Annotated in this window: 51 protein-coding genes and 1 tRNA gene (1 of these 52 running past the window's edge); 23 read left to right on the top strand and 29 right to left on the bottom strand. The window is 40.4% G+C overall.

All coding sequences use genetic code 11. The annotated features are described in order from the left end of the window. The 5 genes from accB to PVK63_RS18470 form a co-directional block, all read right to left on the bottom strand. Nucleotides 1–351, bottom strand: partial view of an acetyl-CoA carboxylase biotin carboxyl carrier protein gene (accB, locus tag PVK63_RS18490; RefSeq protein WP_130043807.1) — the 5' portion only. 108 nt of this gene lie to the left of the window's left edge; only the first 351 of its 459 coding nucleotides appear in the window; it begins with the start codon at nucleotides 349–351; its stop codon lies beyond the left edge, outside the window. Between the two features lie 30 nt (nucleotides 352–381). Continuing rightward, nucleotides 382–831, bottom strand: coding sequence for a type II 3-dehydroquinate dehydratase (gene aroQ, locus PVK63_RS18485; protein ID WP_130048519.1), 450 nt, complete (start codon nucleotides 829–831; stop codon nucleotides 382–384). 439 nt (nucleotides 832–1,270) lie between these two features. Then, nucleotides 1,271–3,220, bottom strand: a complete 1,950-nt coding sequence (gene acs / locus PVK63_RS18480; RefSeq protein ID WP_274440843.1) for an acetate--CoA ligase — start codon at nucleotides 3,218–3,220, stop codon at nucleotides 1,271–1,273. 214 nt (nucleotides 3,221–3,434) lie between these two features. Further along, complete coding sequence (locus tag PVK63_RS18475) at nucleotides 3,435–4,079, bottom strand: 3'-5' exonuclease (protein WP_274440844.1); 645 nt, start codon at nucleotides 4,077–4,079, stop codon at nucleotides 3,435–3,437. A 3-nt stretch (nucleotides 4,080–4,082) separates the two neighbouring features. After that, nucleotides 4,083–5,915 (bottom strand): DUF294 nucleotidyltransferase-like domain-containing protein, encoded by a 1,833-nt coding sequence (locus PVK63_RS18470; RefSeq protein WP_274440845.1) that lies wholly within the window; start codon nucleotides 5,913–5,915, stop codon nucleotides 4,083–4,085. A gap of 212 nt (nucleotides 5,916–6,127) precedes the next feature. On the opposite strand from PVK63_RS18470, the gene PVK63_RS18465 reads away from it, so the two are divergent. Together PVK63_RS18465 and PVK63_RS18460 are read left to right on the top strand one after the other, a co-directional pair. Then, nucleotides 6,128–7,273, top strand: coding sequence for a 3-phenylpropionate MFS transporter (locus PVK63_RS18465; RefSeq protein WP_130043812.1), 1,146 nt, complete (start codon nucleotides 6,128–6,130; stop codon nucleotides 7,271–7,273). Between the two features lie 129 nt (nucleotides 7,274–7,402). Next, entirely contained in the window at nucleotides 7,403–10,843 is a 3,441-nt protein-coding gene (locus tag PVK63_RS18460; RefSeq protein ID WP_274440846.1) for a PAS domain-containing hybrid sensor histidine kinase/response regulator, read from the top strand. 120 nt (nucleotides 10,844–10,963) lie between these two features. Here PVK63_RS18460 and PVK63_RS18455 read toward each other — a convergent pair whose 3' ends face one another. From PVK63_RS18455 to PVK63_RS18440, 4 genes are all read right to left on the bottom strand, one after another. After that, nucleotides 10,964–12,667 (bottom strand): sodium:solute symporter family protein, encoded by a 1,704-nt coding sequence (locus PVK63_RS18455; protein WP_130088035.1) that lies wholly within the window; start codon nucleotides 12,665–12,667, stop codon nucleotides 10,964–10,966. Nucleotides 12,668–12,678: 11 nt separating this feature from the next. Further along, entirely contained in the window at nucleotides 12,679–12,945 is a 267-nt protein-coding gene (locus PVK63_RS18450; protein WP_130043815.1) for a DUF4212 domain-containing protein, read from the bottom strand. Between the two features lie 194 nt (nucleotides 12,946–13,139). Further along, entirely contained in the window at nucleotides 13,140–13,763 is a 624-nt protein-coding gene (locus PVK63_RS18445) for a MarC family protein (protein ID WP_130048526.1), read from the bottom strand. A gap of 90 nt (nucleotides 13,764–13,853) precedes the next feature. Then, the gene (locus PVK63_RS18440; RefSeq protein WP_130048527.1) at nucleotides 13,854–14,483 is read right to left on the bottom strand and encodes a response regulator; all 630 of its coding nucleotides are present in this window, start codon (nucleotides 14,481–14,483) and stop codon (nucleotides 13,854–13,856) included. Between the two features lie 226 nt (nucleotides 14,484–14,709). Between PVK63_RS18440 and PVK63_RS18435 the strand changes: the two genes are divergently transcribed. Together PVK63_RS18435 and glmS are read left to right on the top strand one after the other, a co-directional pair. After that, nucleotides 14,710–15,474, top strand: a complete 765-nt coding sequence (locus PVK63_RS18435) for a DeoR/GlpR family DNA-binding transcription regulator (RefSeq protein WP_274440847.1) — start codon at nucleotides 14,710–14,712, stop codon at nucleotides 15,472–15,474. A 121-nt stretch (nucleotides 15,475–15,595) separates the two neighbouring features. After that, nucleotides 15,596–17,428 carry a glutamine--fructose-6-phosphate transaminase (isomerizing) gene (gene glmS / locus PVK63_RS18430; protein ID WP_274440849.1) on the top strand — a complete coding sequence of 611 codons (1,833 nt, stop codon included), beginning with the start codon at nucleotides 15,596–15,598 and terminating at the stop codon, nucleotides 17,426–17,428. Between the two features lie 53 nt (nucleotides 17,429–17,481). Here glmS and PVK63_RS18425 read toward each other — a convergent pair whose 3' ends face one another. The 3 genes from PVK63_RS18425 to PVK63_RS18415 all read right to left on the bottom strand — a co-directional run bounded on the left by PVK63_RS18425 (nucleotide 17,482) and on the right by PVK63_RS18415 (nucleotide 21,938). Next, nucleotides 17,482–19,467, bottom strand: coding sequence for a methyl-accepting chemotaxis protein (locus PVK63_RS18425; RefSeq protein WP_274440850.1), 1,986 nt, complete (start codon nucleotides 19,465–19,467; stop codon nucleotides 17,482–17,484). 183 nt (nucleotides 19,468–19,650) lie between these two features. Continuing rightward, nucleotides 19,651–20,505, bottom strand: a complete 855-nt coding sequence (locus PVK63_RS18420) for an AraC family transcriptional regulator (RefSeq protein WP_274440851.1) — start codon at nucleotides 20,503–20,505, stop codon at nucleotides 19,651–19,653. Between the two features lie 206 nt (nucleotides 20,506–20,711). Continuing rightward, entirely contained in the window at nucleotides 20,712–21,938 is a 1,227-nt protein-coding gene (locus tag PVK63_RS18415; RefSeq protein ID WP_274440853.1) for an NAD(P)/FAD-dependent oxidoreductase, read from the bottom strand. Nucleotides 21,939–22,304: 366 nt separating this feature from the next. Between PVK63_RS18415 and PVK63_RS18410 the strand changes: the two genes are divergently transcribed. Together PVK63_RS18410 and PVK63_RS18405 are read left to right on the top strand one after the other, a co-directional pair. Continuing rightward, nucleotides 22,305–23,492: a BamA/TamA family outer membrane protein gene (locus PVK63_RS18410; protein WP_130088028.1), complete on the top strand. Its 1,188-nt coding sequence runs from the start codon at nucleotides 22,305–22,307 to the stop codon at nucleotides 23,490–23,492. A 117-nt stretch (nucleotides 23,493–23,609) separates the two neighbouring features. Further along, nucleotides 23,610–25,127 (top strand): DUF1254 domain-containing protein, encoded by a 1,518-nt coding sequence (locus PVK63_RS18405; protein ID WP_130088027.1) that lies wholly within the window; start codon nucleotides 23,610–23,612, stop codon nucleotides 25,125–25,127. 65 nt (nucleotides 25,128–25,192) lie between these two features. On the opposite strand, the gene PVK63_RS18400 is transcribed toward PVK63_RS18405, so the two are convergent. Continuing rightward, nucleotides 25,193–26,101 (bottom strand): substrate-binding domain-containing protein, encoded by a 909-nt coding sequence (locus PVK63_RS18400; RefSeq protein WP_130088026.1) that lies wholly within the window; start codon nucleotides 26,099–26,101, stop codon nucleotides 25,193–25,195. A gap of 131 nt (nucleotides 26,102–26,232) precedes the next feature. On the opposite strand from PVK63_RS18400, the gene PVK63_RS18395 reads away from it, so the two are divergent. The 4 genes from PVK63_RS18395 (at nucleotide 26,233) to arsJ (ending at nucleotide 29,388) form a co-directional block, all read left to right on the top strand. After that, complete coding sequence (locus PVK63_RS18395) at nucleotides 26,233–26,562, top strand: metalloregulator ArsR/SmtB family transcription factor (RefSeq protein WP_130088025.1); 330 nt, start codon at nucleotides 26,233–26,235, stop codon at nucleotides 26,560–26,562. A gap of 16 nt (nucleotides 26,563–26,578) precedes the next feature. Further along, on the top strand, nucleotides 26,579–27,580 hold the full coding sequence (locus tag PVK63_RS18390; RefSeq protein ID WP_130088024.1) for an ArsJ-associated glyceraldehyde-3-phosphate dehydrogenase: 1,002 nt from the start codon (nucleotides 26,579–26,581) through the stop codon (nucleotides 27,578–27,580). A 30-nt stretch (nucleotides 27,581–27,610) separates the two neighbouring features. Then, nucleotides 27,611–28,108: a phosphatase domain-containing putative toxin gene (locus PVK63_RS18385; RefSeq protein WP_130088023.1), complete on the top strand. Its 498-nt coding sequence runs from the start codon at nucleotides 27,611–27,613 to the stop codon at nucleotides 28,106–28,108. A gap of 68 nt (nucleotides 28,109–28,176) precedes the next feature. Next, nucleotides 28,177–29,388 carry an organoarsenical effux MFS transporter ArsJ gene (arsJ, locus tag PVK63_RS18380; protein WP_130088022.1) on the top strand — a complete coding sequence of 404 codons (1,212 nt, stop codon included), beginning with the start codon at nucleotides 28,177–28,179 and terminating at the stop codon, nucleotides 29,386–29,388. A gap of 86 nt (nucleotides 29,389–29,474) precedes the next feature. On the opposite strand, the gene nagB is transcribed toward arsJ, so the two are convergent. Together nagB and PVK63_RS18370 are read right to left on the bottom strand one after the other, a co-directional pair. Continuing rightward, complete coding sequence (gene nagB / locus PVK63_RS18375; protein WP_054775317.1) at nucleotides 29,475–30,275, bottom strand: glucosamine-6-phosphate deaminase; 801 nt, start codon at nucleotides 30,273–30,275, stop codon at nucleotides 29,475–29,477. 105 nt (nucleotides 30,276–30,380) lie between these two features. Further along, entirely contained in the window at nucleotides 30,381–32,234 is a 1,854-nt protein-coding gene (locus PVK63_RS18370) for a protein-disulfide reductase DsbD (protein WP_130088021.1), read from the bottom strand. Nucleotides 32,235–32,462: 228 nt separating this feature from the next. Here PVK63_RS18370 and PVK63_RS18365 point away from each other — a divergent pair, with 228 nt between their 5' ends. Continuing rightward, nucleotides 32,463–32,888 (top strand): universal stress protein, encoded by a 426-nt coding sequence (locus PVK63_RS18365; protein WP_130048540.1) that lies wholly within the window; start codon nucleotides 32,463–32,465, stop codon nucleotides 32,886–32,888. A 66-nt stretch (nucleotides 32,889–32,954) separates the two neighbouring features. Here PVK63_RS18365 and PVK63_RS18360 read toward each other — a convergent pair whose 3' ends face one another. Both PVK63_RS18360 and aspA read right to left on the bottom strand, forming a co-directional pair. After that, nucleotides 32,955–34,256: an anaerobic C4-dicarboxylate transporter gene (locus PVK63_RS18360; protein ID WP_130088020.1), complete on the bottom strand. Its 1,302-nt coding sequence runs from the start codon at nucleotides 34,254–34,256 to the stop codon at nucleotides 32,955–32,957. A 166-nt stretch (nucleotides 34,257–34,422) separates the two neighbouring features. Then, nucleotides 34,423–35,871, bottom strand: a complete 1,449-nt coding sequence (gene aspA, locus PVK63_RS18355; RefSeq protein WP_130048542.1) for an aspartate ammonia-lyase — start codon at nucleotides 35,869–35,871, stop codon at nucleotides 34,423–34,425. A 430-nt stretch (nucleotides 35,872–36,301) separates the two neighbouring features. On the opposite strand from aspA, the gene PVK63_RS18350 reads away from it, so the two are divergent. Continuing rightward, nucleotides 36,302–36,835: an FxsA family protein gene (locus tag PVK63_RS18350; RefSeq protein ID WP_130043835.1), complete on the top strand. Its 534-nt coding sequence runs from the start codon at nucleotides 36,302–36,304 to the stop codon at nucleotides 36,833–36,835. 168 nt (nucleotides 36,836–37,003) lie between these two features. Here PVK63_RS18350 and PVK63_RS18345 read toward each other — a convergent pair whose 3' ends face one another. Beyond that, complete coding sequence (locus tag PVK63_RS18345; protein WP_130088019.1) at nucleotides 37,004–38,149, bottom strand: murein hydrolase activator EnvC family protein; 1,146 nt, start codon at nucleotides 38,147–38,149, stop codon at nucleotides 37,004–37,006. A 222-nt stretch (nucleotides 38,150–38,371) separates the two neighbouring features. On the opposite strand from PVK63_RS18345, the gene PVK63_RS18340 reads away from it, so the two are divergent. The 4 genes from PVK63_RS18340 to cysE all read left to right on the top strand — a co-directional run bounded on the left by PVK63_RS18340 (nucleotide 38,372) and on the right by cysE (nucleotide 41,431). Continuing rightward, nucleotides 38,372–38,809 carry a rhodanese-like domain-containing protein gene (locus tag PVK63_RS18340; protein WP_130043837.1) on the top strand — a complete coding sequence of 146 codons (438 nt, stop codon included), beginning with the start codon at nucleotides 38,372–38,374 and terminating at the stop codon, nucleotides 38,807–38,809. Between the two features lie 129 nt (nucleotides 38,810–38,938). Further along, on the top strand, nucleotides 38,939–39,409 hold the full coding sequence (gene secB, locus PVK63_RS18335; protein ID WP_130043838.1) for a protein-export chaperone SecB: 471 nt from the start codon (nucleotides 38,939–38,941) through the stop codon (nucleotides 39,407–39,409). Nucleotides 39,410–39,559: 150 nt separating this feature from the next. Next, on the top strand, nucleotides 39,560–40,591 hold the full coding sequence (gpsA, locus tag PVK63_RS18330; RefSeq protein ID WP_130088018.1) for an NAD(P)H-dependent glycerol-3-phosphate dehydrogenase: 1,032 nt from the start codon (nucleotides 39,560–39,562) through the stop codon (nucleotides 40,589–40,591). An 18-nt stretch (nucleotides 40,592–40,609) separates the two neighbouring features. After that, complete coding sequence (gene cysE, locus PVK63_RS18325) at nucleotides 40,610–41,431, top strand: serine O-acetyltransferase (protein ID WP_130048558.1); 822 nt, start codon at nucleotides 40,610–40,612, stop codon at nucleotides 41,429–41,431. A gap of 77 nt (nucleotides 41,432–41,508) precedes the next feature. On the opposite strand, the gene PVK63_RS18320 is transcribed toward cysE, so the two are convergent. From PVK63_RS18320 to PVK63_RS18310, 3 genes are all read right to left on the bottom strand, one after another. Next, complete coding sequence (locus tag PVK63_RS18320) at nucleotides 41,509–41,988, bottom strand: tRNA (cytidine(34)-2'-O)-methyltransferase (protein WP_130043997.1); 480 nt, start codon at nucleotides 41,986–41,988, stop codon at nucleotides 41,509–41,511. 116 nt (nucleotides 41,989–42,104) lie between these two features. Further along, a complete protein-coding gene (gene cpxA, locus PVK63_RS18315; RefSeq protein ID WP_130088017.1) occupies nucleotides 42,105–43,496 on the bottom strand; it encodes an envelope stress sensor histidine kinase CpxA in 1,392 nt (463 codons plus the stop codon). 3 nt (nucleotides 43,497–43,499) lie between these two features. Further along, complete coding sequence (locus PVK63_RS18310) at nucleotides 43,500–44,183, bottom strand: response regulator (RefSeq protein ID WP_130088016.1); 684 nt, start codon at nucleotides 44,181–44,183, stop codon at nucleotides 43,500–43,502. Nucleotides 44,184–44,381: 198 nt separating this feature from the next. On the opposite strand from PVK63_RS18310, the gene PVK63_RS18305 reads away from it, so the two are divergent. The 3 genes from PVK63_RS18305 to pfkA all read left to right on the top strand — a co-directional run bounded on the left by PVK63_RS18305 (nucleotide 44,382) and on the right by pfkA (nucleotide 47,122). Then, entirely contained in the window at nucleotides 44,382–44,876 is a 495-nt protein-coding gene (locus PVK63_RS18305) for a CpxP family protein (RefSeq protein WP_130048547.1), read from the top strand. Between the two features lie 159 nt (nucleotides 44,877–45,035). Beyond that, the gene (gene fieF / locus PVK63_RS18300; RefSeq protein WP_130088015.1) at nucleotides 45,036–45,941 is read left to right on the top strand and encodes a CDF family cation-efflux transporter FieF; all 906 of its coding nucleotides are present in this window, start codon (nucleotides 45,036–45,038) and stop codon (nucleotides 45,939–45,941) included. A gap of 218 nt (nucleotides 45,942–46,159) precedes the next feature. Beyond that, the gene (pfkA, locus tag PVK63_RS18295; protein ID WP_130048549.1) at nucleotides 46,160–47,122 is read left to right on the top strand and encodes a 6-phosphofructokinase; all 963 of its coding nucleotides are present in this window, start codon (nucleotides 46,160–46,162) and stop codon (nucleotides 47,120–47,122) included. Nucleotides 47,123–47,203: 81 nt separating this feature from the next. Here the strand turns inward: pfkA and epmB are convergent, their stop codons facing one another. Next, nucleotides 47,204–48,226 carry an EF-P beta-lysylation protein EpmB gene (epmB, locus tag PVK63_RS18290; protein ID WP_130088014.1) on the bottom strand — a complete coding sequence of 341 codons (1,023 nt, stop codon included), beginning with the start codon at nucleotides 48,224–48,226 and terminating at the stop codon, nucleotides 47,204–47,206. 32 nt (nucleotides 48,227–48,258) lie between these two features. On the opposite strand from epmB, the gene efp reads away from it, so the two are divergent. Beyond that, nucleotides 48,259–48,825: an elongation factor P gene (efp, locus tag PVK63_RS18285; protein WP_130043847.1), complete on the top strand. Its 567-nt coding sequence runs from the start codon at nucleotides 48,259–48,261 to the stop codon at nucleotides 48,823–48,825. 150 nt (nucleotides 48,826–48,975) lie between these two features. On the opposite strand, the gene frdD is transcribed toward efp, so the two are convergent. Genes frdD through frdA form a run of 4 tightly spaced genes read right to left on the bottom strand, consistent with a single transcriptional unit; the run spans nucleotide 48,976 to nucleotide 52,290 of the window. Continuing rightward, nucleotides 48,976–49,338 carry a fumarate reductase subunit FrdD gene (frdD, locus tag PVK63_RS18280; RefSeq protein ID WP_165367201.1) on the bottom strand — a complete coding sequence of 121 codons (363 nt, stop codon included), beginning with the start codon at nucleotides 49,336–49,338 and terminating at the stop codon, nucleotides 48,976–48,978. 11 nt (nucleotides 49,339–49,349) lie between these two features. After that, on the bottom strand, nucleotides 49,350–49,733 hold the full coding sequence (frdC, locus tag PVK63_RS18275; RefSeq protein ID WP_012551226.1) for a fumarate reductase subunit FrdC: 384 nt from the start codon (nucleotides 49,731–49,733) through the stop codon (nucleotides 49,350–49,352). Between the two features lie 2 nt (nucleotides 49,734–49,735). Continuing rightward, nucleotides 49,736–50,479, bottom strand: coding sequence for a succinate dehydrogenase/fumarate reductase iron-sulfur subunit (locus tag PVK63_RS18270; RefSeq protein WP_130043849.1), 744 nt, complete (start codon nucleotides 50,477–50,479; stop codon nucleotides 49,736–49,738). Beyond that, the gene (frdA, locus tag PVK63_RS18265) at nucleotides 50,479–52,290 is read right to left on the bottom strand and encodes a fumarate reductase (quinol) flavoprotein subunit (RefSeq protein WP_130043850.1); all 1,812 of its coding nucleotides are present in this window, start codon (nucleotides 52,288–52,290) and stop codon (nucleotides 50,479–50,481) included. The genes PVK63_RS18270 and frdA overlap by 1 nt, the downstream gene beginning before the upstream one ends. Before the next feature lie 407 nt (nucleotides 52,291–52,697). Between frdA and epmA the strand changes: the two genes are divergently transcribed. Beyond that, complete coding sequence (gene epmA, locus PVK63_RS18260; RefSeq protein WP_207215687.1) at nucleotides 52,698–53,672, top strand: elongation factor P--(R)-beta-lysine ligase; 975 nt, start codon at nucleotides 52,698–52,700, stop codon at nucleotides 53,670–53,672. 16 nt (nucleotides 53,673–53,688) lie between these two features. On the opposite strand, the gene PVK63_RS18255 is transcribed toward epmA, so the two are convergent. The 3 genes from PVK63_RS18255 to rsgA form a co-directional block, all read right to left on the bottom strand. Next, nucleotides 53,689–54,576, bottom strand: coding sequence for a DMT family transporter (locus PVK63_RS18255; protein WP_130048554.1), 888 nt, complete (start codon nucleotides 54,574–54,576; stop codon nucleotides 53,689–53,691). A gap of 104 nt (nucleotides 54,577–54,680) precedes the next feature. After that, nucleotides 54,681–55,544 carry an archaetidylserine decarboxylase gene (gene asd, locus PVK63_RS18250; RefSeq protein ID WP_130048555.1) on the bottom strand — a complete coding sequence of 288 codons (864 nt, stop codon included), beginning with the start codon at nucleotides 55,542–55,544 and terminating at the stop codon, nucleotides 54,681–54,683. Between the two features lie 58 nt (nucleotides 55,545–55,602). Further along, a complete protein-coding gene (rsgA, locus tag PVK63_RS18245; protein ID WP_130043855.1) occupies nucleotides 55,603–56,658 on the bottom strand; it encodes a small ribosomal subunit biogenesis GTPase RsgA in 1,056 nt (351 codons plus the stop codon). A 99-nt stretch (nucleotides 56,659–56,757) separates the two neighbouring features. Here rsgA and orn point away from each other — a divergent pair, with 99 nt between their 5' ends. Beyond that, a complete protein-coding gene (gene orn, locus PVK63_RS18240; protein WP_130088012.1) occupies nucleotides 56,758–57,303 on the top strand; it encodes an oligoribonuclease in 546 nt (181 codons plus the stop codon). A 137-nt stretch (nucleotides 57,304–57,440) separates the two neighbouring features. Further along, nucleotides 57,441–57,516 (top strand) — tRNA-Gly (locus PVK63_RS18235). The last annotated feature ends 155 nt before the right edge of the window (nucleotides 57,517–57,671 follow it).

Below are 57,671 nucleotides of genomic sequence, written 5' to 3'. Positions count from 1 at the left end.
CATTGCTTCAACGATACAAAGTGTATCGCCAGCAGTAACTTGTTGACCAACTTTAACAAATGGTTTTGCGTCTGGGCTTGAAGCGCCGTAGAACGTACCAACCATTGGAGAACAAACTTTATGACCAGCAACTTCTGCTGGAGCTTCAGCGATAGGTGCTGTAGCAACAGGAGCTGCTTCTGCTACAGGAGCAGCTACAGGTGCCGCAACTTGTTGTACTGGTGCTAGTTGAGCTTGAGGTGCTACAGCACGGCTGATGCGTACTGACTCTTCACCTTCAGAAATTTCAAGTTCTGCAATGCCAGACTCTTCAACTAGTTCAATCAGTTTTTTAATTTTGCGGATATCCATTGTGTAATCTCTTCTGTTTATATTCAGTGATCAATTTGAACGCAGACGTTTTGCTGCTGCATTCAAAGCAAATTCGTAGCCATCAGCACCTAACCCACAAATAACACCTACCGCTTTATCAGAAAGATAAGAATGGTGGCGAAAAGGTTCGCGTGCATGGACATTTGATAAATGTACTTCAATAAAAGGAATATCAACCCCAAGCAGTGCATCGCGTAAAGCGACACTAGTGTGCGTAAACGCAGCTGGGTTGATGATAATGAAATCAATACGTTGATAAGCATTATGAATTGCTTCTATCAGCTCATATTCACGATTTGACTGTAAATGCTCTAATTCAATATTCAATGCGTTAGCTTGAATAGTTAAAGTATTAACAATCTGTTCTAAGTTTTGATTGCCATAATGGGCCGGTTCACGAAGACCTAATAGATTTAGGTTCGGACCATTGAGAACTAAAATTCGCGATTGAGTCGACATTGTGATGCTAAATTCCTTGTTCTTACTATTGAAGTAAAAAAAGCATAATTTATATATTCGATTTGATGAGTTTTTGCAAATATTACACTGCTAATGCTCATAAAAAGCAATTATAGACAATATCACAGCAAATCGCAGCAAAATACTGGTCTTATCAGCTCTAAGTTCTCACTTTATGAGAAGAGAATAAAACATATTTTAATTCAAATATGATAATAAGAAGCAAAGAGGGCCGTTAAGTTCCGTTATTTTACTTGTTAGTTAACAAATACTTTCAACTTTGTTGAACAATTATGCAGTTTTAAATTTTGTTTACTTAGCACGTTATCAGTAAAGAAATAACATATCTGTAAATTTGAGCAGGGCGTCACATGAAATAAGCCACCATTGCGAACAATAGTGGCTCATTGAGATAAAAATTAGATTGTATTGAATGGTTCTAGGCGATTTTTCTTTGCTCTTCAATCAGTTTATCAACCACGCTTGGATCAGCAAGGGTTGAAGTATCTCCAAGGTTGGAAGTATCTCCGGTTGCTATTTTTCGTAGAATACGGCGCATAATTTTACCTGAACGAGTTTTAGGTAATGAATCTGTCCAATGGAGGAAATCTGGCGTGGCTATTGGACCAATTTCTTTTCTTACCCAATCTTTCACTTCTTTATGCAGTTCAGCACTTGGAATTTCACCTGAATTTAGGGTGATGTAGGCATAAATCGCTTGTCCTTTAATGTCATGCGGTACGCCAACAATGGCCGCTTCAGCTATTTTATCAAACGCCACTAATGCGGATTCTACTTCGGCGGTTCCCATTCGATGACCTGAAACATTTAATACGTCATCAACACGCCCTGTGATCCAGTAATAACCATCGTCATCACGTCGTGCGCCATCACTAGTAAAATACATGCCTTTAAAGGTAGAAAAGTAAGTTTGTTCAAAGCGGTCATGATCACCATAGATGGTACGCATCTGTCCCGGCCATGAATCAGTAATAACCAGGTTACCATCGGTCGCACCATCAAGGATGTTTCCCATATTGTCGACTAAGGCAGGTTGCACACCAAAAAATGGGCGAGTTGCTGAACCTGGTTTTAATGCGGTTGCTCCTGGTAGTGGTGAGATTAAAATTCCACCGGTTTCTGTTTGCCACCACGTATCAACGATAGGGCAACGAGCATCACCAATCGTGTTGTAATACCACTCCCATGCCTCAGGGTTGATTGGCTCACCAACCGATCCCATGACACGTAATGAGGTTCGCGACGTGCCTTCGACTGCATCATTGCCCTGTGCCATCAATGCTCGAATCGCTGTAGGGGCAGTATAGAGAATATTTACGTTATGCTTATCGACCACTTCACTCATGCGGCTAGTGCTTGGGTAATTAGGTACACCTTCAAACAAAATCGTTTTTGCACCATTTGCAAGAGGACCATAAATTAAGTAAGTGTGACCGGTGATCCAACCAACATCTGCAGTACACCAGAAAACTTCGCCTTCTTGATAATCAAAAATATATTTAAAGGTCATGGCTGCATAAACAAGGTAGCCACCTGTGGTATGTAATACGCCTTTAGGTTTACCTGTAGATCCAGAAGTATAGAGAATAAATAGAGGATCTTCGGCATTCATGGCTTCTGGCTCACAATGTGCAGAAGCGACAGCCGTTGCTTCGTGCCACCATACATCACGGTCTTCACTCCACTCAATGTCATTGCCTGTACGTTGGAATACAACGACTTTTTCAATGGTGGTTACTTCAGGGTTATTTAATGCATCATCGACATTCTTTTTCAGTGGAACAGTACGACCACCACGAACGCCTTCATCGGCAGTAATAACCACTTTTGCATCGGAATCGACAATTCGTCCAGCCAGTGCTTCTGGTGAAAAGCCCCCAAATACTACGGTGTGAACTGCGCCGATACGAGTACAAGCCAGCATAGCAACAGCAGCTTCAGCCACCATTGGCATATAAATACAAACCACATCGCCTTTACGAACGCCTTGGCTTTTTAGTGCATTTGAAAATTTACCAACTTGCTCATGGAGTTCGTTGAAGGTAATTGAGGCGTCATCTTTTGGGTCATCACCCTCCCAAATAATCGCGACTTCATTACCGCGAGTAGCTAAGTGACGGTCAATACAGTTTACCGAGACATTTAATTCGCCATCTTCAAACCATTTAATATCGACATGGCCAGTATCAAAAGAGGTGTTTTTCACTTTTGTATAAGGAGTCATCCAATCAAGGATCTGTCCATGCTCACGCCAAAAACCTTCAGGGTTAATAACGGACTGCTGGTACATTTCACGATATTTTTCATCATCTGCGTGGGCATTGTTAGCGATGTCTTGATTGACAGGGTATACGTGAATGTCACTCATGTTGATTCTCCTTGTGAATACAGCAAATATCCAATTTATGACTGGATTTCATTGCAGCACCATCATTGGCTCTGCTTTTTTATTGGTCGGGTTGATATTACTTTCGGTTAGAAATAGGTTTTCAACAATTAGACTTTAGTCAGAGAAAGAAAGGTTTACTGAATTTTCAGAATGACGAGTATTGGTTTTTGAGACGCAGATCAGTAACTGTGTATCAGTGATTGTTATGGCCTAGCCTTATTGTTGGCAAATCTGGAAAGTCCCCATGAGTTAAGCGCACATAAATTAATGCGGCGGCAATGGCGTCTTCTAATGCATCATGGCGTTTGGCCTGCGGTAGGTCTAAATGTCTAGAAATAGCGTCAATGCTTAGATCGTAATAAGCGTTTGGTAGTAGTCGTTCTAATTTATGATGATAGAGGTGACATACTTCAACTAATGAATTTGATAAAGGATGATTGAAGTGACGTAAACAGGCTCGGTCTAAAATCTTTTTGTCATAGTGAATGTGGTAACCCACAATTGGTCGACAACCAATAAAGTGAATCAGTTGATTAAGCGCCTCTTTTTCTGATAACCCGCTGGTGAGATCGTGATGTCTCAGCTGATGAACCTTAATCGAATCAGAGTTTAAACTTTGTGGTGGTGCTAGTTTTAAGTGAATGGTTTGACTGGTTAATACTCGATTATTTTTGATTTTAATGGCCGCAATAGAAACCAGTTCAGCGTGGTTAGGGTCAAGGCTAGTGGTTTCACAATCAATCGAGACTAATTCATCACCAGAATAGGATGAAAATAGAGAATGATGAGGGTGGTCTTTTAATTTATATCGCCACCATAATCGCTGTAGGGCATTCATCGTTTAATCCCTTATTTGATAATGGTAGCCAAGCCATTCTTTAAATTTTTTCACTACGTGCAAACTATGGCGAAGTAAATCTCTTTCCGTTCTATCGAGCTGTTCAATGTGAATGTAATTAGACACTCTATTTTGGCTGTTTTTTAACTGATGACGAAGTCGCCATTTAAAAAATAATTTTAATGCTTCGGTTAAGTTATCTGCGGTTGAGTGCTCTAAAACTTTGCGTGAGTTTAATTCTTCAATACGTTGAAAAGTATTGGTTTTTTCGATTCCTTGTTCCAAGGAGAGCGCGCGAATACCATGAACAATGGGGAAAATACCCCCTTGTTTAATATCAATCCCTTCTTTTTTATTTTTGACGTTGCCAAACAGAGTTAACGGCACCGTAAATTGCAGTGCTGGGCGAGTAAAAATGCTTAAGGCAAGTTCGTTATCTTTTAACTGATGACTTATGCTCTGCTTTAATGGCGTCAATAAATCTCGATTACCAGCAACGGCTTGCGCATCAGAAAATATGGCTAAGTTCATCATATTCTCACCATTGTGCTCTGTGCACATTCGTTCAATATAACGCTGCCACTCTTGCTCTGTTTTGACCCAGTGAGGGTTACTGACCATGACATTTCCTTTGCATAAAGGGTAGCCAAGCTGCAATAACGTCTGTGTAAATTGGGTCATTAATTCATTTACTTGGTGCCACTCTAAGCCATTCTTAATGATTAAAGCGTTATCTTGATCGGTTTTTAAGATCTGCTCACCTCGGCCTTCTGAGCCCATAACAATTAAACAGCAGTGATCATGAAGCCCTTTGGGGATGGTTAAACTAAATGCTTTTTCAATGATCTGTTCATTAACCGTAGAAATTAATTCCATGATAAATCGCGTTCGAATGCCGTTATTTAATAAGGTATTAATGAGCTGGGTTTGGCTATTAGCAGCAATGGCAAGCTCTTCAATACTTTGGGCTCTGGCGATGCGAAGTGTTAAGACGTGAGAGTGAGTTGAGAAAAGGCTTAATACCTGAGTCATATCGAGCATACCAACTAATTGCTGATTATCTAATACAGCCACTCTTTTTACGTGGTGGCGAGTCATTAGGGTCATGGCATTAAAAAGGTAGTCGTGTTTTTGTATCGATACGATAGGGTAGGTTGCAATTGGACCTACAGGGTGGTTCGGCTCGTGATTATTCAGGACTAATGCGTGTAATAAGTCGGTGCGGGTTATGATCCCGATTGGCAATGAGTATTTATTTCCTTTATGCCTTGGGTCGTATTGGTTTAGTTCTACAAAAAGGGCATCAATATTATGTTCTTTAAGTAAATGTGTGACCTGTTTTAATGATGTATTCCAATCGACAGAAATGGCGGTTTGAATCGTATCATCATCAATTTTTGTCAGAATAAATTTGGCTAAATTTTGTTGTTGATTTGCTTGAGTGAGAAGCGCTTTGCGTTTCGCTAAACTGCCATTGAAATAAGCAGAGAAATCAGCATTTTCGTGATAAATGGAAAGAAACACTCCGGTAGGAATAAGGTGACATAACGTATCTTCAAGGGCGTGATAGCAATGCTTTACTGAGCCTTCGAGTTGGGATCTGACATCAAAAATATCATCATGAGTGTAATGAGCATAGATCTCTCCACTGTCGTTAGATCGCTCTTCAACTACGCCTTTGATAATAATGTATAAGCTTTCTGAGGATTGGCTTTGATGTAAAATAATGTCATTTTCACGAAAGTAAGCAATGTCGACATGACGCGTTAATTGCTCTTTCTGGTTTGCTGTTAGGCGATTAAATGGAGCAATTGAGAAATTGAGTTCACTTGGCATAGCTCCATCCTTTAATTGATGATTTCCCTTATTCTCGCTAGATATGCAATAAGAATGAAGACGACTTTAGTCTAGAGTTTTCATAAAGAGCGTGAAAATTGAAGGCGAAGTCACATTTTAAAAGGTGCAGTTTTTTTCAATTCGTTTTTCCCTTTTTATAAACCCATACAATGCCATAATGAACGTCTCTTTTATTCCCTTTGGACATTGTCATGTTTCGCGTTTCTCCTTTTGCTTGGATCTCTCAATACTTTGGTGGGTTCTTTTTTGCCTATGGTGTTTATTTACCATTTTGGGCGTTGTGGTTTGAAGAACAAGGCGTCTCAGCAGGGGATATTGGTGTATTAATTGGCCTCGGGTTTGCGACGCGTTGTGTGGCGAACTTAGTTATCACGCCACGTTTGCATAAAGTGGAATATTTACTTCCCGCGTTACGAATTCTTACTTTCGCCTCATTAATCGCCCTTGGTTTGTTTTTAATTAATGGAGGGAGTTTCTGGTGGATGGCATTTGTCACCGTGCTCTTTAATTTATCCTGTGGTCCTGCAGTTCCATTGTCTGATGCGATGACAAACTATTACGCGAAGAATAATTTATTAGATTATGGACGTACGCGTTTATGGGGTTCGGTGAGTTTCATCGCGGGCTCTACGGTTGTTGGCTATTTAGTCTCAGGATTCGGTACTGACATGATCGTGTATACCGCGATTGCTGGGATATTAGCGGCACTGTTTTTAGTGATGCGAAACCCAAACCCAATGCCAGTCTCGGTGTCTGAAGAAGATCAAACTCGTCCACCATTACTTGCACTATTAACCGAAACGCCAGTATTAAAGTTCATTATTTTAGTCTCGCTAATTCAAGGTAGCCACGCAGCATATTACAGTTTTAGCTCTATCTACTGGAAAGAATCAGGCTATCAAGAAAGTACGATTGGTTACTTGTGGAGTCTTGGTGTTGTGGCTGAAGTCATGGTATTTGCGTTTAGTAAGCGACTGTTTGCAGGGTGGAAGGTATCAACACTATTTAAAGTGGCTGCAGCTGGGGTGATGGTTCGTTGGGGGTTAACTGCAGCAACGACAGAACTGTTTGCGTTAGTGTTAGTTCAAGCTTTACACGGGGTGACATTTGCAATGGCTCATTTGGCAGCAATCCAATACATTCAACGCTTCCCTCAAAATAAGATGATCCCTTTACAAGCATTATACAATGCGATTCCGTTAGGGGCATTTATTGCGCTAATGACGACATTAAGTGGTTGGGGCTATGAAGCGTGGGGAGCCAATATTTTCTGGTTAATGGCAGCAATGGGTTCGTTTGCTTTACTGATTAAATTGGATAAAGTGACCGATAAATAGGCCTTAATCACATTTGTAGGCTTGAGTAAAAAACAAGCGACAATTATAACGCTAGAATGGTGCTACAGAGTATTTGTACCCTTCTAGCGTTTTTTTATGGCACTAGAGTGGTATCACCAAGGATGAGTGATGACACAAGGATGGATTGTGGTGCCAGTGTCGCTGGCGTATTTAGGATTATTGTTTTTAATTGCTTGGTATGGCGATAGACAAAAAGGGTGGCTAGCGCAATATCGCCCGTGGATTTATAGCCTCTCTATAGCGGTTTACTGCACCTCATGGACCTTTTATGGCACCGTAGGCCAAGCCACTAATAACCCGTGGTCTTTCCTTCCTATTTATCTTGCTCCTATTTTTGTGTTTGTATTTGCATGGCGATTTCTTGCCAGAATTATCTTGATTGCCAAGCGAGAGCATATCACCTCGATAGCTGATTTTATCGCGGCACGATATGGAAAATCTCAAGGATTAGCTGGGGTGATCACGATTATCGCTGTTGTTGGGATACTGCCTTATATTGCATTGCAATTGAGGGGCATCACTATGGGGCTTGATCTTGTTGCGCCTAATTTGGCTCTGGATTTAGGTTATCAAGATGGGCATATTTCTTGGTTTGTTGGCGGTGCCCTTGCTGTATTTACGATTCTTTTTGGTACTCGACATATTGATACGACAGAGCATCATCGCGGCTTGATGATGGCTGTTGCCTTTGAGTCGATAGTGAAATTGGTCGCCTTTCTCGCGGTCGGCGGTTTCATTCTGTATTTGGCTTATTCTGATGTTAATGTTGATTTAATTTCTATTGCCAAAGAAACCTATCAATCCCCCAATCTCATTACGCTTTTATTCCATACGATCTTAACAATGGCGGCGATAATCTGTTTACCGCGCCAGTTTCACACCACGGTTGTAGAGAATGAGCAGGCGCAAGACTTACGAATGGCGCGTTGGGTATTTCCACTCTACCTAATATTAATTGGCCTATTTGTACTCCCTATCTCTTGGGCTGGACAAGCTCTGCTCTCTGGTGGTGTTAGTGATAGTTTTGTTATTAGTGTGCCATTGTCGGTTGGTGCTGAGAATATGGCATTACTGGCTTTTGTTGGTGGAACCTCAGCCGCCAGTGGTATGGTTATCGTATCTACCATTGCACTGGCGATTATGGTATCGAATGATTTAGTTTTACCTTTGCTATTACGTCGAGTAAAAACCACAGGACGATCGTTCGGACATTTTTCTAAATTATTAGTAACGATTAGACGCGTGCTTATTCTATTACTGTTATTAGCGGCGTGGGGGTTTTACCAAGCACTTGATTCGATTGATTCATTGTCGGTCATTGGCTTATTAGCTTTTGCGGCCATAGCTCAATTTGCACCAGCGTTAATTGGTGGATTGTATTGGCGAAATGCCAACAAAAAAGGCGTGTATGCAGGGTTAATTATCGGCTTTTTAATTTGGGTTGTTACTCTGATGAGCCAAACTCAAATGTTAGCAGGCAGTGCTGAAAATAACGTTTTATTATGGTTAATCACTCCTCCGGAATGGTTGCAGCAGCTAGAGGTGAAAACCTCAGATTGGGGAATGATGCTTAGTTTAGGTCTTAACACCCTATTATTTATTCTTGTTTCATCAATCACTCGGGCATCATTAAGCGAGCGTTTACAAGCGGCTGCATTTGTTGGCGCTCCTTTACCAGAAAATGAAGATGTCAGTGTTTATCAAACTCGCGTTACGGTGGGTGAATTAGAAATGTTGGCTTCACGGTTTGTTGGTCGCCGACGTGCTCAAAAAGCCTTTCGCCAATTCTCTCAACAGAATGATGAATCCTTATTGCCGCAACAACAGGCAAGCTCTGCACTAATTCGCCATACCGAGCGTGTACTGGCTGGCGTATTTGGCGCTTCTTCTTCGCGTTTGGTTCTTACTTCAGCTTTACAAGGCAGAAATATGCAGTTGGAAGAGGTGGCAACCATCGTTGATGAAGCCTCTGAGTTGTATGATTTTAGCCGTGGTTTATTGCAAGGAGCGATTGAGCACATTAGCCAAGGGATCGCCGTGGTTGATAAGCAGATGAAATTGGTTGCATGGAATCAACGTTACTTGGAGTTATTTACTTTCCCTTCAGGATTAATTCAAGTGGGTAGACCAATAGCTGATGTGATCCGTCACAATGCAGAGCAAGGTTTGTGTGGACCGGGTGATCCTGAAATACACGTTCAGCGACGAGTGGAGCATTTAGAGCGAGGAACTCGTCATGTCTCTTCTCGTATTCGCCCTGATGGTCAGGTTATTGAAGTGCAAGGTAACCCGATGCCCAGTGGTGGATTTGTGATGAGTTTTACAGATATCACTGTATTTAGGCAGGCAGAAAAAGCATTAAAAGAGACCAATGAAACTCTCGAGTCGCGCGTTCACGAGCGCACCAAAGAGTTAGAAAAATTAAACCAGCGATTGGTTGGTGCAACCCAAAGCGCCGAATTGGCGTCTCAATCGAAAAGTCGTTTACTTGCCGCTGTTAGCCATGACTTAATGCAGCCTTTAAATGCTGCACGTTTATTTGCCTCTTCATTGAGTGAAGTTGCCCAAGAAGTAGAAACAAAAAAAATATCAGGCCATATTGAAAGAGCGTTAGGCGCCGCTGAAGAGCTGATTGGGGATTTACTCGATATTTCTCGCTTAGAAGCCGGTAAGTTAGAAACACATGTTCAAAGTTTTTCATTAAACAGTCTGTTTTCTAATTTGGAAGCGGAGTTTGGTGCGTTAGCCAAGCAGCAAGGCATTGACTTTACGGTTATTCATTCAAATGTGGTGGTGGAATCCGATCCAAAACTCTTACGCCGAGTCGTGCAAAACTTTTTAACTAATGCGTTTCGATATAATCCTCAAGGTAAAGTGGTACTTGGAGCAAGAAGGGTCAAAGGTCAAATACGTTTGGATGTATGGGACAGTGGAATTGGTATCCCTGAAGAAAAACAACAAGCCATTTTTGATGAGTTTACTCGGGTCGATCAAAGCCGGGCTGACCAAGGCTTAGGTTTAGGTTTAGCCATTGCTCGTGGTATTTCTCATGTGCTTGGACATACAATTTCATTGCGTTCATGGCTTAATCAAGGTTCGGTATTTTCAGTCACACTTGATAGAGGTGAACTGCTTGAGAGTAATGCGCCTACGATAGAGCAAAAGCCTGAATTACCATTGAGTTTAGTTCGAGTGCTATGTGTTGATAATGAACCAGATATTCTTATTGGTATGGAGTCATTGATATCTCGATGGGGCTGTGAAGTAAAAACCGCAACCGATTTAATGAGTAGCCTGCGTTGTCTAGAAGAGGGTTGGGTGCCAGATGTGATCTTCTCTGATTATCGATTGGATAACGACAGAACAGGACTTGAGGTATTACAACAATGCCGTTTACGTTTAGGGAATGCATTTGAAGGGGTGATGATCAGTGCGGATAAAACCGATGATTTATTGGAAAGTATTAAAACGAATGGATTTGGGTTTATTGCAAAACCGGTTAAACCTTTAAAGTTAAGAGCGGTGTTGAATCGTCATGTTAGAAAGTAATCATGAATTAATAAGCGCGATTGTATTGATATAAATAGCTAAAAGTTAAATGAAATAAAAGGGAGTTAGCATTCACTAACTCCCTTTGCTTAGCCAATATCTGACGTTATTTATATACAATTAATGATCGTGTGCTTCACCTGCACCTTTAGGGAAACGAATTGATTCCACAAGGTCCTGCACATCTTTAGGCACTTCTGCTGTCACTTTGTTTACTGCAATTGAAACAATGAAGTTCACACACATACCTAGTGTACCAATCCCTTCTGGGCTGATACCAAACCACCAGTTATCAGGTGTGCTTGCAGCAGGGTTAATGAACTTAAAGTAAACAATATAAGCCGTGGTAAAGGTAACACCAGAAATCATACCGGCAATCGCCCCTTCCTTATTCATCTTCTTATAGAAAATACCCAAGATAATCGCAGGGAAGAAGGAGGCTGCTGCTAAGCCGAAGGAGAAGGCAACCACCTGTGCTACAAAGCCCGGAGGGTTTATTCCTAAGTAACCAGCACCAATAATAGCAACCACGGCAGCCAATCTAGCGGCGAGCAGTTCTTGTTTATCGGTCATGTTAGGCTTAAAGCCTTTCTTCAATAAATCATGAGAGATAGACGTCGAGATTACCAGTAGTAGGCCGGCAGCCGTTGATAATGCAGCGGCTAAGCCACCCGCAGCTAATAGTGCCACAACCCAGTTTGGTAAACTTGCTAGTTCAGGTGACGCCAGTACGATGATATCTCGGTTGATGTCCATTTCATTACGTTCATCACCAGAGTAAAACATTTTGCCATCGCCATTTTTATCATCCCAACCAACAAGGCCTGTGTCTTCCCAGTTTTTATACCAGCTTGGTGCGTCAGCCGCAGCAACCCCTTGGCTATCTGGACCATTAATAGTTTCAATCATATTTACACGAGCAAACGCGGCTACCGCAGGTGCTGTGGTGTATAAGAATGAGATAAACAGTAACGCCCAACCCGCAGAGATACGTGCATCTTTAACACGAGGTACCGTGAAGAAACGGATAATTACATGAGGAAGTCCAGCCGTACCCACCATTAGCGCCGCACAGATAAAGAAGACATCAACCATGCTTTTAGAGCCGTCAGTATATGGGGTGAACCCGAGTTCAGTCGTTAATCCATCCAACTTATCTAATAAGTAGACTTCAGATCCAGTAACGGTTGATCCCATACCAATTTGAGGGAATACGTTACCTGTCATCATAATAGAGGTGAAAACCGCAGGAACAAGGAAGGCGAAAATGAGGACACAGAATTGAGCAACCTGCGTATAAGTGATGCCTTTCATGCCACCCAGTACCGCATAGAAAAATACGATCCCCATACCAATAATGATACCGATATTAATATCAACCTCTAGGAATCGTGAGAACACCACGCCAACACCACGCATTTGTCCTGCCACATAAGTGAAGGAAACAAAGATGGCACAGAACACGGCAACCATACGAGCGGTTCGAGAGTAGTAACGTTCACCGATAAAATCTGGCACGGTGAATTTACCAAATTTACGTAGATAAGGAGCAAGACAAAGCGCTAATAGTACATAGCCACCGGTCCAGCCCATAAGATACACAGCACCATCATAACCAACAAAGGAGATGATACCGGCCATTGAAATGAATGACGCCGCAGACATCCAATCTGCCGCGGTTGCCATGCCATTAGCAACAGGGTGAACCCCGCCACCTGCCACATAGAACTCACTGGTTGATCCGGCGCGAGCCCAAATTGCAATTCCGATATAGAGAGCAAAAGTGATACCGACTAATATAAACGTCCAAGTTTGGATACCCATGATAATTCCTCTTAATCTTCTTGTACGTTGTATTTTTTATCTAGCGCATTCATGCGAGCAACATAGATAAAGATCAGTGCGACAAAGGTATAGATAGACCCTTGTTGTGCAAACCAGAACCCCAATTTGAATCCAGCAAATTGAACGGTATTAAGAGCATCAACAAATAATATCCCTGCGCCGTATGAGACTAAGAACCAGATCGCAAGCAGTCCACCCATGATCCCTAGATTTTCCTTCCAATAGGCTTGTGCTTGTTCTTTTGTTTCGAACGCCATAGCCAGCTCCTTTTTTATGTTAATAATATGTAACCAAAAAGAGATTAGCAGTGAGAAGAGAAGAAAGCAGTGCAACTTTAGTCGAGCAGATAAAGAAAAACGCCCAAAATATGAGCGTTTTATGTGAGGTGATTACGGGAATTGATGTGTTAATTTTATGTTAATTAATACCAAGGTCTAAGGTATATTCATAACTAAAAATAGAAATCTTTAATACCAAGCAGTAAATTGTTAACGGCAACAGCGGCTAAGATTAATCCCATAACGCGGCTAATAATCGCGGCACCAACGTTGCCAATTACCTTATGGATAAACGTTGCACCAAGTAATAAACATAACGTAATGACGAGAACGACAATCATGACTGCTGCTGTAATTGACTGATCTAAAAAAGAATAGCGAGAATTATCGGTTAACATCACAATGGCCATCATAGCGCCGGGAGAGGCGATTGATGGGATAGCTAAAGGATAAACCGCTAAATCTGCTAGATCTGAATGACTTAGTTCCTCGCTCATCTTCTGTTCTTGATCTGGCTTGCTCTCACCAAAAATCATAGTAAGAGCAAAGATTAATAAGACTAACCCGCCAGCAACCTGAAAGGCAGGCAAAGGAATTTGCATTGCTTCTAAGAGAAGTTGACCAATAACAAGGAAAAATAAAAGTACAGCCGTCGCGATCGCTACCGCTTTAAGAGCTACGACTTTACGTTGTTTAGCGGTTAGGTGTTGAGTTTGTGAAAGATAGACAGGAACGGATCCTATAGGGTCAATGACTGCCCAAAGAACAACAAATTGAGTGATGAGGATACTTATCATGGGTTCTCCCAGAGGTTAGGTTACGCAGAGGGATTAAAATAATGAATGGGCAACCTAACTTATTTTAACGGCTAGAGTGTTATATCAAGGTTAACTTTCCGTTTGTTGCAATAAAATAACCGCTTGAGTGCGATTTTTAACGCCCAATTTTCTAAATATTGCTGTCATGTGCGCTTTTATCGTGGCTTCTGATACGTCTAAATCATAAGCGATTTGTTTATTAAGTAAGCCATCAGATAGCATACCAAGCACTTTGTATTGTTGAGGAGTTAGTGCCGCAATTTTCGTCGCGAGATCATCGCACGCTGCTGAATTTTTTATTGACCCTGCAGGGAAATAGGAATCACCAGCAAGAATTTGATTTAAGGCTGCAATAAGTGATTTCATATCGCTAGATTTAGGAATAAAGCCAAAAGCACCATGACTTTTGACTTGAGAAACAATACTAGGTTCTTCACTGGCTGATACAACAACAATAGGCAGGTCTGGATATTGAGAGCGAAGTTGTATTAATCCAGACATCCCATTGCTACCAGGCATTTTTAAATCCAATAGAAGCAAATCTGGATCGGAGTCTTTTTGTAATACCGTTAATAACCCTTCAAGCGAATCCGCTTCTATTAAATTAGCACCACTGATTGCCATGTGAATGGATTGAAAAAGCGCATTGCGAAATAAGGGGTGATCGTCCGCGATGATAATGGTGTAGTTGTCGTCCATGGCTACAAAATTCCTTATAAGTGATTAAATAAAATTAACATCCCCTTCGGTTTTGAGCAATTTTTAGTCGCTAAAGTCTGCGCTGTCTCTCTAACTCATCTCTTATTTTAAATAAACGGGCATTTTTGATGGGATCTTAATATTTAAAACGAATTAATTTGAAGGGCTAGACAATTAAATGAAACGAAACTAAACTTCTTTCAAATCGAAACTTATTGAGTTTGTTATGTCAAAAAGAAACACGAAACAACGCCGTCATATGATCCTTTCCCTACTAACAGAACAAGGTGAAGTTAGCGTCGAATATCTTTCTGATTTATTTGATATCTCTGAAGTAACCATTAGGAAAGACCTAACAGAATTAGAAAAGAATGGTTTACTGATGCGTAAGTATGGCGGAGCGGTTTTAATGCCATCAAATATTATACAAGAAGACAGTTGTGAAGAAGTTTCGAATCGAAAGTTATCTATAGCCACTGCAGCGGTAGAACTGATTAAAGATCATAATCGGATCATTATTGATAGCGGTAGCACAACCGCGGCATTAATTAATCAATTATCGAAACGAAATGGCTTAGTGGTGATGACCAACTCATTACCCGTTGCTAATGCGCTGCAAGAAATTGAAAACGAACCAACGTTATTGATGACAGGTGGTACATGGGACAGTCATTCTGATTCATTTCAAGGTCAAGTGGCCGAATCGGTTTTAAGATCCTATGATTTTGATCAGCTGTTCATTGGTGCTGATGGGATTGATTTGGAACGCGGAACAACCACATTTAATGAATTAGTGGGTTTAAGCCGCGTGATGTCTGAAGTGGCACGTGAAGTTATTTTAATGGTGGAATCTGAAAAAATTGGTCGAAAAATCCCTAATGTTGAATTGCCATGGGACAGCATTGATGTGTTGATCACCAATAATGATTTAAGCCAAGAACAACAACAGAAAATTGAATCACATAATGTACGAGTCATCAGAGCTCAGTGATTTAATTTATATGACACCGTTGATATTTTTTGCTGCCAATCAACGGTTATTTATAACCTAAGAAGCAATAATAGGCTTCTTAAAACCTAGAATTTAAGATTAGAATAATTGGAGTATTGCTATGTGTGGGATCGTAGGTGCTGTTGCACAAAGAGATGTAGCGGAGATTTTAGTTGAAGGATTACGTCGTTTAGAATATCGCGGCTACGATTCTGCAGGGGTTGCGGTTGTTGATGCTGATAGCAATTACACACGTTTACGTCGTTTGGGTAAAGTTAAAGAATTAGCTAATGCAGTAGAAGGATCTCATGTCGTTGGCGGTACAGGCATAGCTCATACCCGTTGGGCAACGCATGGTGAGCCTTCTGAAGTCAATGCACATCCTCATGTCTCTGGCGATATTACGATTGTTCATAATGGCATTATTGAAAACCATGAAACATTGCGTTCATTATTGCAAGAACGTGGTTATGTTTTTGAATCTCAAACTGATACCGAAGTGATTGCACATTTAGTGGAGTGGGAGTTACGTACTTCAGATTCATTAATTGAAGCAGTACAAAAAACAGCAAAACAATTAGAAGGTGCTTACGGTACTGTGGTTATGGATCGTCGTGATCCAGAGCGTCTTGTGGTTGCTCGTTCTGGTAGTCCAATTGTGATTGGTCGTGGTGTTGGTGAAAATTTCTTGGCTTCTGATCAGCTGGCATTATTGAATGTGACTCGTCGTTTTATGTATCTTGAAGAAGGTGATGTTGCAGAGATTACTCGTCGTGATGTGGTGGTTTTCGATGTCCGCGGTGAACGAGTAGAACGTGAAGTAATAGAATCAAACGCTGAGCACGATGCGGGTGATAAAGGGCAATATCGTCACTTTATGCAAAAGGAAGTGTTTGAGCAGCCTAAAGCGCTTATCAACACAATGGAAGGGCGTATTACTCACGATTCAGTGGTAACTGAGAGTATTGGTGTTAACGCGGTTGAGATTTTAAATAAAGTTGAACACGTACAAATTATTGCTTGTGGCACCTCTTACAATGCAGGCATGACGGCTCGTTATTGGTTTGAATCATTGGCGGGTGTGAGTTGTGATGTGGAAATTGCTTCTGAGTTTCGTTACCGTAAATTTGTGACTCGTCCAAATAGTTTATTAATTACCTTATCTCAATCTGGTGAAACGGCAGATACGTTAGCAGCACTTCGTTTAGCTAAAGAACGTGGCTACATGGGCGCAATGACAGTATGTAACGTAGCAGGCTCTTCTCTGGTTCGTGAGTCAGATTTTGCCTTTATGACACGAGCAGGAACTGAAATTGGTGTAGCGTCAACCAAAGCATTTACGACTCAGCTTGCTGCATTGCTTATGTTGGTAACAGCATTAGGTAAACAACAAAATCGTATTTCAAAAGAGAAAGAGAAAGAGATAGTTGAAGCTTTGCATGCATTGCCAGCTCAAATTGAACAAGCGTTATCGTTTGATAAAGAGATTGAAGAGTTAGCACCTGACTTTGCAGACAAACAACACACGCTATTTTTAGGCCGTGGTGAGTTTTACCCAATTGCGGTTGAAGCGTCTTTGAAGCTTAAAGAAATTTCATATATTCATGCTGAAGCGTATGCGGCAGGTGAGTTAAAGCATGGCCCATTAGCGCTTATTGATGCAGAAATGCCAGTAGTGGTGGTTGCACCAACCAATGATTTATTAGAGAAGCTAAAATCAAACGTAGAAGAAGTACGTGCTCGTGGTGGCTTATTGTATGTGTTTGCCGATGAACAAGCAGGTTTTGAAGCGGATGAAAGCATGAAGATCATTACCATGCCTCATGTGAGTGATATTACTGCACCAATTTACTATACGATCCCGATGCAGTTACTTTCGTACCATGTTGCCTTAATTAAAGGGACGGATGTTGATCAGCCTCGTAACTTAGCGAAAGCGGTAACGGTAGAGTAAGTAAATTAACGCCGTGTTGTTAGCACGGCGTTTTAAAGGGTTATTTAGGTAAGTTATTGGGTTTTGAATCGTGATAGTAATGTATTCAAATCGTCACTTTTACTATGAAGCTCTTTCGCTTCGATTGTGATGCCAGCAATGCTTTCATCAGCTGATAGTGATAATTGATTAACTTGGGTGACATTACGTTCAATTTCTTTTACCGCTTCGGCTTGCTCCGAAGTCGCACATGCAACTTGTTCTGCTTGCATTGAAACGGTTTCAAATGATTGCATTAAAATTAATAGAGCTTGGGTGATCTGTTCCATTTTATCGGAAGTTTGATCTGCGCTTTTTCGATTTGTTGCCATGTCATTTGCAACACTTTGTGTATTACTCTGAATACCTTCAATAATTTGCTGAATATTGTGGGTCGATTGCTGCGTTTTACTTGCTAAACTTCGTACTTCATCAGCAACAACTGCAAATCCACGTCCAAGCTCACCAGCGCGAGCTGCTTCAATGGCTGCGTTCAGCGCCAAAAGGTTAGTCTGATCTGCTATTTCTTGGATTACACGCAATACATCCCCAATCTGTTTTGCATCTACAAGAAGAGCATTTACGCCAGATTCAGAATGAATGAGTGCTGTGTTTAACGTTTGTACTTGCGCATTTGCTCCCTCTGTAAGGGATCGGGCATGCTCAACGTGATTTTTCGCTTCCGAAACATGCTGGCGAGTCATCTCTGCATTTTGTGCAATGTCTTTGACTACATGATCCATTTCTGTCGTTGCTGTCGCAATAACGGCTAGTTCAGAGCGTTGTTCTTCCATATCACGAGAGGCTTTTAATAATGCATTGCTCACGCTATGAGTTGTTACAGCAACATCGGTAGACACTAATTTTGATTCATTGATGATATCTTTAATTTTAGCGTTATAACCATTAAACCCATGTGCTAATTGCCCAAGTTCATCGTTAGAGGTAATAGCTAACTGACGCGTTAGATCCCCTTCGCCTTGAGAAAGAGCAACCAGTTCATTAGCAATAGTATTAACATTACGTAGCGAGCGGTTAATGACGAACATAACGGTCATACCCACAATAATGATTACTAAGAAAGAGCCGAGTAATACATTACGCATTAAATTGGATAATTGGTTATCAAGTTGCGATTGAGGAACCAATATAGCTAGATGCCATGATAAGTTTGGATGTGCTACTGAAATATCGTGTACAACGGCATAGTAAGGCTGCTCTTTTAATGTCAGATTAAGTAAAGCATCAGTTGCTACATTTGAATTATTCAGTTGAGCTATGCCTGGGTTTTCTTGATCTAATAATTGAAGTGTCAGTTCTTTTGAGTCCTTTTCTTTCATATCAGAAAAAAGAATCACTTTACCTTCATCATCAAAAACAAGTAATTCAGCATCATCACCATAGTTAGTTTTACTTAGTAATAACTTTTGTAAGGCTTCTAGCTTGATGTCAGCACCAGCAATATAAGCAAGTTTATTATCTTGATAAACTGGCATATAGATAGAACCGTTCATTTGACCTGAGCGAATATCAATTACGGTTGCAGCCCAAGCCTTGCCTTCATTTACGGAGCGCTTCCACCAAGGGCGTGACTTTAAATCTGTTGAGGGATCATAGTAACGGCCTGATTTATCGAAATATTCACCAGTTGTGCCTACCGCATAAAAAAGGCTATATAACTGAGGGTCTTGATGGTTCATATCTTTAATAAAGGTATTAACTTGAAGGAAGTCTGAATTAGATTGTGGATCTTCAGTCGTTGTTCGGTTACCAGCAAAGTTCTTTAGTACGGGCACATTCGCGAATGCATCTACTTTTGATTGGAATCGCTCAAAGTATCCTTGCGTGATTAAGCTACGCTCGGTCACAATACTGGTCATTCCTTGAGCTAGCTCAGAACGAGCGATAGATGAAAAGTTTTGGTACGCCTGCCAACCAGCAATAGAACATGCTAGAGCAATAACACACACAATACCGAGTGCGATTCGATGAGAAAGGGATTTGATTCTTAGCTTGTTCATTATGTAAATTCAATGTTTAAGATATTTCAGCATATTATGTGAATATGGATAATACAACAAGGTAAATATGTTTACAAAAATGATAAAAAAACAAAGTTCTTGTGAAATGTTAATTATATCAAAGGGATGGGGTGTCTCTATTTCTTAGATTTGTGCAGAACATCATACATTATATCGGTTCATTTATTCTTGTTGGTAATACTCTGCCTTTGTTTTACTTTGACGAACTTTAGCTGGAGTTAAGGTTGTTTTTGTTTTAATAAATTTGGAGAAGTACGATGGTTCATCAAAACCGAGCAGCTCAGAAATATGTTGAATAGGTAATTCGGTGTATTTTAATAAACGTATTGCTTCGACAAGAATATGCTCACTCATAAGTTGTTTTGGTGGTTTTCCTGAGCATACAATACAAGCTTTTCTCAGTTGGTACATTGACACTTTAAGTGCTTTAGCCATCTCATTAATATTTTGCAGTTCTCTTTTAGAGTTAAGCATATCTAAAAAAGACGAGTAGAGATCATTGCCAATAGTTACTTGAGGTATTTGCACCTTTTCTGAAATTAGGAGCAATAAAGAGATAAGCAAATGCTTGATTACTGGTTCTTGGATTGGTACTCGAGTAGCCAGATTTGTGATTAAGCTAAAAAGTTGATCGTAGACGTGATTCTGTTTCACGAGTGTGCAGTGTGAAAAAAGTGATTCAATATAGAGTATGGATTGTGTATTTAGATCATTAAACCAATAGTTATCACTGACAGTAATAACGATACCTTCCCACTCTGATTCTTGTATGAATCTATGGACGGATTGCTTAGCAAACAGAAGTATGTCGCCTTTATTAAGGTTGATTGTTTTGCCATCAACCTCATGTTTGGCGGTTTGAGATGTAACAAAAAGAAGAACACTAAAATCAATTCGATGTGGGTGGAATAAAGCATTATTCTTATCCAGTTCAAGTAGCTTTTCTTTTGACCATATTTGGACAAGTTCAGCCTCTGGGACTGTATTTTCAGTTATCCGTATTTGTGGAATAATCATAACTAAATTGACCGTGATAGAAGCTCTCTAAAAAGTACAGAAGAGAAGGTTATTATTAAAAAAGATATTTAGATTAAAGTTTAGCCTTCAAGTATTAAATGTTATACCCCATTGAACTTTATTACTCTTTTTTGAAATAAAAAACGACAGTCTTTGTAGCCTGTCGTTTTTATTTATGCATTTACAAGTGTAAATTTAAATGGAAATTAAATTCCTGCCGGTTTAAAGAAGGCCTTTAAGCGCTTAGTGATCATTAAGCGAGAGACCGTAAACATTCCTGTCACTGTGCGTTGGTGTAGGCGGAAAATTGTGTCGTATAAACGACGAATTAATCGACCTTGTAACACTAATTTTCCTTCTAAGCGTGTCCCCGGAGCAAAAGTACCAACGGCAAAGTGATGACCAACAGCAACCACCATTCCACTGTCTTGGAAGGTAAAATCCGTTAACTCTTTACCTCGTAAATAACGACCTAAGCTTTTAGATAAATGAACTGCTGTACGGTTAGCGGCTTGAGCTTTTGGTGGAACAAAAGAACCATCTGGCTGTGGAATAGCTGCGCAATCACCAATAGCAAAGATACGAGGATCTTCGGTTGAGCTCAGATTTTGGTTCACGTTAATTTGGTTCATACGGTTGTAGCTTAAGTTCCCAATACCATTTAGCCAATCCGGTGCTTTTACACCCGCCGCCCAAAATTGGATATCAGCACCAAGAAATTTATCAACATCCGTTCGCATACCGTTTGCGGTTACTTCACTAATGCGAGTTTCTAGTAATACATTTACGCCACTTTTTTCTAGCTCTTTTAATACCTTATCAGACATTTTTTGTGGGCTATTAGGTAATACACGATGTGCCGCTTCAATTAAATTAATACTTAAAGATGAAGCGTTATAGCGTTTTAATTTTTTACTTACTCGAGCTAATTCGGCCGCTAACTCAACACCAGTAGCGCCAGCTCCTACAATGTTTATTGTACTGTTTTTGCCTTCACGTAAGATTTGGCTAATTTGATTCCACGCTTGGCGTGCTTGACCTGCTGAATCTAAAAATAGGCAGTGGTCTTGAGCGCCTAGCGTATTAAAGTCATTACTGATTGCACCAATGGCAACCACAAGATAATCATAGTTTAAGCCTGATTCTGTACCATCAGGACGACGCACTAATAACGTTTGGTTTTCACGGTCGATTCCCGTCATCGCACCTTGATAATGCTGGTAACCGTGATGAGCCCCGTGAGTGAAATAACAGACTGAATCTAAATCACTATCGAAAGTACCTGCTGCGATTTCGTGTAAACGAGGTTTCCAGTAGTGATGTGTTTCAGGCTCAACCAGAATGATTTCATCTTCTTTACGGGTTGATTTAGTTAATAAGGTCGATAGCTCTAGGCCAGCAGCGCCACCGCCTACAACAATGATTCGGGACATAGCATTTTTCTCACAATATTTTGGCTTAAAGAGGAGCTAACTCACTCGAAAATAAGCCAAAGAATAATCTTCATTACAGAGCGCAACAGTGTGTGCTGAGTTTCAATGCGGCTATTATATTTATTTCTTAATTAGTGATAATAGGGTTTAAATGAAAATCACTTTTACGTAATGGTAATAAATGGACGTGAATAAATGAATGCTCTTGGAGAGTTATTCATAAGTTTGAACTCATTTACAATTCTTAATGAAATCGTTTGTTTTTAACCCATTTATTTGTTTTTAATCTGTTTATTGCCAATACTTATCTCAATAGAAATGAGTACCTGAACCATACTCTTCGCCTCTTAAATATGGATGTTTTAGATGCCGTTTTTTATATCTCGATTATCACTTTTAACTTTATTGAGTATCCCTCTCGCTTCTTCTGCGATTGAATTTACTGATCCCATTGATGGAAGCCTCGATATGGGGGAGTACCTCGCAGAAAATGCTTATGGTTTTCTTCCCATGCCTATTTTAATTACTGAGCCAGCTTTAGGTTATGGTTTCGGCTTTGCTGGTGTTTTTTTGCATGAATCAGAGAAGCAAAGAGAAAAGCGTAAACAATTGGCGGCAACCTCTTTGGATGGAGGCGCCCAATTATTAACTCCAGCGATTACTGTTGCTGGCGGTTTGGCAACAGAAAATGGCACATGGATGGGGTTTGTAGGGCATAGACGAACCTGGAATAAAGATAGCATTCGTTACATGGGTGGTTTGGCTTATGGTGATATGAACATGACGTTTTATCGCCAAAAGAATAATGCAGGAGCGCTAGAGCCCATTGTTGGAAATAGCGGTGTAGAATTTGGTATGCGTGGCGGTGGTGGTATGCAACAGCTTCAGTTTCGTATTGATGATTCACCGCTTTTTTTGGGTATTGTACAAAAGTACTTCCAACCGGAGTTGAGTATCAATAGTCACCCGAATGCAGATGAAATTTTAAATCGATTAGGAAATACGACTCCGACAGGATCAGGGGTTGGTTTGTTAATGGAGTACGATACAAAGAATAATTTTTTGAATCCAACGAAAGGGATGAACTATACCGTCGAATATCTCTGGTTTAGAGATGGTATTGGAAGCGATTATGATTTTGATACGTTAAACATTAAAGGCCACCATTATTGGACACTGACACCGCAATGGTCTCTAGCGATGAGAGGGTATTATAAATCACTGTATACCGACGAAAGCCTTCTTCCTCCACCAGCGTATCCTGATATTCAATTGCGTGGTATCGCAAGAAATAGATACCAAGGTGAGCAGACGTTATCGCTTGAAGGACAAGTTAACTATCAATGGACAACGCGTTGGTCAAGTAATCTGTTTGCAGGTTTAGGGTATGCATCATCACATCATAATTCATTACTTAAAGAGGATGAACAATACGCTTATGGCGTAGGTTTTCGTTATTTAATTGCTCGTCGTTATAGTATGAAAACAGGGATCGATTTAGCGTTTAGTGAAGAAGATACTGCACTTTATTTCCAAGTTGGAATGGGAATATAAAAGAGATAAAAACACAAAGTAAATAACAAAGCTTAAATTTGAGCTTAGTGAATATCAGAAATAAATAATGGATAGTTCTATAGTTAAACCATCAAAACTAACCACGAAGGTGAAAAGATGATCAAATCAAGATTGAAAACATTGGTAGCACTAACTGCACTGGCTTTTACGGCACAAGCGTTTGCGACTGATAAGTACAATACAGATATACCAACAAGCATCATGACTCCGGATGCCGTAAGTACGAGTATTGGAGAGCTGAATTTTACTGATGGTGCACCAACAATAGAAACCACTCAAAAGCTTTATGATCATCTAGATACCATTCGTTCAACAGAGGTCTTTTTAAATGCAATCCCAATGGCGTCATTAGAAGCATTAAGAATGGGGCATGAAAGTATTGGAGTGAGTAAATCAAACCAAGTGGTGGTGTTTGATCAATTAATGGATTCGAACCCTCTGTTTTTAACCGGAAATACAGACACAGTTTATGCGTCTGCATTTTTAGATCTTGAGCGCGATGGCCCTACGGTTATTGAAGTTCCTGCGGGCATGGGGCCAACAACGGTTAATGACGCTTTTTTCAGATTTGTTACTGACTTAGGTATTGTTGGGCCTGATAAAGGTAAAGGTGGAAAATATTTAATTCTTCCTCCTGGTTATGAGGGGGAAGTTCCTGAAGGGTACTTTGTTTCCCAATCAACAAGTTATGTTAACTGGTTTATTGCTCGTGGGTTTTTAAAAGACGGTAAAACAGATGCGGCAGTAAATGCATATAAAAATGAGCTAAAAATTTACCCGTTAGCGCAGAAGAATCAGCCTCCTAAAATGGAATTTATCTCAGGAAGTGAAAAAGAGTTTAATACCATTCATGCAAATAATGAGCACTTTTTTGATGAGTTAAAAGTTGTGTTAGATAAAGAGCCTATTTCATTTATTGACCCTGAAATGCGCGGTTTAATGTCGAGTATTGGTCTGCAAAAAGGAAAGCCCTTTGCACCTGATGCACGTATGCAAAAGATCTTAAAAGACGGCGTAGCAATCGGTAATGCAACGGCAAGAGCTTTGATATTCCAACCTCGCGATAAAGGGGCTTATATCTACTCCGATCGTTTATGGAAAACCGCATTTATTGGAAAGGATTATCAGTGGTTAGTCGATAAAGGTGAGGGAGGGCGCAATCTGGATGCGCGTACCTATTTCTTCTACATGGCGACAGTAAATACGCCAGCAATGGCTCTGAAACTTATAGATAAAGGTTCCCAATATGCCATTGTAGATAAATCGAAAGGTGGAGATTACCTTGATGGTGGTAAAAATTATAAGTTGAATATTCCTGCGAATGTACCAGCAAAAAACTTTTGGTCAGTGGTGGCTTATGATCCGCAAACACGCTCTGAACTACAAACAGGTCAAGCGTTACCAAGTAAAAATAATCAACGTGATAAGTTAATTGAAAATAAAGATGGTTCTGTTGATCTTTATTTTGGACCTAAAGCACCAAAAGGCAAAGAAGCTAACTGGGTTGAAACCGTTCCGGGTAAAGGGTGGTTTACTATTTTACGTTTATACGGACCGCAAGAGGCTTGGTATGATCACTCTTGGAAACCAGGTGATATTGAGTTAATTAAATAAGTGATTGTTACAATTTAACCATAGCCTCTGCTTGTTATTACTAATGGGCAGAGGCTTTTTTATATCTAATGACTTTCTAGGTTTTGAATCAGAAGCTTTTCAATATTTTTAATAATAGGATGTTGATAGTAAGCACGATGATATTGAATTCCAACACTAAACGTCATCGCTTTATTATTGAGAGTTAAAGGTAGCTTACATACGTTTATTGGAAGTTTGTTTTTTAAAATATCAAAGCAAACAAAAGCGTATTGGCTTATTTCTACGCACTCTATAGCAGAAGCGACAGAAGAAACCGTGAGTTTTTGAGCAAGGTTTATTCCTGTTTGTTTACGTAGTCGTTCATAGTAAGTATTGTCATCGAGGTTTCCCATCGAAACCCTTACAGTATCAAATTGGGCTAAATCAGAGAGACTAATTTGGGATGAACAAGCTAACGGGTGCTGCTTAGATACATACACAAATAAATCTAACTCCCCGAGTTTTCGCTCAATAATGCGTTCGTTTAGTTGATTCGGGTAACCTGAGATTCCGATAGATAATGCGCCTGATTTAGGAAACTCTATTCCCTCTAAAGACCAGTCCACAATAGATATTTTAGGATGCCAATCATCTTGGGTTAATCCTTGTAAAAGTGGCACGGTTAACATGCTACTTAGTGGATTTGCTAAGTGAAAAATATACTCGATATTGGCGTCTTTATTATTAAATGATTTAGCGGTTTGTTGTGCTTGTTCAAGTTGTTCTAAGGGGGCTTTAATAATATTTATCAGCTGTGTGGTGAAAAGCGTTGGCGCATAAAGCCCTTTATTTGCAATGAATAATTCATTACCAAAGAGTTCGCGGCATTCAGATAAGTAGCGATTAAAGGTTGCTCTGCTGATATCTAATGTATGACAAACTTTAGCTAACGATTTTTGTTCATAGAGTGAATCAAGAAAACGATATAAATTTAAGTCTATGCTGTTTTTCATGTGATAGCTTTCCTTGCCAATACTTTTTTCTAGTATGAATCTTTTATGACACTTTGTCTTTTAATCTTGATTTTTGCGTTTCTCTGTTTAGTATATATGGAAATACATATATACACATTTAAGGGCTGAGTATGTTACCTCATCAATTTTTTAAAATGTTGTCAGATGAAACGCGAATGCGTTGTTTATTGCTTATTGCTCGTGAAGGTCGCTTGTGCGTAAACCAATTAACGGAAGCGCTAGATGAAAGTCAGCCTAAGATTTCACGTCATTTAGCTCAGTTACGCCAATCTGGTGTGTTGGTTGATACCCGTGAAGGTCAGTGGGTGTATTACCAAGTTAGTTCAAATTTACCGGGTTGGCTAAATAAAATTATAGAGGGTTTGAAGCAATCGAATTGCTTACAGAGCGAGTATCAAAAAGACACTGATAAATTAAACGCAATGAAAGCATGTTGCTAAATTAAGGATTAAGACGATGACAATTAAAGTAGGAATTAACGGTTTTGGCCGCATTGGACGTTTGGCATTAAGAGCGGCATTTGATTGGCCTGAACTAGAGTTTGTACAAATTAATGATGTGGCGGGTGATACCCATACACTGGCACATTTACTTGAATTTGATTCAATTCAAGGGCGTTGGAACCATGAAGTGACTACCGATGGCAGCACTATGATCATTGGTGGCCAAAAGCTTAAAACAACGCAAGAAAAAGAGATCGATGCGGTTGATTGGTCTGGTTGTGATGTTGTTATTGAAGCAACTGGCGTGCATCGTTCACGTTCATTTTTAGATAAATACTTAGCACAAGGTGTTAAGCGTGTAGTTGTGTCTGCTCCAGTTAAAGAAGAAGGTGTTGCGAATATTGTGGTTGGTGTGAATGATGATATTTTTGATCCAGCGGTTCACCAAATTGTGACTGCGGCATCTTGTACTACCAACTGCCTTGCTCCAATTGTTAAAGTTATCAATAAGGAGTTAGGTATCGAAAATGCAGCATTTACCACTATTCATGATTTGACCAACACACAAACCATTTTAGATGCTCCTCATAAAGATCTTCGCCGTGCTCGTGCGTGTGGCATGAGCTTGATCCCAACAACAACGGGCTCTGCTAAAGCGATTGTAGAAATCTTCCCTGAGCTTAAAAATAAAATTGATGGTCATGCGGTACGCGTTCCTTTAGCGAATGCCTCACTGACTGACATTATCTTTGAAGTAAAAAGAGATACCACGGCTGAAGAAGTAAATCAGTTATTAAAGGATGCGGCACAGGGCGATCTAAAAGGTATTTTAGGTTACGAGGAGCGCCCACTCGTATCGATTGATTACAAAGGCGACCAACGCTCAACGATTGTAGATGCACTATCTACTATGCTTGTGGGCAAGCGCATGGTGAAGATTTACGCTTGGTATGATAACGAAATGGGCTACGCAACGCGTACTGCTGAGTTAGTTCGTAACGTTGGTCTAGCTTAATAGTAATGACATTGGTCTAAGGAATTTTAAATGACACATCCTATTTGGGAATTACCGGTTACAGGCACTCATGGCGCATTAATTTTGACACCGTGTCCGGGAACAAAAGGGGTCGATTTAATCGCCTCATTAGAGCAATTAAAAGCGCAAGGTGTTGAAGCAGTAGCAACAGCATTAAGCCAAGATGAATTAACAGAAAAAGGCGTAGGATCTCTTGGTGAAGAAGTACAACGCCTAGGCATGAAATGGTTTTATTTACCAATTGAAGATGATTGCGCCCCGGGTGATGAGTTTGCTGCACAATGGAAATCAGCGACTCCTGAGCTGCAACAAGTATTGGAAAATAATGGCAAGGTAGCAATGCATTGTATGGGTGGGTCTGGCCGAACTGGTTTGCTGGCTGGGCATTTGTTATTGGATTTAGGTTGGGATCTAGACGTGATTAAGCAACAAGTACAAGCACTACGTCCGGGCGCATTCACAAAACCTGTGCAAATTGAATACATTGATGCCATTGCTAGCAAATAATCAATTTTAGATAAGGCCTCAGAAAGTGATTATCTTCTGGGGCTTTTTTATTTGAACGGATGATTTTTATGTTTTCACAATTAAGCCACAGTGTACGCCAGTATATGATAGTGACGTTCAACTACTGGAACTTCACCATTACTGATGGTGCATTACGCATGTTAGTGGTGCTTTATTTTCATGATCTGGGATACAGCACATTAGCTATTGCTTCGCTCTTTTTGTTTTATGAATTTTTTGGTGTGGTGACTAATTTAGTTGGAGGTTGGCTTGGTGCAAGGCTTGGATTAAATAAAACCATGAACGTTGGTCTATTGATGCAGGTTGGGGCGTTATTGATGCTTGCCCTGCCAAGCAGTTGGCTCACCATACCTTGGGTGATGGCCGCTCAAGCATTCTCGGGTATCGCTAAAGATCTGAATAAAATGAGTGCCAAAAGTGCGATAAAAACCCTTGTTCCAAGCGATCAAGAAGGAGCGCTTTATAAGTGGGTTGCCATATTAACAGGATCTAAAAATGCCCTTAAAGGAGCGGGCTTCTTTTTAGGTGGTTTACTGCTAACGACGATTGGCTTCCAATTTGCGGTTATCGCGATGGCGAGTGTACTGTTTGTGGTCTTTATTGGTAGTGTACTTTTACTTGATGGTGACATGGGAAAAGCAAAATCAAAGCCTAAATTTACACAATTGTTTTCAAAATCAGAACAAATTAATACGCTTTCGGCCGCTCGCCTATTTCTGTTTGGGGCTCGAGATGTATGGTTTGTTGTCGCTTTACCCATTTACCTTGGCAGTGTGTTTAATTGGGATCATTCATTGGTCGGTGGCTTTTTAGCGTTATGGGTAATTGCGTATGGTTTTGTACAAGGCTTTGCTCCTAAAATTACCGGTAAAGCGGAAGGGAAAGTACCTGACGGCCGAGCTGCAATGTGGTGGGTGAGTTTATTAGCCTTGGTGACAGGGATTATTGCTTATAGTGTTCAGATGGGGTGGCAACCTGAATATGTCATCGTGATTGGCTTGTTGATTTTCGGTGGTATTTTTGCTGTTAACTCTTCACTTCACTCTTATTTAATTGTGAGTTATGCCAAAGGTGATGGGGTATCTATGGATGTTGGTTTCTACTATATGGCCAATGCGATGGGACGTTTAGTGGGTACCATTTTATCTGGCTGGGTATTCCAAGTTGCAGGCTTTGCTGCGTGCTTATGGGTGTCGTTTGGATTTTTGTTATTGGCTGCGTTGATATCGATTAAGTTGCCTAAGAGATTAAAGGCTTAAGTTCAAGTAAGTTTCATGCATAAAAAAACCACCGTTTTTAATCGGTGGTTTTTTTAGCTTAATTTAAAGTGAATGTTCACTATAAATTAAAAGCCTTCCATATTTTTAGCTTCAAGCTGTTGGAAGTATTTCACTGTTTTCACTTTCAGTTCTTGTGTTGATGGCTCATCACAAACGATTACTGATTTAGGGTGAAGTTGAAGTGCAGATACAGTCCACATGTGGTTTACAGAACCTTCAACCGCAGCTTGCAGTGCAAGACCTTTGTTGTGGCCTGTGATTAGGATCATGATCTCTTCAGAATCAAGCAGAGTACCAACACCGATAGTTAGTGAGTACTTAGGAACAAGATCCATGTCGCCACCGAAGAAGCGAGAGTTAGCAATACGCGTATCTTCAGTTAACGTTTTGATGCGAGTACGAGAAGATAAAGATGATGCTGGTTCGTTGAATGCGATGTGACCGTCGTTGCCCACGCCACCCATAAATAGGTTGATGCGACCGTAAGACTTGATCTTGTCTTCGTAACGTTGACATTCAGCTTCGTTATCTGCTGCATTACCATCTAATAGGTTGATGTTTTCTGCTTGAATATCGATGTGGTTGAAGAAGTTCTCGTGCATGAAAGTACGGTAAGATTCTGGGTGATCAGCATCTAAGCCAATGTACTCATCCATGTTGAATGTTACTACGTGCTTAAAGCTTACTTCGCCAGCTTTATGAAGCTCGATAAGTTTCTTATACGTGTTTAGTGGAGTACCGCCAGTTGGTAAGCCAAGAACAAATGGACGATCTGCTGTTGGGTTGAATGCATTAATACGGTTAACAATGTGTTGTGCTGACCATGCGCCAACTTGTTCTGCGCGATTTAGCGGGATTAATCTCATTTGTATACCTCAATAAAAACGTAAGTCGTAGAATCAAAAATCATTAATTCGCATTATAAAATAAGTTTCTGTGTATCACCAATGATTTTGCTCAATAAAGAAACATTATTCTTCAACATTGGTCACGTTTGTACTTAAATGGTTCATAAATGGCTCTGCTTTCATAAATCCTGTTAATCGAGCATTCGATAAATAATCGCCATTTGAATTCCAAAAATCGATGGTTGGTAACCCAAGAACTTTGAGTTGTTGTAATAGGGCAATATCTTCTGGGCTGTTTTTGGTTACATCGGCTTGCAACAAGATAAATTGACCTAAGAGCGGCTCTACCTTTTCATTATGGAAGGTGTATTTTTCAAATTCTTTACACGCGACACACCAGTCAGCATAAAAGTCGAGCATGACTGGTTTTCCTTGGGCTTTTGCTGCCTCAAGTTCTCGATTCAAATCTTCTAAATTAGCGATTTTTTTAAACATGACAGTTTGAGTAGTGGTGTTTACTTCAGTATGTGTTTTACCTGAAATAGCATCAATTACAGGGATTGCTGAGCCAACAATACCTAAGATCGCGATGATCCCAGCGACACTCGTTTTCCAAGATTGGGGCATGGTTGCTTTAACATGATAAAGCCAACCAAATGCTGCAACACCTAACGCAGACCAAACAAATGGAGTTACGTTATGTGGAAGGATTCGCTCTAATAAGAACACAGGAACGGCAAGTAAAATAAAACCAAACAGTGTTTTTACATGCGTCATCCATACACCGGCTTTTGGTAGCAGTTTATTACCAAATACAGCGGCTAGAATTAGTGGGATCCCCATACCAATAGCCAAAGCGTACAGAGCGACAGCACCCGTTAGTAAATCACCACTTTTGGCAACATAAAGTAATGCACCCGAAAGAGGAGCGGTCGTACATGGCGAACACACTAAACCTGAAATTGCACCCATGGCAAATACGCCACCTAAGTTCCCGCCTTTTTGCTGGTTACTGATGTCATTTAATTTTGTTTGTAAGCTGCTTGGCAGTTGAATGGTGTAGGCACCAAACATTGATAGGGCAAGCAGAACAAACATTACGCTTAAGCCAATGAGAACATAAGGGTGTTGTAGTGCCGCCTGGAATTGAAGACCTGCCGAAGCAACCACTAACCCAAGTAAAGTATAGGTTAACGCCATGCCTTGAACGTAAACAAAAGAGAGCTTGAAGGCTTTGCTATGAGATAGTTTACCGCCACCTAAAACAATGCCCGTTAAGATAGGGTACATAGGCAATACACAAGGCGTAAACGCAAGACCAATGCCAAGCGCTAAGAATAAAAATGGAGTCCACCAAGCATCACCTAAGTTGTCAGCCAGCTCTTGCTGTTGAGTTTGAGATACTTCTTTTTGCTCTGAATTTGATGATGTTTTCTTTTCTACGCCAACTGGCGCGTTATCATTTTTGGCCACAACATGCGTATTTGCCGTTTCATCTTGATATGAACTTAGCCCTGTTAATGCAGATAGTGGAATTTTGCGGATCTCTGGTGGATAACAGAATCCGGCTTTAGCACAACCTTGGTATCGAACAGTTAACTCGGCATTATCACTAACCGAAATAAGAGGAACCGTGATCGTAAGTGGTTCAGTGTAGATGTTTACATCACCAAAAAATTCATCGTTATAAGGCGTGCCTTCTTCCATAACTAAATCAGCAATCTTTGCACCATTAGCCGTTACCGAAATACGTTGTTGGTATAGGTAATAATCAGGCATCACTTGCCAATCTAAATAGACTCTATCTCCTTGCTGCATGAAATTAAACGGGAAGGCTTCATTTACGGTCACAAAAGAAGAGGTTTGCTTACCCTGTAATTTAGTCAGATCAAAAGACGCGACAGCTTGAGGGGCAAAGGAGGTAAATAGAATAAAAAATGATAAAAGGGCAGCTCGAAAACGGAGTAAGTTCGTCATGTGAAAGTCTTTATTAAAATAGATACGGGTATGACTATCGAAATGGTCAAGAGTTCGACAAGTATAGTATCAATTGCATTAATGATCTGCTCCTTTCTCTTCGGTACTTAGTGTAATTATTTTTTATTTGTCACGGTTTCGAGATCCCTACGACACACTTTTTATTGAACAGAAACTATGCTTGTTACGATGATTAATTATTAGGGTGAATAACCAGAGGGTATAGTGATGAAATACAAACATATTCTTGTGGCGCTGGATCTTTCAGAAGAGAGTCATGTGTTGATTGATAGAGCCGTTTCTATGGCGGAGCTATTAGGTTCCAAAGTGTCTTTTATTCATATTGATGGTACTCATGGTGAGATTTATCCTGAGCTCATTGATATAGAAGCAGAGCCTGAGCGTAAACCATTAAATGAACCTTCAAATAAGTGGCTTAATGATTTTCAGCAGTATACTCAGTTTCCAATTGAGAGCTTTTGGGTGGGAACGGGAGATCTTAGCCATAAAGTTGATAAAGCAGTAAAAGCGAATGAAATCGATTTATTGATTTGCGGACATCATCATGATTTCTTAAGTAAAATCATTTCTTATTCTCGACCGCTAATTCATCACTCTCCTATTGATATATTGGTCGTGCCGATTACGTCATAAGCTAGAAATAAAAAAATGGCAGCTAAATTAGCTGCCATTTTGAGGGATATTATTGCAATTCACCTATTAAAGAATAATACCACCGAATACAAAACCTAGTGCAACTGAAGTCGTAATCGTAGCAACACCCGGAATGAAGAATGGGTGGTTAAATACAAGATTACCAATACGTGTTGAACCTGTGTCATCCATTTCAACCGCAGCAAGTAGCGTTGGGTAAGTTGGAAGAACGAACAGTGCACTTACCGCAGCAAATGACGCAACTGCTGTAATTGGAGCAACACCAATCGCAAGGGCTGCAGGCATTAGAGCCGTTGTTGTTGCACCTTGAGAGTAAAGAAGCATTGAAGCAAAGAATAAAACAATCGCTAGCATCCACGGGTATTGCGCAAGGATCTCAGCTGAGAACTCTTTGATTTCACCAATGTGAGAAGAGACAAACGTATCACCAAGCCATGCAACACCAAGAACACACACACAAGCACTCATACCTGATTTGAATGTCGCAGCATTAGCAATTTTAGACGCATCAATTTTAGTGAACGTCACAATAGCAGCAGCGGCGGTTAGCATTAATGCCATGATAGCTTCGTTACGACCAATGGTTGGGTGTTCAATCAGACCAACACTGCCACTGATCATCGTTGCATAAGCAACAACCGCAACGATAGCAACACAGAAGATATAAACAGATGCTTTTGCTGTTGGTAAAATTTCACGCTTACCTTCGCCATTCATCTTAATTAGGCCTTTTGCAAGACGTTCTTGATAAACAGCATCATCTTTCAGCTCACAGCCTAGGAAGTTAGCAACGAATGCACCAACCATACACGCTAGGAACGTTGATGGAATACATACAGCTAATAGCGTTAGATAATCCACACCTAGAGGCTCAAGGATACCAGAGAAGAAAACAACCGCCGCCGAGATTGGAGACGCAGTGATTGCAATTTGAGAAGCAACAACAGCGATAGAAAGTGGGCGAGAAGGACGAACACCTTGTTCTTTAGCAACTTCTGCAATAACAGGAAGTGTTGAGAATGCAGTGTGGCCTGTACCTGCTAGCATCGTCATGAAATAAGTCACGATTGGTGCGTAGAAAGTAATGCGTTTTGGATTTTTACGTAAGAATTTTTCTGCTAGGTCAACCAACCAATCCATACCACCAGCCACTTGCATAGCAGCAATCGCAGTGATAACAGACATGATGATTAAAATAACGTCGATAGGGATAGAACCTGCGTCTAGTCCTAAGATCATGGTAAGAACAAGTACGCCCGCACCACCCGCAAAACCGATACCGATACCGCCAATACGTGCACCTAAATAGATGAACAGTAGTACGACGAGAAGCTGTACAGCAACCATATATAACTCCAGTGTTAAAATTTAAAATAATTATTCAGATTTTTATTGAACAGCTATATACAGCAAACCAATAAAAGTATGAATGATTACTTAGTTTTTTTTGATTAAAAATTAGGACGATAAAAAAAGCGAGCTTCAGTGAGCTCGCTATTTTAGGTGTTACGGATTAATCGTAACGTTTTGCTTTGTATTCAGGATGCATCAAGTTCTCTACAGAGAAGATGTCATCTAATTGTTCTTCTGTTAGAAGACCACGTTCAAGAACTACATCACGAACGTTTTTACCTGTTTCAGCACAAATCTTACCAACAATGTCACCTTCGTGGTGGCCAATGAATGGGTTTAGATAAGTAACGATACCGATAGAGTTAAATACGTGAGCTTCACATACTTCTTTGTTCACAGTGATGCCATCGATACATTTGTCACGTAGGTTCACACAGGCATTTTTCAAGATGTCGATAGATTCGAACAGTGCTTGGCCAATTACTGGTTCCATTACGTTTAATTGCAGTTGGCCCGCTTCAGCAGCGAAAGTCACTGTAATATCGTTACCAATTACTTTGAAACATACTTGGTTAACTACTTCTGGGATTACTGGGTTAACTTTTGCAGGCATGATTGAAGAACCAGCTTGAAGCTCTGGAAGGTTCAATTCATTTAGACCAGCACGAGGACCAGAAGAAAGAAGACGTAAGTCATTACAAATTTTAGACATTTTAACCGCAGTACGTTTTAGCGCACCGTGGATCATTACGTAAGCACCACAGTCAGATGTTGCTTCGATTAAGTCTTCAGCAGCAACACATGGTAGACCTGTTACTTCTGCTAGATGACGAACTGCCGCTTCTTGGTAACCAGTCGCTGCGTTTAAGCCAGTACCGATTGCCGTAGCGCCGATGTTTACTTCTAAAAGAAGTTGCGCTGTGTAGTTAAGGTTTTTCACTTCTTCCTGAAGTAAAACACCCCAAGCGTGGAACTCTTGACCAACTGTCATTGGAACAGCATCTTGAAGTTGAGTACGACCCATCTTCAGAATGTTACGGAATTCTTGATCTTTAAGATCGAATGCACCTTTTAGGTATTCAATCGCTTCGATCAGTTTCATCATGCTGTTGTATACAGCAATACGGAAACCTGTAGGGTATGCACAGTTAGTTGATTGAGAACGGTTAACGTGATCATTAGGGTTAATGATGTCGTATTCGCCTTTCTCTTTACCCATTAGTTCAAGAGCAACGTTAGCAATAACTTCGTTAGCATTCATGTTAACTGAAGTACCAGCACCGCCTTGGTAAACATCTGATGGGAATTGATCCATACACTTGCCAGTTTCAAGAATTAAATCACATGCTTTGATGATGTACTCACCAACTTGTGAAGGGATAGCACCTAATTCTTTGTTAGCTAAAGCGGCTGCTTTTTTAGTGTAGATCATGCCACGAACAAACTCAGGAACATCAGAAATAGTTACATTTGAAATGTTGAAGTTTTCCATAGCGCGAAGAGTGTGAATACCGTAGTAAGCCTCTGAAGGAACGTGACGTTCACCTAGCAAATCTTCTTCAATACGAGTTGCAGTATTCGTTTTTTCTAAATCAAGCATCTGAGTCATAGTAAGCCTTTAAGGTTCTATATTTTAATTATTGGATTCTGTCCAAGTGATCATATCTGCGAGTAGAGTCCGTTCGTCAGAGGGTGATCAATATCGTACCTGATGCCTTGTTTTAACGTCATCATACACCTCTTTAGTGGTAAAAGTGTTAAGTTGATCACTTTTTAAGTCTAGTTTTTGCAAAATATTTCAAATTGAGATAATGCTCTCACTAGTTGTTAATATATTTACTTTATAGGTTATATAACTGCTAATCGAGTTAATGAATTTGATGGCTGTTTACACTCTTTTACAGAAGATTTTCTTGAAAAATGAGGGGATGTGCCGCATCTATCATAATAGAGAGAGAAAAAGTGGTTCGCAGAGAATGCCTGCTACACTAAATGAAGCGAAAAGTGAAAGTTCGTATCAAATCTAATCGAGGTATATTGTGTTTCCTATTTTATTATTATTGTTTATTTTTGTTCCCATTATTGAAATTGCGCTGTTTGTGCAAGTCGGGGGCATGTTAGGGATGTGGCCAACACTTGGATTAGTATTGATCACCGCTTTTGTTGGTGCGTCATTAGTCCGTAGCCAAGGCATTCAGACTCTAATGTCAGTGCAATCAAAATTACAACAAGGTGAATTACCTGCACAGCAAATAGTAGAAGGTGTCATGCTTGCCGTTGCTGGTGTGTTATTGCTTGTCCCTGGTTTTATGACTGATGCTTTAGGTATGCTGGTATTGCTTCCAGCACCGAGAGCGTATTTAGCTAAACAGCTAATGAGTCGTGTAAAAGTAAATGGCATGGGAGCATCACAGGGTGGTTTTCATGCAGGGTTTGGTGGTGGCTTTGATCAAAACGGTCCGTTTAATCAAGGTAACCCATTTGATCGCACAAATCAGAACGATCAGCAAGGCGATGTATTTGAAGGTGAGTTTCAACGTAAAGAAGACGATCCAAATAAAACCCTAAAATAATCTAGCTTTAATATTTTAACGTTTAGAAAGATAAGAATTCAGATCGGTCGCAAGCTCCCTTAAAGGGCTCAGATTGATCGCTGTTATTACTGCGATCACCTCTGAATTCTGCGAGCGAAGCGATCTGAACTCTATTCATAATTGTTATTTTAGCAAATCACTAAACTACTAACGCCTTAACCAAGAGCGTGGGTTTTGTGCCTTACTGTTACGGCGGATCTCAAAGTAAAGTGAAGCTCTGTCTTGACCGCCACTGTCACCAACAACCGCAATCGTCTCTCCTGCTTGCACCTTATCGCCTTCTTTCTTCATTAAGCTTTGGTTATAGCCATAAAGTGTCATATCACCTTTACCGTGATCGATTAACACCATTAAGCCATAGCCTCGTAACCAATCAGCAAAAACGACCTTACCAGAATCAACGGCTTTTACTGGTGTACCGTATTCACTGGCTAGCACCATGCCTTTCCAAGTGAGCTGCCCTGTTTGTTTTGTTCCAAAACTATGAAGTGTTTTGGCGTTGCTAATAGGCCAAGGTAAACGCCCTTTTTGACGAGCAATACCATCCATAGGTACATTGTTACTTGCTTTCGCTTTTGCGATGGCAACTTTTAAGCGTTTTTCATTTTGCTGCAGTTCATTTAAATAACCATTTTCATTTGAAATGCGTTTTTTGATACTGGAAACGGTTTTCTTACGTTTGTTTTGTGATGTTTGCAGTGTGGTTTTTTCTTGCTTGTATTGAGCTAATAATTCACTTTGTCGTTGTTGCTGTTTAAGAAGAGAAACTTCTTTCTCTTTCAATTGCATCGTTGTGAATTCTAACTGAGAAATCGCACCCACTCGGGCTTCAGAAATACGTTGGGCGTATTGTGTCATGCGATCGATTTTAGTGACGTCATCGCCACTGAGCACATTAGAAAGTTGATTATTACGACTTATTAAGTAGTAATTGACGAGTAAGTCTTTTAATACTTCAGTTTGTCCAATTTGTTGTTGAGTAAGCTCTGATTGTTGCTGTTTTAATTCGGTTATCGAGCGTTTTACCGCTGCGAGTTCTCGCTCTGCATTGCGCGCTTTTTTGGAGGCGTTAGCAATGGATAGTTCATGCTTTTTAAGGCTAGATTGAAGACTTGATAGCTCTTTCTTCTGTTTACTTAATACCGAGCTCTGACGAGATATTTCTTGTTTCATTCCTTTTAATTCAGCGTCATTCGCATGAGCGATAAGAGGAAGTGCAAATGTCAGGCACACGATCGCGGTCGTAACAAATTTACGACTAGGAATAGGCTTATTAAAAAAGGATATGTTCATCGCTGCATTATTTCAGATAGAGTGAGTTCTGACTAGATAGAGTTTTTATTTGGTCTCAATTGTAAAACCAATATCACAGCATTTTTGTTGTTCTTATCAGTTTTTTTATCCTCGCTAGTCTCCGAACAAACCCTAGGGTATACTTTCGACTTCATTTTAGAGCCCATGGTAACTGACATTGTCTAATGGCATGTGGTTATCCAAAAATCAGAGATAAAGAATATGGAAACGTCAATCATCGATTTTGTAACCAATAACATGATTTTAGCTGTTGTGTGGATTGGTATTGTTGTTGCGTTGATTCAAAACGTAGTAAAACAGAAAACCGCTGGCTACCAAGAAGTGGATCCTTCACAAGCAACAACACTGATGAACCGCGAAGATGCGATTGTGCTAGATATTCGCTCTAAAGATGAGTTTAAATCAGGCCATATTACGGGTGCTCGTCACATTTTACCAAGTGATATTAAAGCCGGTAACCTAGCTGGTCTTGAAAACTCAAAAACAACCCCAATTATTGTGGTATGTAAAACAGGCCAAACCGCTCAAGCATCAGCAAATGATCTGCATAAAGAAGGTTTTGAGCAAGTTAAATTGCTTAAGAATGGCCTAATCTCTTGGAATGAAGCTAACCTACCGTTAGTAAAAGGCAAAAAGTAATTGCCCATTTCATAAGCAACTGATTCATTTTGATGTGATATCTGGCCCATTTTTTAGATATCACGAATGCAGAGTAATATCACAGCGTTATTCTGCATTCATACATACATATATAGAAAGGACTTTCCCATGGCTGAAGCAGCACAACAAGAGCAACAAAACTTTGCAATTCAACGTATCTTCCTAAAAGACGTATCTTTTGAGGCTCCTAACTCTCCAACTATGTTCCAAAAAGAGTGGAATCCAGATGTTAAACTGGACCTTGATACTCAAAGCCGTGAACTAGGCGAAGGTGTTTACGAAGTCGTTCTACGTTTAACTGTTACGGTTAAGAACGAAGAAGAAACTGCATTCCTTTGTGAAGTACAACAAGGTGGTATCTTTACTGCTGGCCAAATGGAAGAAGCTCAACTAGCACATTGCCTAGGTGCATTCTGCCCGAACATTCTGTTCCCATATGCTCGTGAAACGATCTCTAGCCTAGTGGTTAAAGGTACGTTCCCACAATTGAACCTTGCACCAGTTAACTTTGACGCATTGTTCATGAATTACCTACAAAACCAAGCTCAAGAAAACGCAGCTGCGCCTTCTGAAGCTTAATAATGAATAGCCTTGCGCTATTGATTAATTTGTAGAGAATAAATGCACTTTTTTATCTAAGATAGTTTCTATACTGAATATAGAAATTAAATTTTGATAAAAAGTGCATTTTGCTTTTATTACTCTAGTATCCTTTGATACTTGTTTTGGATGGTCACAATGACAACACAAACCGATTACTCTGATATTTCCATGACCGTACTTGGTGCTGGCTCATACGGAACTTCTCTTGCTATCTCTCTTGCTCGTAATGGCGCAAAAGTGATTTTATGGGGTCATGAAGAATCACATATGGCTCGCCTTGAAGCCGATCGTGCTAATGAAGAGTTTTTGCCGGGTGTTGCTTTCCCACCGTCATTAATCATGTCTACGGATCTTGAAAAATCAGTGCAAGCAAGCCGCGATTTACTGGTTGTAGTTCCAAGTCATGTTTTTGGTTTGGTACTAGGTAATGTAAAACCATTCTTACGTGATGATTCTCGTATATGTTGGGCGACAAAAGGACTAGAGCCTGAAACAGGTCGTTTATTAAAAGAAGTGGCAGTAGAAGCGTTAGGTGAATCTCATTCACTGGCTGTGCTTTCTGGACCTACTTTTGCTAAAGAACTTGCATCTGGTATGCCAACGGCGATTGCTGTTGCGTCTCCTGACCAAGAGTTTGTTAAAGATTTACAAGAAAAAATCCACTGCTCAAAGACATTCCGTGTTTATGCCAATAATGATTTTACTGGAATGCAATTAGGCGGAGCGGTGAAGAACGTAATCGCTATTGGTGCGGGTATGTCTGATGGTATTGGCTTTGGTGCTAATGCTCGTACTGCATTAATTACCCGTGGTTTGGCTGAAATGACTCGTTTAGGCGTGGCTTTAGGCGCAGAAGCTGAAACCTTTATGGGGATGGCTGGCTTAGGTGATTTAGTGTTAACGTGTACCGATAACCAATCTCGTAACCGTCGTTTTGGTTTGGCTTTAGGTCAAGGCGGTGACGTAGATAGCGCTCAAGCAGAAATTGGTCAAGTGGTTGAAGGGTATCGCAATACCAAAGAAGTATGGCTACTTGCTGATCGTATGGGTGTTGAAATGCCTATAGTTGAGCAAATTTATCAAGTATTGTATCAAGGAAAAGATGCAAGAGTTGCTGCGCAGGACTTATTAGCGCGAGATAAGAAATCAGAATCGTAATTCAAGGATGGTATGAAAATGAAAGAATGTAAAAAACACCAAGTATGGGAGTGCATTGTTCGAGAAGCGCGTGAGCAGTCAGAACAAGAACCTATGCTTGCAAGCTTTTATCATGCCACCATCATAAAACATGAAAACCTTGCTGCAGCATTAAGTTATATTTTAGCGAATAAGTTGGCGACAGCCTCTATGCCTGCAATGGCAGTTCGTGAAGTGGTAGAGGAAGCATTTGCTTCTGATCCTTCTCTTACCGATGCGGCTGCGTGCGATATTTGCGCGACTGTGACTCGAGATCCTGCGGTTTCTATGTACTCAATGCCTTTATTGTATTTAAAAGGCTATCATGCATTGCAAGGGTATCGTGTATCGAACTGGCTTTGGAAGCAAGGTCGTGTTGCATTAGCGACGTATCTGCAAAATGAAATTTCTGTTGCTTGTCAGGTGGATGTGCATCCTGCGGCGACCATTGGTAAAGGGATCATGTTTGACCATGCGACGGGCATCGTCATTGGTGAAACGGCCGTGGTTGAGAATGATGTTTCTATTCTGCAAGATGTGACACTCGGTGGTACGGGTAAAGAGTGTGGCGATCGTCACCCTAAGATCCGTGAAGGCGTTATGATCGGTGCGGGTGCGAAGATTTTAGGTAATATTGAAGTGGGTGTTGGTGCTAAGATTGGTTCGTGCTCTGTGGTTCTGCAAGCCGTTCCTCCACATACTACGGTTGCTGGTGTTCCTGCTAAAATTGTTGGGCGCCCTAGCTCTGAAATGCCATCGCTCGATATGGACCAACAGTTTAATGGTAAGTCACAAACGTTTATGTCTGGTGATGGAATTTAATATATCCCATTCCTTATGCGTATAAAAATAGCCACTATTGAGTGGCTATTTTTGTATTTGAGCTATGAGTTTTGGAATTATAACCCGCCTTCAAATCCCATTTGACGCCACGCTTCAAATACGATGATAGCAACAGAGTTTGATAAGTTTAAACTGCGGCTGTCTGGCATCATAGGAATTCGAACACGTTGTTCCATTGGTAAGCCATCAATTAAATCAGCGGGCAATCCACGAGTTTCTGGGCCGAATAACAACACATCTCCCTTTTGATAGCTTGGAGTGGTGTGATGGCCTGTCGTCTTGGTTGTGCAGGCAAAGATACGGTGTTCACCTTCACTTTCATTTTCTAAATAATCAAGAAAGGCAGCGTAATCTTTATGGCGTTTTACATGGGTTAATTCATGATAATCTAACCCTGCTCGGCGAAGTTTTTTCTCTTCTAAATCGAATCCTAATGGTTCAATTAAATGCAGGTTTGCACCACAGTTAGCAGACAGGCGAATGATGTTACCCGTATTTGGGGCGATTTCAGGTTCGTACAACGCAATATCAAACATAGTGAACTCTTGAATAACGGAAAGTAAACTCAGTATATCTAATTGATAGGTATCGGGGTAGAGCATACGAGTAACAACATGGCTTACTTTGAGATAAGCCATGTTGTGACAAGTCATTATTGTTCGATAGGTAGCGTAATGGTCATACGCAATCCGCCAAGAGGGCTTTTACTCGCAATGATGGTGCCGCTGTGCTGGTGAATGGCACTTTCGGTAATCGCCAGACCAAGACCTGTTCCGCCACTGCTTCGATCTCGAGCGGTAGATACTCGATAGAAGGGTTTGAAGATATCCTTGAGTTCATCTTCTGGTACACCATCACCATTGTCATCAACGGTGATGGTGAGAATGTTGCCATTATCATTGATATTCACAGTGACCACATCATTACCGTACTTAATAGCATTGCGTATAACGTTTTCAACCGCGCTCATTAATAGATTAGGGTTACCAAAAATAGGCGTTTCTTTTAAATCAGAATAAGTCAGTATTTTATTTGAATGCTCAGCCTCAAATTTGGCATCTTCTAAAATATCAAACCATAATGAGTAAGCGTCAGTTTTCTCTCGTTCTTGATGGCTGTTTACTTGTATTCGAGAGAGTTCTAATAGCTCAGAAATCATCTGCTCTAAGCGATCCGCTTCCATATCAATACGAGATAACTCTGCGCTTTCACCTTGCTTACGAGTGGCAAGGGCTGTTGCCATTCTTAAACGAGTTAAGGGAGAGCGTAGTTCATGAGAAATATCAGATAATAAGCGCTGCTGGCCTGAGATCATGGTGTTGAGTGACCCGACCATCTGATTAAAGCTTTGCCCTGTTTTTCTAAATTCTCTTGGCCCTTTTTCTAATGCTTCATCTTTTTCAAATTGGCCCTTAGCAACCCGCTCTGCTGCTTTTTGTAAACGTCTTGCAGGTTGACTTAACGCCCAAGCAAGCCAAAGTAAGAAAGGCGTACTAACGAGCATGGTCACTAGTAATAATTGCCCTGGTTTATCTAATATTCTAAGAATAAATGGGGGGGGCTTTTTCCAATATCGTCCCACATACATGTACACGGTTTCATGAGCGATGACGATATCAAAAGGCCCCGCCATCATGGTTCTACCATACAGTTTTTGTTGAGGAAGATCAGGATCATCAGAAAGTGTTAAAAAGTTAAGTAACGCTTTTTTTCTTCCTCGTAGCTCTTTAGGTTTATCTAAAATTTCGCCAGTAGGGGTTGTGAAAAATAGATCGAGGTTTTCATCGTGTTGATGTGCTTTATGGCTAATCTCTTTTAAGGTCTTTTTTAAATTGTCGCGCTCAGAGTATTTCCCTGTAATGTAGGCAGCAATTTGAGTCATTTTAGTAAGATGTTCAGTTGCGATATTATGGCGAGATCGTGGATCAAAATTAGGGCCAATAACAACCCCAATTAAAACCAATAATAAGGTAAACCAAAATATGGCAAAGATACGGCCATATAAGCTGGATAAAAGAGGGAAGCGTGTATTTACTTTAAACACCAATCATTCCTCAACAAACAAATAGCCACGACCACGTAAGGTTTTAATGCGTGGCTTTCCTTCTGAGAGTGGTGGTAATTTTTTACGTAAGTTTGAAACGTGCATATCAATAGCGCGGTCAAAGGGTGCTAGGCGTTTACCAAGCACTTCTAGACTGAGTTCTTCTTTAGAGATGATCTCTCCTGGTTTTTGAATAAATTGAGACAATAACCCAAACTCTGTGCCGGTTAAGTCCAGTAATTCACCATGATTATAGGCTTCTTGTTTGCCTATAAATATCTCAATGCCTTGATATTTAATGCTGCTGCTGTTGCTCTCTTTGGTTTTATTTTGTGTACGACGTAAAATAGCGCGAATACGAGCCAGTAGTTCTCTATCACTAAAAGGTTTTGGTAGGTAGTCATCGGCGCCAAGTTCTAAACCAATAACACGATCAATTTCTTCTCCTTTTGCTGTAAGCATTAATACAGGAGTTTCATTGGTCTCTCGTAATTTACGAAGCATGTCCATGCCATTCATTTTTGGCATCATGATATCAAGTAGGATCAAGTCTAAATCATTAGTGATCGCTTCAAGGCCTTCAATGCCATTATTTGCTTCCGTAACCTGATAACCTTCTAAACTTAGGATGTCTTTTAGTAGCGCGGTTAGCTCAATATCGTCATCAACTAATAAAATCTTTGCCATTTTTATTCACCTACATAAATAGTTTCTGAGTGTAGTATCGCCAAATAAATGAAGGAATACCAACCTTCAAAATAACCTTTACGTTGCTTTACGCACAAAATACACTCATTTACGTTGACTGAGCTATTCTTACTCCACACCAAGCAGCAGCAAGCTGATTTTTGATTGAACCCCATTTTCTGTAACGGAGATAACACAATGAACATGATGAAAAAAATGATTTTAGGCGCAGTTGTTCTTCCTCTTTCTTTTGCTTCTGCATCGGCATTTGCTTTTGGTGGTGGCCATCACGAAGGTGGAATGAAAGGCGGTGAAGGCATGCACGGTGGTAAGTGTATGATGAAAGCAAATAAGAAGGCGTTTAAAGATTTAGATCTTACTGATGCACAAGAAGACAAATTTGATGAAATGCGTGACGCTCGTAAAGCTGAAATGAAAGCGAAGAAAGGCCAAAAACGTCAGCCAACGGCTGAAATGAAAGCCGATCATGAAGCGATGCAAAACTTAATGTTAGCGGATAATTTTGATGAGCAGGCAGTACGTGATTTAGCTGAAAAAATGTCACAGCGTCAAATCGATCGCCGTGTTGAAATGATGAAAAAACGTCATGAAATGATGAATATTCTAACGCCAGAGCAAAAAGCAGAATTTAAAGCAAATCAAGATAAGTACATTGCTGATTGTGCTAAATAAACGCAATTATCTCTAGAAAATGAAAACGGGCCTTTATGATAAATAAAGGCCCGTTTTTTATTTAGGCCTGTTTTGTTGTAAATATATTAATAAATGGAATAACTATCTTGAGCGTAACCCTTTATACTAAAGTTTGATTTTTAGGTAGATGGATGAAACATGACTCAACGATACGCGTCTTTAGTGACTACGGCTGCATGGCTTGCAACCATTGTTGCGACAATTTTAATGCTATTTAAATTAGGAACTTGGTGGGTGACAGGTTCAGTCAGTTTATTGGCTTCGTTAGTTGACTCTTTACTTGATATGGGCGCATCTATCACTAACCTTTTAGTCGTCCGTTACGCATTACAACCTGCTGATGAGGAGCACCGTTTTGGGCATGGTAAGGCGGAGTCGCTAGCGGCGTTAGCTCAGGCAATGTTTATTTCTGGTTCTGCTTGCTTCTTATTATTGAATGGGGTTGAGCGTTTTTTCCGTCCTCAAGATGTTATTGCTCCTGAGTTAGGGGTGTATGTCTGTGGGTTTGCTATTGTGTTAACTCTTGGCCTTGTTATGTTCCAGCAATGGGTAGTTAAACAGACGGGAAGTCAGGCTATTGCTGCGGATTCATTACATTACAAAACCGATTTATTTATGAATGCCGCTATTATGTTAGCACTTGCATTAAGTTGGTATGGTTGGCATCAAGCTGATGCTATTTTTGCCTTAGTCATTGGTGTGTATATTTTAATTAGCGCATTTAAAATGGCGTATGAGGCGATTCAACTATTACTTGATAGACAGCTGCCACAAGAAGAGTTGGATCAGATAAGAGAGGCGTGTTGTCGAGTCGAAGGGGTTAAAGGCATTCATGATTTACGAACGCGTTTAGCTGGCCCAACCCGATTTATTCAACTGCATTTAGAGTTGCCAGATCATATGCCATTAGTTGAAGCACATCGTATAGCGGATAAAGTTGAAGACGAACTTTTAACAGTATTTCCACATTCTGATATTATAATTCATCAAGACCCACTTTCAGTTGTGCTAGACTCAGACAGAGAGCAGAGTCAGTTTAGTTAGTGAGTACGTAGTATTATTAGCAATAATTGTTTTTTCGTAACAGAAAAATGAAACAGTCGTGATTGATTCTGATGTGAATCAACGAACTTTTTCAGTAAACTGGTAATACTCTTACATAAGAAAAAAAATTACAGATTATTAATGGTGAGTAGATTAGGGAGTTTACTTGCTGTATTAGAAATTGAAATTGAAATTCCCAACCATATTAGAGGGTAACCATGGTCAAGAAGATTGGTGTTTTAACAAGTGGTGGCGATGCGCCGGGTATGAATGCGGCAGTTCGTGGTGTTGTTCGTACAGCATTGACGGAAGGCTTAGAAGTATTTGGTATTCATGATGGCTACTTAGGTCTTGTTGAAGATCGTATCGAGAAATTAGAGCGCCATAGCGTATCTGATATGATCAATCGCGGCGGTACATTTTTAGGTTCAGCACGTTTTCCTGAGTTTAAAGAAGTTGCTGTTCGTGAAAAAGCGATCGAGAACCTTAAGAAACACGATATCGATGCATTAATTGTTATCGGTGGTGACGGTTCTTACATGGGCGCTAAGAAGCTAACAGAGATGGGTTACCCATGTATCGGTCTGCCTGGCACAATCGATAATGATATCGCGGGTACTGACTACACTATTGGTTACCTAACGGCGTTAAACACAGTTATTGATGCGATTGACCGCTTACGTGATACATCTTCTTCTCACCAACGTATCTCTATTGTAGAAGTTATGGGCCGTCACTGTGGTGATTTAACATTAATGGCTGCAATTGCTGGTGGTTGTGAATACGTTATTACTCCAGAAACTGGTCTAAATAAAGACGCGTTAATTCAGAACATTCAAGATGGCATTGCAAAAGGCAAAAAGCACGCAATCATCGCTATCACTGAGTTAATGACTGATGTTAATAGTTTAGCAAAAGAAATCGAAGCTGAAACAGGTCGTGAAACTCGTGCAACTGTTCTTGGTCACATTCAGCGTGGCGGCCAACCTGGCGCATTTGACCGTATCCTAGCGTCTCGTATGGGTAACTTCGGTGTTAAATTGTTGATTGATGGTCACGGTGGTCGTTGTGTTGGTATTCAGAATGAGCAACTAGTTCATCACGATATCATCGATGCAATTGAAAACATGCGTCGCCCAGAAAAAATTGAGCTATACAAAGTAGCTGAAGAGTTATTCTAATTTAGAATTAAACGTTAGATATAAAAAACCGAAGCATTCGCTTCGGTTTTTTTATATCTGAATACTTATGATTCAAAGGAATTACTCTAAATATAAATCGAGAGGTGTTTTACTTTTTCTACCACCAATTTCTCTGGCAAGTGTCGGAACAAGATAACCAGAAACATTTTCAATTAACTCCCCCATTAATTGCTTTGCTTTTTCATCAGAAACAAAGAAATGAGCAGCACCTTGCACCTTGTCTAATACATGAAGGTAATAGGGTAAAATGCCCGCATCAAATAATGCCTCACTTAAATCAGTCAGTGCCTCTGTTGTATCATTCACATCTTTAAGTAATACACTTTGATTTAATAGCGTGACGTTTGATTGTTTTAATTGAGTCATTTTATTTACTAACTCAAAGTTAATTTCGTTAGCATGGTTAATATGAGTCACTAGAATGATTTGTAAGCGTGTTTGTTTAAATAGCTGACACAACGCATCAGTAATACGGTTTGGTATTACTACCGGTAAGCGAGAGTGGATACGAAGGCGCTTGATGTGCGGAATCGCTTCAATATGTTGAATTAACCATGTCAGTTCATGATCTTTGGCCATTAAAGGATCACCACCAGAAAAAATGACTTCATTTACTTCAGGATGATTTGCAATGTAATCGATGGACTCTTGCCAAATGGCTTTACTGCCTTTGTTATCTTGATATGGGAAATGACGGCGGAAGCAATAACGACAATTCACGGCACAACCTCCCTTTACAATCAACAGAACTCGGTTTTTGTATTTATGCAGTAAACCCGGTTGTTCGTTGTCTTGTTCCTCTAAAGGATCGTTCGAATATCCTTCATGTACCTCGAATTCTTGATCTAAAGGCAATACTTGGCGTAATAAAGGATCAAAAGGGTTGCCAAATTCCATTCTATCGACAAAACTTGTCGGCACACGTAACGCAAATAACTTTTTCGCTTCTAGACCTTTCTCCCATGAAGAGCTATCAATACCTAGTGTTGAGAGTAACTGATGAGGGTCAGAGATCGCATTCGCTAGTTCTTTGAGCCAGTTTTGCTCAACAGGAGCGTCATTTCGGGTTATTATGTGTGACATTATTTATAACTCAACGATGTTAAGAGGAAATCATGGCGTCAGTAAGTACCAATGAATTCAAAGGCGGTTTGAAATTTATGCTAGATAATGAGCCATGCTCAATTATCGAGAACGAATATGTTAAGCCAGGTAAAGGTCAAGCATTCAACCGTGTAAAACTTCGTAGATTGCTTTCTGGTAAAACACTAGAAAAAACATTTAAATCAGGTGAAAGCTTTGAATTAGCAGACGTTGTAGACGTAGAGCTAGACTACCTATACAGCGACGGTGAATTTTACCACTTCATGAACAGCGTAAGCTTTGAGCAAATCGCTGCTGATGTAAAATCAGTAGGTGACGCTGCTAAATGGTTAGTAGAAAACGACACTTGTACACTGACTCTTTGGAATGATAATCCAATTACAGTGACACCGCCAAACTTTGTTGAACTTGAAGTGACTGAAACAGACCCAGGTCTGAAAGGTGATACTCAAGGCACTGGTGGTAAACCAGCAACGCTTTCTACTGGTGCAGTAGTTCGTGTTCCACTATTCATCGCTATCGGCGAAGTAGTTAAAGTTGATACGCGTACTGGCGAATACGTTGGTCGTGTGAAGTAATTTCGATTTATATCGAGAATAGCTTTATATAAAAGGTCACTTCGGTGGCCTTTTTTATTATCTATACTATTAGGTAATTAATGGGAATGGGTACCGTAGATACAAAAAAGGTTGGCATCAAGCCAACCTTTTTTTGTATCTAAATGATGATTAGATCATGAAGATAAACACAACAGATAATACAGTTGCTAGAGCAGCCGCTGCGTAACATGCGATTTTACCCGCAGTACCTGTGTGGAATTTTAGGTCGTGCATACCATGATGTAAACGGTGCATCGCATGCCACATAGGCATAGAGATAGAACCGATAACAAATAATGCACCAATGATGCTAGTAACAAAACCAGCAACACGTAGGTAGTTCATTGATTCAGGACCAATCACACCGAGTGGAACTAAAATACCAAGAACTAAGATAGTTACTGGTGTTAGCATTGCAAACCAAGTACCACCGGCACCGAATAAGCCCCACCATACTGGTTCGTCAGAACGCTTTGGATTAAGATTTACCACAATAATTCTCCTTAAACGATAACCAATACAAGTAGTGTGATTGCAGCAACTGCTGCCCATTGTGCAAGAACAACGACTTTCTTATCCAGTGTTTTACCACCAAGACGAATAGGCATTACTTGCGGCATCATGCTAAAGAATGTTTGAGCATGGAATAAGCTACCCGCTAAGGCAACAATGTTCAGAGCAACCACAATAGGGTTTGCCATGAAATCTAACCAAGAAGCCCAAGCAAGTGGACCTTTCACTAAACTACCTAAGCCAACAAGCAGACAGATAGTAAAGAAAATTAGCGGTAAAATTGTTGCTTCACGAACCATGTAGAAGCGGTAGAAAGGGTGATCTTTCCACCAAGTACGTGTCATTTCGCGAACGTAAGGTTTACGGTTGCTCATCCTTATGCCTCCTGTGGTTTAAGCATTGCGATAACAAAGTCTTGAGACGATGCGATCTTACCTTGGTTAACTGCTGCTGCAGGGTCAACGTGTTTTGGACATACTTCAGAACAGTAACCTACAAACGTACAGCCCCATGCGCCGTTGTCGCCATTGATTAGCTTCATACGCTCAGCAGAACCGTTATCACGGCTATCAAGATTGTAACGGTGTGCCAGTGTTAGTGCTGCAGGACCGATGAATTCAGGGTTTAGACCGAATTGAGGACACGCTGCATAACATAGACCACAGTTGATACAACCAGCGAACTGCTTGTATTTTGCCATTTGCTCAGGAGTCTGAGTGTTAGGACCTTGATCTGGAGTACGGTCGTTACCAAGAATATAAGGCTTGATTGCTTCTAGACGTTCGATGAACGGAGTCATATCAACAATTAAGTCTTTCTCGATAGGGAAGTTTGCTAATGGTTCTAGTGTTAAACCATTTGGGTAATCACGTAAGAACGCTTTACAAGCAAGCTTAGGTACGTTGTTTACCATCATGCCACAAGAGCCACAGATCGCCATACGACAAGACCAACGGTAAGATAGGTTTTTGTCTAGGTTATCTTTGATGTAACCAATTGCATCAAGAACAGAAGTTGTGTCATCACAAGGTACGTCGAACGCTTGTAGATAAGGTTTCTCATCTACCATAGGGTCGTAACGCATAATGCTTACTTTTTGAACTCTCTTACCAGCTGTCATTATGCTTGCTCCTCTGCGATCTTAGCTGCTTCAGCTTCTGCCGCTGCTGCTTTTTCTGCTGCTTCACCGTATAGGCGAGCTTTTGGTTGAGATTTGGTGATAGTTACATCGCTGTATTTAATTGTCGGCGCTGCATCTTTGTTGTAATACGCTAATGAGTGTTTTAGGAAGTTCACATCATCACGTTCTGTACAACCTTCATCTAGACGTTGGTGTGCACCACGAGACTCTTTACGTAGAATCGCAGAGTGAGCCATTGTTTCAGCAACTTCAAGGCCGTAACCTACTTCAATAGCGTATAATAGGTCAGTGTTGAACACTTTACCTTTATCTTTGATGCTGATGTTTTTATAACGTTTTTTCAGTTCAGCCAGTTTCTCAATCGTATCTTGCATCTCGTGCTCTTTACGATAGATACCACAACCCGCTTCCATTGAATGGCCCATTTCCGTACGGATATCAGACCAGTTTTCATCGCCTTCTTGAGCTAGTAGTGCATCAATACGGCCTTGTACTTCTTCAATTTGTGCTTTGATAGCATCGTCATTCCAAGTTGTGAATTCAGCAGCACGCTCAGCCGCTTTTTCACCTGCAAGGCGACCAAATACAACTAACTCAGCAAGTGAGTTTGAACCCAGACGGTTTGCACCGTGAAGACCAACAGAAGAACATTCACCAACAGCAAATAGACCTTTGATGTTTGTTTCGTTGTTCTTATCCGTTTCAATACCACCCATGGTGTAGTGAACAGTAGGACGAATTGGAATTGGCTCTTTTGCTGGATCAACGTTAACGTAGGCTTTTGAAAGCTCACAGATAAACGGTAGACGTTCATTTAAGTACTCTTCACCTAAATGGCGAAGATCCAAATGCACTACATCACCAAGAGGGTGTTTGATAGTGTTGCCTTTTTGTTGTTCGTGCCAGAACGCTTGAGAAACTTTGTCACGAGGACCCAGCTCCATGTACTTGTTCTTAGGCTCACCAACAGGAGTCTCAGGACCCATGCCGTAATCTTGTAGGTAACGGTAACCATTTTTGTTTACGATGATACCGCCTTCACCACGACAACCTTCAGTCATCAGGATGCCTGTGCCAGGTAGGCCCGTTGGGTGGTATTGAACAAATTCCATATCACGCAGTGGAACACCGTGACGGAATGCCATAGCCATACCATCACCAGTAACGATACCGCCATTGGTATTACAGTGGTAAACACGACCTGCGCCACCCGTTGCAAGAACAACAGATTTTGCTTTAATACAAATAAGTTCGCCTTCAGCCATATGAATAGCAATCAGACCTTGAACTTGACCATCTTCAACTAAAATATCAACAACAAAGTACTCATCAAAACGGTTGATTTGAGGGTATTTCATTGAAGTTTGGAATAGGGTGTGAAGCATATGGAAGCCAGTCTTATCGGCAGCAAACCATGTACGTTCAACTTTCATACCACCAAAACGACGAACGTTTACTTCGCCATTTTCTTTACGGCTCCAAGGACAACCCCATTGTTCTAATTGAGTCATCTCGCGGTATGCATTTTTTACAAAGTATTCAACAACATCCTGTTCACACAGCCAATCACCACCGCCAACAGTATCGTTGAAGTGATTGTCTAGTGTATCTTCTTCCTTGGTCACGGCTGCTGACCCACCTTCCGCGGCAACAGTGTGCGAACGCATTGGGTAAACTTTTGAGATTAGAGCAATTTCTAGCTCTGGGTTCGCTTCTGCTGCTGCAATGGCAGTACGTAGACCTGCACCGCCCGCGCCGATCACTGCAATATCTGTGGTTATCGTTTTCACAGTTATTCTCCGGGATAAAAGATAAAAAATTAAATTAACCACCTAAATGTGATTAATTATGAGAATCTAGCCTGCTCGTGTGACAAATAAAGAGCAAATAAAACTTAAAAATTCTGATGCCTATTCTATGTGAGCTTTTGTAATAAAAATTGATATGGATAAAGTTTTGTCGTGCAAGTACCACTAATGGGGTGGTTTGTTGTAAATAATGTGATCTCCGTCAACTAGTTAAAGCTGTTAATATTCGCTGCTATTTGTAGTTAAGTTGTTGCTTTATAAGTGATAATGATTCTTATCGGTCTCGTATCCCCTTGATGGGTAAGGGTATTTATAAAGTTAAAAAATAGGTAACCTTAAAGTGGGTTATCAGGTATCATTTTGGATAAGTTTTTCTAATGTATAAGATTATGACTAGTCAAAATTGGATGCCAAGTGCATCAATTGAGCAATTACAGCAACGTGCTGAGATTATGGCTTCTATTCGTTTGTTCTTTTCTGAGCGAAAAGTGATGGAAGTAGATACCCCTGCAATGAGTCATGCCACTGTTACAGATGTGCACCTTCATACCTTTCAAACTGATTTTGTTGGGCCGGGCTATGCCGATGGCGCGCATTTGTATTTTATGACTAGCCCTGAATTTCATATGAAGCGACTATTAGCGGCTGGCAGTGGTGCGATTTACCAAATTAATAAAGCATTTCGTAATGAAGAAGCTGGGCGTTTCCATAACCCTGAATTTACGATGTTGGAATGGTATCGCCCAAGCTTTGATCATCATCAGTTAATGGATGAAATGAATGAGCTTCTGATGTTGGTGTTAAAGTGTCATGATTCAGAGCGTATGACATATCAGGAAGCCTTTATTAAAGTGCTTGGTATTTGCCCTTTAGAATCATCTATGAATGAATTAAGAGCGGTTGCCGCTCCTCTAGGCTTATCAGATATTGCGGATATTGAAGAAGATAGAGATACATTACTGCAGCTGCTATTTAGCATGGGGGTTGAAGAGAAAATAGGCTTAGAGGTTCCTGCTTTTGTTTATGACTTCCCAGCCTCTCAAGCTGCACTTGCTAAGATTAATCCTACGGATCAGAGAGTGGCTGAACGTTTTGAGGTGTACTTTAAAGGCATTGAACTAGCGAATGGTTTCCATGAATTGGATAATGCAAAAGAACAACTTGCTCGTTTTGAAGAAGACAATGCGAAACGTAAATCGATGGGATTAATTGAACAACCCATTGACTATCATTTGATTGCGGCACTAGAAGCAGGCCTTCCTGATTGTGCTGGTGTTGCTCTAGGTATCGATCGTCTTATTATGTTGGCTATGGGAGAAAAGCACATCGATCAAGTGATGGCTTTTCCTTTTGATAGAGCCTAGTTATTTTTACGTTCAATTAGCTAACGATTAATCCAGTACCAATGACCGCTAAAAAAGCACCTAACCAAGCAAAACGGTTTGGTGCTTTTTTTGTGTATAGCCACAATAAAGGTAAGATCATGATTGGTGTGGTTGAAGAAAGCAGGGCTACCATACCTACATTGCCTTTTTGTAGAGCATATAAAATTAACGTCATACCGACAGTCATAGCAAGAAACCCATTCAATGCGACAATACCTAAAATACGTGCATTAATTGGCGTAATTGGTCGTGCCAGAGGGAAATTAGTCATTCTTAGTAAACTATGAGCACCAAATGCTGACGCCATTCGAATCGCTGATGCAGCAATCGGATCAGCACTGGTTAACATCACCGGTTTTGCTATTACCCCTCCAAGCGCTTGGCAAAAAGCAGCAAGTAACCCTAGAAATATGGCTATCCAAATATTGCCTTTGACTTCATCCCATGTCCCTTGATTGTCTGTTTTTTTACCAAAGAAAATCGCAATTGAGACGCCAGAGAAAACTGAAATAGCACCAACTAGCTCCCAACCTTGTAAGGTTTCATTAAATAGCCAGTAACCAAGGATAGCTGAAAATAGAGCATGGCATGAGAAGAGTAACCCAGCTTGTCTAGGTCCCATGCGATTAAAGCAGGCAAATAAGGCCGTATCTCCAATGAAAATGCCTATCAAACCAGAAAGCATCATTGGATAAAGGTGAGAAGAATCAATAGAGAGCCAGCCGCCTGTAAACCAAGCTAGAGTGGATAGCATTATTGTTACGCAGCCCATACGCCAGCGACTATAAGCGAATGCACCAAGGTGGCGAGCAGGAGCGACAGATATCATACTTGATAGTGCCCATAAACAAGCGGCACCAAGCGCTAACCATTCATATCCCATTGTCATTCCATTGATTATTACTAGTCATGAGTTTTAGATTATCTGAACTTAAAAAAATAGCGAACACAAGGTTCGCTATTTTTGCTTTATTTTAAGTAAATTACTTATTTTGCAATATGTGCAAATGGAGTGCCCATACGAGTTGGAACGCCATTTTCCATTGATGCATCAAACTTAATTGAGTTAGGTGCAAATAAGTTAATAACTGTTGAACCTAATTTAAAGCGACCCATCTCTTCACCTTTCTTAAAGCAAATCATATCGTCGCCAGAAAGTGGGTAATGCCATGTTTTAACTGCAGGACCTGTCGGTGGTGTTACCGTCTCTGCCCATGTTGTTTCAATGCTACCAACGATGGTTGCACCAACAAGAACTTGAGCCATAGGGCCAAACTCAGTATCAAAAATACACACTACACGCTCATTACGAGCAAATAGATTTGGTACGTTTTCTGCGGTTAATGGGTTTACAGAGAAAAGATCACCAGGAACGTAAATCATTTTACGTAGTGTTGCATCACAAGGCATATGAACACGGTGGTAGTCACTTGGTGATAAATACAGAGTTGCAAATTCGCCACCCATAAATTCTTCAGCAAGATCAGCGTCGCCACCTAATAGCTCTTGAGCTGAATATACATGACCTTTAGCTTGAACTAATTGACCATCTGTAATTGGGCCAAATTGACTTACACACGCGTCCGCTGGATGAGAAATAACGCTTGCGTCTTCATCAATTGGGCGAGCGCCATCTTCTAATTCACGAACAAAGAAGTTATTGAACGTAGAGTACGCTTTAGGATCTGGGTTTTTAGCTTCGTTCATGTCAACTTTGTATTGTTTAATGAACCACTTAATTACCGCTGTTGTTAACCAACCCATTTTTGCTGATGCTAATTTGCCAGCCAAACGAGTAAGTGCATGTTTTGGGGTTAAATACTGTAACCCAATTTTTAAATTATCTGACACGTTATTTGCCTACTAGTTATCACTTAATGTGGATATTACCACATCTTTACTTTGTTTATTAATCGGCTTTTTTGCCGCGAGAGAATTGGCGATTGGCTTTGTTCTCAGACATACTTTCAATAATTCGATGGTAGCTTTCGAAGCGCAGTTTGGAAATTTTTCCGTTAGCTACCGCTTCTTGAAGAATACAGCCTGGATCATCTTTATGTTTACAGTCTCTAAACTTACAGCCACCAATAAAGCCTTTGAACTCAACGAAAGACGCTGTGACTTCTTCTTTCTCTAGGTGCCATAAGCCAAATTCACGAACCCCAGGAGAATCGATAAGGTCACCACCATGAGGGAAATGATATAAACGAGCTGCGGTTGTTGTGTGTTGGCCAAGACCTGAGTTTTCAGAAACCGCGCCTTCAATGATTTCAAGTTCAGGCATTAATGCATTCACTAAGCTTGATTTACCAACGCCTGACTGACCAACAAAGATATTAATATGATCGCGTAGCTCAGCTTCAAGTTCTTCTACGCCATAGCCTGATTCTTTACTTACGTATTTTACTTTATAGCCAATATCCTCATATAGACTAAGAAGTTGCTTAACATCAGTAAATTCTTTTTCAGAAAGTAAATCGACTTTGTTTAGTACGATTAGCGGCTTTATATGCAATGTTTCTGACGCAATAAGGTAACGGTCAATAATGTTTAATGACAGTTCAGGAAGAATAGAAGAAACAATGACCATTTGGTCAACATTTGCTGCAACGGGTTTAATACCGTCATAATAATCTGGACGAGTGAGTATTGATGTGCGTGGCTTAACGGCTTCAACAACACCAGAGATCCCTGCAAGTACTTCGGTACCTGGACGCCAAATAACACGATCGCCTGAGACTAAGCTTTCAATACCTCGGCGTAAATTACAACGATGTATCTCTTTGCTTTCTGGATCTTCGATATCCGCATGTTGACCAAAGCGAGTAATTACTAACCCTTCTTTAGCTGCTTCTAACGAGGATTCATCCCACTCGATAGTGGTTTTTATTTTTTCTATACGTTTGCTTTGATTAGAACGTACTCGGCGTACTTGGCCTTTAGTTAGCTTTTTTTTCTTTGCCACGAAATTATTTCACTTGTAAGGTTGGCTTTCAGTTTTATGTTGAAAGATAAATCGGCCCGAGTATCATACCCTTTTTAGTTACAAAATAGGCAATTCTCTATGGCAATTAATGATCAAAACCTGATTTGGGTTGATTTGGAGATGACAGGACTGGATCCTGAAACACATAAAATCATCGAAATCGCATCCATTGTAACTGATGCTCAGCTAAATATTTTAGCAGAAGGGCCTGTTATTGCTATTCATCAGCCAGAAGAAGAATTGGCTAAGATGGATGACTGGTGCACAAATACACATACTAACAGTGGATTAGTCGCTCGTGTAGAAGCAAGTATATATAATGAAGCAGCAGCGATTGAAGAGACGATTGCTTTCCTTGAACAATGGGTACCAAAAGGTGTGTCACCAATTTGTGGTAACAGTATCGGACAAGATCGTCGTTTCTTATACAAACATATGCCTAAGCTGGAAGAGTATTTTCATTACCGTTATGTGGATGTAAGTACAATTAAAGAGTTAACTCGCCGTTGGAAGCCTGAAGTATTAGACGGTTTTGAAAAGTCAGGTACTCATTTAGCATTGGATGATATTAGAGAGTCAATCGCTGAATTGAAGTATTATCGCCAAAATATTTTTACAATTTAATTTCATCTGATGAATTGTTGAGCTAAAAATGATGGATTTTAAAGAAAACTCGCGTTTTTTTTAAAATCCGCTTGCATCATCACATTTTACTCGTATAATTCGCAGCCTCTGAACGAGGAGCTACTCCTTATCAGAATGCGACACTAGCTCAGCTGGTAGAGCGCAACCTTGCCAAGGTTGAGGTCACGAGTTCGAACCTCGTGTGTCGCTCCAATTTAGAAAGTGAAACATAAGGGCATTCTGGCAGAGTGCAATCCTTGCCAAGGTTGAGGTCACGCCTAAGCCTTGAAGATCGGGAACCTCGTGTGTCGCTTCAAATTATATCTTCTTGTTTAATTATTTGAATGATAAGATAAAAGTCTCATTGA

It is taken from the genome of Aliivibrio sp. S2TY2, assembly GCF_028765525.1.
GTDB classification, from domain to species: domain Bacteria; phylum Pseudomonadota; class Gammaproteobacteria; order Enterobacterales; family Vibrionaceae; genus Aliivibrio; species Aliivibrio finisterrensis_A.
This window is presented reverse-complemented; position numbering and strand designations above follow the sequence as displayed.

What these genes read in the sequence shown, in the direction of transcription:
- PVK63_RS18470 (WP_274440845.1), bottom strand. Translation starts at nt 5,915, where the DNA reads ATGCCAAGTGAACTCAATTTCTCAATTGCTCCATTTAATCGCCTAACA.
- PVK63_RS18435 (WP_274440847.1), top strand. Translation starts at nt 14,710, where the DNA reads ATGTCAAAAAGAAACACGAAACAACGCCGTCATATGATCCTTTCCCTA.
- PVK63_RS18475 (WP_274440844.1), bottom strand. Translation starts at nt 4,079, where the DNA reads ATGAATGCCCTACAGCGATTATGGTGGCGATATAAATTAAAAGACCAC.
- PVK63_RS18255 (WP_130048554.1), bottom strand. Translation starts at nt 54,576, where the DNA reads ATGGGATATGAATGGTTAGCGCTTGGTGCCGCTTGTTTATGGGCACTA.
- arsJ (WP_130088022.1), top strand. Translation starts at nt 28,177, where the DNA reads ATGTTTTCACAATTAAGCCACAGTGTACGCCAGTATATGATAGTGACG.
- fieF (WP_130088015.1), top strand. Translation starts at nt 45,036, where the DNA reads ATGACTCAACGATACGCGTCTTTAGTGACTACGGCTGCATGGCTTGCA.
- frdC (WP_012551226.1), bottom strand. Translation starts at nt 49,733, where the DNA reads ATGAGCAACCGTAAACCTTACGTTCGCGAAATGACACGTACTTGGTGG.
- PVK63_RS18370 (WP_130088021.1), bottom strand. Translation starts at nt 32,234, where the DNA reads ATGACGAACTTACTCCGTTTTCGAGCTGCCCTTTTATCATTTTTTATT.
- orn (WP_130088012.1), top strand. Translation starts at nt 56,758, where the DNA reads ATGGCAATTAATGATCAAAACCTGATTTGGGTTGATTTGGAGATGACA.
- PVK63_RS18270 (WP_130043849.1), bottom strand. Translation starts at nt 50,479, where the DNA reads ATGACAGCTGGTAAGAGAGTTCAAAAAGTAAGCATTATGCGTTACGAC.
- PVK63_RS18340 (WP_130043837.1), top strand. Translation starts at nt 38,372, where the DNA reads ATGGAAACGTCAATCATCGATTTTGTAACCAATAACATGATTTTAGCT.
- PVK63_RS18445 (WP_130048526.1), bottom strand. Translation starts at nt 13,763, where the DNA reads ATGATAAGTATCCTCATCACTCAATTTGTTGTTCTTTGGGCAGTCATT.
- PVK63_RS18460 (WP_274440846.1), top strand. Translation starts at nt 7,403, where the DNA reads ATGACACAAGGATGGATTGTGGTGCCAGTGTCGCTGGCGTATTTAGGA.
- PVK63_RS18360 (WP_130088020.1), bottom strand. Translation starts at nt 34,256, where the DNA reads ATGGTTGCTGTACAGCTTCTCGTCGTACTACTGTTCATCTATTTAGGT.
- nagB (WP_054775317.1), bottom strand. Translation starts at nt 30,275, where the DNA reads ATGAGATTAATCCCGCTAAATCGCGCAGAACAAGTTGGCGCATGGTCA.
- PVK63_RS18450 (WP_130043815.1), bottom strand. Translation starts at nt 12,945, where the DNA reads ATGGCGTTCGAAACAAAAGAACAAGCACAAGCCTATTGGAAGGAAAAT.
- PVK63_RS18425 (WP_274440850.1), bottom strand. Translation starts at nt 19,467, where the DNA reads ATGAACAAGCTAAGAATCAAATCCCTTTCTCATCGAATCGCACTCGGT.
- secB (WP_130043838.1), top strand. Translation starts at nt 38,939, where the DNA reads ATGGCTGAAGCAGCACAACAAGAGCAACAAAACTTTGCAATTCAACGT.
- PVK63_RS18390 (WP_130088024.1), top strand. Translation starts at nt 26,579, where the DNA reads ATGACAATTAAAGTAGGAATTAACGGTTTTGGCCGCATTGGACGTTTG.
- epmB (WP_130088014.1), bottom strand. Translation starts at nt 48,226, where the DNA reads ATGTCACACATAATAACCCGAAATGACGCTCCTGTTGAGCAAAACTGG.
- PVK63_RS18400 (WP_130088026.1), bottom strand. Translation starts at nt 26,101, where the DNA reads ATGAAAAACAGCATAGACTTAAATTTATATCGTTTTCTTGATTCACTC.
- PVK63_RS18365 (WP_130048540.1), top strand. Translation starts at nt 32,463, where the DNA reads ATGAAATACAAACATATTCTTGTGGCGCTGGATCTTTCAGAAGAGAGT.
- PVK63_RS18310 (WP_130088016.1), bottom strand. Translation starts at nt 44,183, where the DNA reads ATGGCAAAGATTTTATTAGTTGATGACGATATTGAGCTAACCGCGCTA.
- PVK63_RS18320 (WP_130043997.1), bottom strand. Translation starts at nt 41,988, where the DNA reads ATGTTTGATATTGCGTTGTACGAACCTGAAATCGCCCCAAATACGGGT.
- gpsA (WP_130088018.1), top strand. Translation starts at nt 39,560, where the DNA reads ATGGTCACAATGACAACACAAACCGATTACTCTGATATTTCCATGACC.
- PVK63_RS18440 (WP_130048527.1), bottom strand. Translation starts at nt 14,483, where the DNA reads ATGGACGACAACTACACCATTATCATCGCGGACGATCACCCCTTATTT.
- acs (WP_274440843.1), bottom strand. Translation starts at nt 3,220, where the DNA reads ATGAGTGACATTCACGTATACCCTGTCAATCAAGACATCGCTAACAAT.
- PVK63_RS18420 (WP_274440851.1), bottom strand. Translation starts at nt 20,505, where the DNA reads ATGATTATTCCACAAATACGGATAACTGAAAATACAGTCCCAGAGGCT.
- cysE (WP_130048558.1), top strand. Translation starts at nt 40,610, where the DNA reads ATGAAAGAATGTAAAAAACACCAAGTATGGGAGTGCATTGTTCGAGAA.
- PVK63_RS18455 (WP_130088035.1), bottom strand. Translation starts at nt 12,667, where the DNA reads ATGGGTATCCAAACTTGGACGTTTATATTAGTCGGTATCACTTTTGCT.
- epmA (WP_207215687.1), top strand. Translation starts at nt 52,698, where the DNA reads ATGACTAGTCAAAATTGGATGCCAAGTGCATCAATTGAGCAATTACAG.
- PVK63_RS18465 (WP_130043812.1), top strand. Translation starts at nt 6,128, where the DNA reads ATGTTTCGCGTTTCTCCTTTTGCTTGGATCTCTCAATACTTTGGTGGG.
- PVK63_RS18410 (WP_130088028.1), top strand. Translation starts at nt 22,305, where the DNA reads ATGCCGTTTTTTATATCTCGATTATCACTTTTAACTTTATTGAGTATC.
- PVK63_RS18305 (WP_130048547.1), top strand. Translation starts at nt 44,382, where the DNA reads ATGAACATGATGAAAAAAATGATTTTAGGCGCAGTTGTTCTTCCTCTT.
- aspA (WP_130048542.1), bottom strand. Translation starts at nt 35,871, where the DNA reads ATGACTCAGATGCTTGATTTAGAAAAAACGAATACTGCAACTCGTATT.
- PVK63_RS18395 (WP_130088025.1), top strand. Translation starts at nt 26,233, where the DNA reads ATGTTACCTCATCAATTTTTTAAAATGTTGTCAGATGAAACGCGAATG.
- efp (WP_130043847.1), top strand. Translation starts at nt 48,259, where the DNA reads ATGGCGTCAGTAAGTACCAATGAATTCAAAGGCGGTTTGAAATTTATG.
- aroQ (WP_130048519.1), bottom strand. Translation starts at nt 831, where the DNA reads ATGTCGACTCAATCGCGAATTTTAGTTCTCAATGGTCCGAACCTAAAT.
- glmS (WP_274440849.1), top strand. Translation starts at nt 15,596, where the DNA reads ATGTGTGGGATCGTAGGTGCTGTTGCACAAAGAGATGTAGCGGAGATT.
- PVK63_RS18345 (WP_130088019.1), bottom strand. Translation starts at nt 38,149, where the DNA reads ATGAACATATCCTTTTTTAATAAGCCTATTCCTAGTCGTAAATTTGTT.
- PVK63_RS18415 (WP_274440853.1), bottom strand. Translation starts at nt 21,938, where the DNA reads ATGTCCCGAATCATTGTTGTAGGCGGTGGCGCTGCTGGCCTAGAGCTA.
- pfkA (WP_130048549.1), top strand. Translation starts at nt 46,160, where the DNA reads ATGGTCAAGAAGATTGGTGTTTTAACAAGTGGTGGCGATGCGCCGGGT.
- PVK63_RS18405 (WP_130088027.1), top strand. Translation starts at nt 23,610, where the DNA reads ATGATCAAATCAAGATTGAAAACATTGGTAGCACTAACTGCACTGGCT.
- PVK63_RS18385 (WP_130088023.1), top strand. Translation starts at nt 27,611, where the DNA reads ATGACACATCCTATTTGGGAATTACCGGTTACAGGCACTCATGGCGCA.